The organism is Larkinella punicea (assembly GCF_003334855.1).
GTDB classification, from domain to species: Bacteria; Bacteroidota; Bacteroidia; order Cytophagales; family Spirosomataceae; genus Larkinella; species Larkinella punicea.
In genome coordinates, this window is sequence record NZ_QOWE01000018.1 from 1 (window position 1) to 57,671 (window position 57,671).

At 49.8% G+C, this 57,671-nt stretch carries 51 protein-coding genes and 1 tRNA gene (1 of these 52 running past the window's edge); 7 read left to right on the plus strand and 45 right to left on the minus strand.

The features are described 5' to 3' along the window. Nucleotides 1–87 precede the first annotated feature (87 nt). The 17 genes from DUE52_RS20615 to DUE52_RS20690 all read right to left on the minus strand — a co-directional run bounded on the left by DUE52_RS20615 (nucleotide 88) and on the right by DUE52_RS20690 (nucleotide 13,861). Nucleotides 88–1,332 (minus strand): SIR2 family NAD-dependent protein deacylase, encoded by a 1,245-nt coding sequence (locus tag DUE52_RS20615; RefSeq protein ID WP_114407947.1) that lies wholly within the window; start codon nucleotides 1,330–1,332, stop codon nucleotides 88–90. A 147-nt stretch (nucleotides 1,333–1,479) separates the two neighbouring features. Then, the gene (locus tag DUE52_RS20620) at nucleotides 1,480–2,316 is read right to left on the minus strand and encodes an IS3 family transposase (RefSeq protein WP_114407948.1); all 837 of its coding nucleotides are present in this window, start codon (nucleotides 2,314–2,316) and stop codon (nucleotides 1,480–1,482) included. Nucleotides 2,317–2,330: 14 nt separating this feature from the next. Next, nucleotides 2,331–2,621, minus strand: a complete 291-nt coding sequence (locus tag DUE52_RS20625) for a transposase (RefSeq protein ID WP_114407949.1) — start codon at nucleotides 2,619–2,621, stop codon at nucleotides 2,331–2,333. Nucleotides 2,622–2,653: 32 nt separating this feature from the next. Continuing rightward, nucleotides 2,654–2,983, minus strand: a complete 330-nt coding sequence (locus tag DUE52_RS32140) for a hypothetical protein (protein WP_133299888.1) — start codon at nucleotides 2,981–2,983, stop codon at nucleotides 2,654–2,656. Between the two features lie 353 nt (nucleotides 2,984–3,336). Beyond that, a complete protein-coding gene (gene acpS / locus DUE52_RS20630; protein ID WP_114407950.1) occupies nucleotides 3,337–3,714 on the minus strand; it encodes a holo-ACP synthase in 378 nt (125 codons plus the stop codon). Beyond that, entirely contained in the window at nucleotides 3,715–4,290 is a 576-nt protein-coding gene (locus tag DUE52_RS20635) for a MazG C-terminal domain-containing protein (RefSeq protein ID WP_114407951.1), read from the minus strand. Further along, nucleotides 4,287–5,153: a dCTP deaminase domain-containing protein gene (locus tag DUE52_RS20640; protein ID WP_114407952.1), complete on the minus strand. Its 867-nt coding sequence runs from the start codon at nucleotides 5,151–5,153 to the stop codon at nucleotides 4,287–4,289. The genes DUE52_RS20635 and DUE52_RS20640 overlap by 4 nt, the downstream gene beginning before the upstream one ends. 23 nt (nucleotides 5,154–5,176) lie before the next feature. Then, nucleotides 5,177–6,184, minus strand: coding sequence for a nucleotide kinase domain-containing protein (locus tag DUE52_RS20645; protein ID WP_165840978.1), 1,008 nt, complete (start codon nucleotides 6,182–6,184; stop codon nucleotides 5,177–5,179). A gap of 72 nt (nucleotides 6,185–6,256) precedes the next feature. Further along, nucleotides 6,257–7,000 (minus strand): thymidylate synthase family protein, encoded by a 744-nt coding sequence (locus DUE52_RS20650; protein WP_114407953.1) that lies wholly within the window; start codon nucleotides 6,998–7,000, stop codon nucleotides 6,257–6,259. Between the two features lie 2 nt (nucleotides 7,001–7,002). Next, on the minus strand, nucleotides 7,003–7,866 hold the full coding sequence (locus tag DUE52_RS20655) for an ImmA/IrrE family metallo-endopeptidase (protein ID WP_114407954.1): 864 nt from the start codon (nucleotides 7,864–7,866) through the stop codon (nucleotides 7,003–7,005). After that, entirely contained in the window at nucleotides 7,866–8,207 is a 342-nt protein-coding gene (locus DUE52_RS20660; RefSeq protein WP_114407955.1) for a helix-turn-helix domain-containing protein, read from the minus strand. The genes DUE52_RS20655 and DUE52_RS20660 overlap by 1 nt, the downstream gene beginning before the upstream one ends. Then, nucleotides 8,194–8,484 carry a hypothetical protein gene (locus tag DUE52_RS20665; protein WP_114407956.1) on the minus strand — a complete coding sequence of 97 codons (291 nt, stop codon included), beginning with the start codon at nucleotides 8,482–8,484 and terminating at the stop codon, nucleotides 8,194–8,196. The genes DUE52_RS20660 and DUE52_RS20665 overlap by 14 nt, the downstream gene beginning before the upstream one ends. Nucleotides 8,485–8,942: 458 nt before the next feature. Beyond that, nucleotides 8,943–9,452: a hypothetical protein gene (locus DUE52_RS20670; RefSeq protein WP_229312243.1), complete on the minus strand. Its 510-nt coding sequence runs from the start codon at nucleotides 9,450–9,452 to the stop codon at nucleotides 8,943–8,945. A 55-nt stretch (nucleotides 9,453–9,507) separates the two neighbouring features. Beyond that, entirely contained in the window at nucleotides 9,508–11,040 is a 1,533-nt protein-coding gene (locus tag DUE52_RS20675; protein ID WP_114407957.1) for a Fic family protein, read from the minus strand. Nucleotides 11,041–11,186: 146 nt separating this feature from the next. Then, the gene (locus tag DUE52_RS20680) at nucleotides 11,187–11,678 is read right to left on the minus strand and encodes a hypothetical protein (RefSeq protein WP_229312244.1); all 492 of its coding nucleotides are present in this window, start codon (nucleotides 11,676–11,678) and stop codon (nucleotides 11,187–11,189) included. Nucleotides 11,679–11,718: 40 nt separating this feature from the next. Further along, a complete protein-coding gene (locus DUE52_RS20685; RefSeq protein WP_114407958.1) occupies nucleotides 11,719–13,059 on the minus strand; it encodes a radical SAM protein in 1,341 nt (446 codons plus the stop codon). After that, nucleotides 13,007–13,861, minus strand: coding sequence for a recombinase family protein (locus DUE52_RS20690; RefSeq protein WP_114407959.1), 855 nt, complete (start codon nucleotides 13,859–13,861; stop codon nucleotides 13,007–13,009). The genes DUE52_RS20685 and DUE52_RS20690 overlap by 53 nt, the downstream gene beginning before the upstream one ends. Before the next feature lie 248 nt (nucleotides 13,862–14,109). Here DUE52_RS20690 and DUE52_RS20695 point away from each other — a divergent pair, with 248 nt between their 5' ends. Further along, nucleotides 14,110–14,583 (plus strand): hypothetical protein, encoded by a 474-nt coding sequence (locus tag DUE52_RS20695; protein WP_114407960.1) that lies wholly within the window; start codon nucleotides 14,110–14,112, stop codon nucleotides 14,581–14,583. Nucleotides 14,584–14,625: 42 nt separating this feature from the next. Here DUE52_RS20695 and DUE52_RS20700 read toward each other — a convergent pair whose 3' ends face one another. The 5 genes from DUE52_RS20700 to DUE52_RS20725 all read right to left on the minus strand — a co-directional run bounded on the left by DUE52_RS20700 (nucleotide 14,626) and on the right by DUE52_RS20725 (nucleotide 17,782). Then, the gene (locus tag DUE52_RS20700; RefSeq protein ID WP_114407961.1) at nucleotides 14,626–15,009 is read right to left on the minus strand and encodes a DUF2958 domain-containing protein; all 384 of its coding nucleotides are present in this window, start codon (nucleotides 15,007–15,009) and stop codon (nucleotides 14,626–14,628) included. A gap of 291 nt (nucleotides 15,010–15,300) precedes the next feature. Further along, a complete protein-coding gene (locus tag DUE52_RS20705) occupies nucleotides 15,301–15,540 on the minus strand; it encodes a hypothetical protein (protein ID WP_114407962.1) in 240 nt (79 codons plus the stop codon). Between the two features lie 2 nt (nucleotides 15,541–15,542). After that, complete coding sequence (locus tag DUE52_RS20710) at nucleotides 15,543–15,812, minus strand: helix-turn-helix domain-containing protein (RefSeq protein ID WP_114407963.1); 270 nt, start codon at nucleotides 15,810–15,812, stop codon at nucleotides 15,543–15,545. Nucleotides 15,813–15,963: 151 nt separating this feature from the next. Then, nucleotides 15,964–17,181, minus strand: coding sequence for a site-specific integrase (locus DUE52_RS20715; protein WP_114407964.1), 1,218 nt, complete (start codon nucleotides 17,179–17,181; stop codon nucleotides 15,964–15,966). Nucleotides 17,182–17,709: 528 nt separating this feature from the next. Next, nucleotides 17,710–17,782, minus strand: a tRNA-Thr gene (locus tag DUE52_RS20725). Between the two features lie 95 nt (nucleotides 17,783–17,877). On the opposite strand from DUE52_RS20725, the gene DUE52_RS20730 reads away from it, so the two are divergent. Further along, a complete protein-coding gene (locus DUE52_RS20730; RefSeq protein WP_165840979.1) occupies nucleotides 17,878–19,881 on the plus strand; it encodes an ABC-F family ATP-binding cassette domain-containing protein in 2,004 nt (667 codons plus the stop codon). 9 nt (nucleotides 19,882–19,890) lie between these two features. Here the strand turns inward: DUE52_RS20730 and DUE52_RS20735 are convergent, their stop codons facing one another. Then, complete coding sequence (locus tag DUE52_RS20735; protein ID WP_114407966.1) at nucleotides 19,891–20,694, minus strand: DUF3667 domain-containing protein; 804 nt, start codon at nucleotides 20,692–20,694, stop codon at nucleotides 19,891–19,893. A 59-nt stretch (nucleotides 20,695–20,753) separates the two neighbouring features. Further along, nucleotides 20,754–21,677 carry a bestrophin family protein gene (locus tag DUE52_RS20740; RefSeq protein WP_114407967.1) on the minus strand — a complete coding sequence of 308 codons (924 nt, stop codon included), beginning with the start codon at nucleotides 21,675–21,677 and terminating at the stop codon, nucleotides 20,754–20,756. Between the two features lie 108 nt (nucleotides 21,678–21,785). Between DUE52_RS20740 and DUE52_RS20745 the strand changes: the two genes are divergently transcribed. Continuing rightward, nucleotides 21,786–23,102, plus strand: a complete 1,317-nt coding sequence (locus DUE52_RS20745) for a type IX secretion system plug protein (RefSeq protein WP_114407968.1) — start codon at nucleotides 21,786–21,788, stop codon at nucleotides 23,100–23,102. A 1-nt stretch (nucleotide 23,103) separates the two neighbouring features. On the opposite strand, the gene DUE52_RS20750 is transcribed toward DUE52_RS20745, so the two are convergent. The 5 genes from DUE52_RS20750 to DUE52_RS20770 form a co-directional block, all read right to left on the minus strand. Further along, nucleotides 23,104–24,264 (minus strand): serine hydrolase domain-containing protein, encoded by a 1,161-nt coding sequence (locus DUE52_RS20750; protein ID WP_114407969.1) that lies wholly within the window; start codon nucleotides 24,262–24,264, stop codon nucleotides 23,104–23,106. A gap of 18 nt (nucleotides 24,265–24,282) precedes the next feature. Further along, nucleotides 24,283–24,891, minus strand: coding sequence for a hypothetical protein (locus tag DUE52_RS20755; RefSeq protein WP_114407970.1), 609 nt, complete (start codon nucleotides 24,889–24,891; stop codon nucleotides 24,283–24,285). A gap of 113 nt (nucleotides 24,892–25,004) precedes the next feature. Continuing rightward, on the minus strand, nucleotides 25,005–25,832 hold the full coding sequence (locus DUE52_RS20760) for a LytR/AlgR family response regulator transcription factor (RefSeq protein WP_114407971.1): 828 nt from the start codon (nucleotides 25,830–25,832) through the stop codon (nucleotides 25,005–25,007). Between the two features lie 58 nt (nucleotides 25,833–25,890). After that, nucleotides 25,891–26,994 (minus strand): redox-regulated ATPase YchF, encoded by a 1,104-nt coding sequence (gene ychF / locus DUE52_RS20765; protein ID WP_114407972.1) that lies wholly within the window; start codon nucleotides 26,992–26,994, stop codon nucleotides 25,891–25,893. Between the two features lie 189 nt (nucleotides 26,995–27,183). Then, entirely contained in the window at nucleotides 27,184–27,507 is a 324-nt protein-coding gene (locus tag DUE52_RS20770; protein WP_114407973.1) for a DUF3276 family protein, read from the minus strand. Between the two features lie 265 nt (nucleotides 27,508–27,772). On the opposite strand from DUE52_RS20770, the gene DUE52_RS20775 reads away from it, so the two are divergent. Next, nucleotides 27,773–28,219 carry a septal ring lytic transglycosylase RlpA family protein gene (locus DUE52_RS20775; RefSeq protein ID WP_114407974.1) on the plus strand — a complete coding sequence of 149 codons (447 nt, stop codon included), beginning with the start codon at nucleotides 27,773–27,775 and terminating at the stop codon, nucleotides 28,217–28,219. 157 nt (nucleotides 28,220–28,376) lie between these two features. Then, nucleotides 28,377–29,288, plus strand: a complete 912-nt coding sequence (locus tag DUE52_RS20780) for a DUF58 domain-containing protein (protein ID WP_114407975.1) — start codon at nucleotides 28,377–28,379, stop codon at nucleotides 29,286–29,288. Between the two features lie 47 nt (nucleotides 29,289–29,335). Here the strand turns inward: DUE52_RS20780 and DUE52_RS20785 are convergent, their stop codons facing one another. Then, nucleotides 29,336–30,772 (minus strand): TlpA family protein disulfide reductase, encoded by a 1,437-nt coding sequence (locus DUE52_RS20785; protein ID WP_114407976.1) that lies wholly within the window; start codon nucleotides 30,770–30,772, stop codon nucleotides 29,336–29,338. Nucleotides 30,773–30,853: 81 nt separating this feature from the next. Here DUE52_RS20785 and DUE52_RS20790 point away from each other — a divergent pair, with 81 nt between their 5' ends. Next, complete coding sequence (locus tag DUE52_RS20790) at nucleotides 30,854–31,624, plus strand: YdcF family protein (RefSeq protein WP_114407977.1); 771 nt, start codon at nucleotides 30,854–30,856, stop codon at nucleotides 31,622–31,624. Here the strand turns inward: DUE52_RS20790 and pfkA are convergent. The 4 genes from pfkA to DUE52_RS20810 form a co-directional block, all read right to left on the minus strand. Beyond that, nucleotides 31,621–32,595 (minus strand): 6-phosphofructokinase, encoded by a 975-nt coding sequence (gene pfkA, locus DUE52_RS20795; RefSeq protein ID WP_114407978.1) that lies wholly within the window; start codon nucleotides 32,593–32,595, stop codon nucleotides 31,621–31,623. The genes DUE52_RS20790 and pfkA overlap by 4 nt on opposite strands. Nucleotides 32,596–32,808: 213 nt before the next feature. Beyond that, nucleotides 32,809–33,468, minus strand: coding sequence for a phosphatase PAP2 family protein (locus DUE52_RS20800; RefSeq protein ID WP_114407979.1), 660 nt, complete (start codon nucleotides 33,466–33,468; stop codon nucleotides 32,809–32,811). 311 nt (nucleotides 33,469–33,779) lie between these two features. After that, nucleotides 33,780–38,015 (minus strand): malto-oligosyltrehalose synthase, encoded by a 4,236-nt coding sequence (treY, locus tag DUE52_RS20805; RefSeq protein ID WP_114407980.1) that lies wholly within the window; start codon nucleotides 38,013–38,015, stop codon nucleotides 33,780–33,782. Nucleotides 38,016–38,325: 310 nt separating this feature from the next. Then, nucleotides 38,326–38,841: a YciE/YciF ferroxidase family protein gene (locus tag DUE52_RS20810; RefSeq protein ID WP_114407981.1), complete on the minus strand. Its 516-nt coding sequence runs from the start codon at nucleotides 38,839–38,841 to the stop codon at nucleotides 38,326–38,328. A 224-nt stretch (nucleotides 38,842–39,065) separates the two neighbouring features. Between DUE52_RS20810 and DUE52_RS20815 the strand changes: the two genes are divergently transcribed. Beyond that, nucleotides 39,066–40,325, plus strand: coding sequence for an ATP-binding protein (locus tag DUE52_RS20815; protein ID WP_114407982.1), 1,260 nt, complete (start codon nucleotides 39,066–39,068; stop codon nucleotides 40,323–40,325). Between the two features lie 19 nt (nucleotides 40,326–40,344). Here DUE52_RS20815 and DUE52_RS20820 read toward each other — a convergent pair whose 3' ends face one another. The 11 genes from DUE52_RS20820 to DUE52_RS20870 form a co-directional block, all read right to left on the minus strand. After that, complete coding sequence (locus tag DUE52_RS20820) at nucleotides 40,345–41,745, minus strand: sulfatase family protein (RefSeq protein WP_114407983.1); 1,401 nt, start codon at nucleotides 41,743–41,745, stop codon at nucleotides 40,345–40,347. Between the two features lie 213 nt (nucleotides 41,746–41,958). Continuing rightward, the gene (locus DUE52_RS20825; RefSeq protein ID WP_114407984.1) at nucleotides 41,959–43,431 is read right to left on the minus strand and encodes a sulfatase family protein; all 1,473 of its coding nucleotides are present in this window, start codon (nucleotides 43,429–43,431) and stop codon (nucleotides 41,959–41,961) included. Nucleotides 43,432–43,455: 24 nt separating this feature from the next. Then, entirely contained in the window at nucleotides 43,456–44,934 is a 1,479-nt protein-coding gene (locus DUE52_RS20830; RefSeq protein ID WP_114407985.1) for a RagB/SusD family nutrient uptake outer membrane protein, read from the minus strand. Nucleotides 44,935–44,950: 16 nt separating this feature from the next. Beyond that, a complete protein-coding gene (locus DUE52_RS20835) occupies nucleotides 44,951–48,466 on the minus strand; it encodes a SusC/RagA family TonB-linked outer membrane protein (protein ID WP_114407986.1) in 3,516 nt (1,171 codons plus the stop codon). Between the two features lie 53 nt (nucleotides 48,467–48,519). Further along, nucleotides 48,520–49,512, minus strand: coding sequence for a FecR family protein (locus tag DUE52_RS20840; protein ID WP_114407987.1), 993 nt, complete (start codon nucleotides 49,510–49,512; stop codon nucleotides 48,520–48,522). Between the two features lie 48 nt (nucleotides 49,513–49,560). Next, a complete protein-coding gene (locus DUE52_RS20845; protein WP_114407988.1) occupies nucleotides 49,561–50,190 on the minus strand; it encodes an RNA polymerase sigma factor in 630 nt (209 codons plus the stop codon). Nucleotides 50,191–50,834: 644 nt separating this feature from the next. Next, nucleotides 50,835–51,122 carry a Dabb family protein gene (locus tag DUE52_RS20850; protein ID WP_114407989.1) on the minus strand — a complete coding sequence of 96 codons (288 nt, stop codon included), beginning with the start codon at nucleotides 51,120–51,122 and terminating at the stop codon, nucleotides 50,835–50,837. 609 nt (nucleotides 51,123–51,731) lie between these two features. After that, complete coding sequence (locus DUE52_RS20855) at nucleotides 51,732–52,601, minus strand: sugar phosphate isomerase/epimerase family protein (protein ID WP_114407990.1); 870 nt, start codon at nucleotides 52,599–52,601, stop codon at nucleotides 51,732–51,734. A gap of 243 nt (nucleotides 52,602–52,844) precedes the next feature. Further along, on the minus strand, nucleotides 52,845–54,344 hold the full coding sequence (locus tag DUE52_RS20860) for a DUF1501 domain-containing protein (RefSeq protein WP_114407991.1): 1,500 nt from the start codon (nucleotides 54,342–54,344) through the stop codon (nucleotides 52,845–52,847). A gap of 5 nt (nucleotides 54,345–54,349) precedes the next feature. Further along, entirely contained in the window at nucleotides 54,350–57,094 is a 2,745-nt protein-coding gene (locus DUE52_RS20865; protein WP_114407992.1) for a DUF1553 domain-containing protein, read from the minus strand. 122 nt (nucleotides 57,095–57,216) lie between these two features. Then, nucleotides 57,217–57,671, minus strand: partial view of an ABC transporter permease gene (locus DUE52_RS20870; protein ID WP_114407993.1) — the 3' end only. Its footprint extends 1,930 nt past the window's final position; only the last 455 of its 2,385 coding nucleotides appear in the window; its start codon lies beyond the right edge, outside the window; it ends in the stop codon at nucleotides 57,217–57,219.

Sequence of the window (57,671 nt, forward strand, 5' to 3'; positions counted from 1 at the left end):
TGCCCATTGGAAAACTAGGAATATTGTCTCTTCAATGTTCACTTATCCACAGGTGGCCCAGTTTACATCGGCGCGGGTGGACCAGCATTAATCGGTGTAAATGGCCCAGTTTGGAGTGGCATATTCAACAAAGGCGGCACTTTTAAATCGAAGTTCAGGGTCCGCATTTTTAGCTACTCGAATTGTGGGCTCAAGCATCAAATAAATAGATGACGATTTGCGGGTTATAGTCACATGTAACGCATCCACCCATAGCAAGTGGGTATTTGGAACATAGCCATTGGTTGTGTGCTTTACTGGTTTATTATAAGAAGTATAGGTAAGCGTATTTAGGGGTAATAATTCTGGGTGATTTAATTGTCGGGGATTTAAAACAATATAATAATCACTTCGCTTTCTCATCCAGCGCAGAGGACGCTTTCTAGTCAGTGCATTCAGAAGAGCTTCAGTGACCAGATTTTTAATAGATGAATCATCAAAAGAAAAATGTTTTTCTTCAATTGTATAGATGCTTTTGCGGTTCTTTGGGAAAACCCTATCAAACTCTCGGTCATCTCCAAACCCGACGATACCCTGCTGTTTTCGAATACATAGTAGATTAGCTTTTGCCTCTTTGACGGCTTCTAATATTTCTTTGGTATTACCACAATCGCATTCAATAAGCCGGGCGACGCTAGGATAATCTTTAATTTCAAGTGCGTTTAATCGTAGAATGGGTGTCTGTTTACCCTTATTAGCTACAGGCTGATGGACAAGTCGCCGATTGCTGGTTTCTAATAGTTTTTTAGCGTCCTCAGGCACGTTTGGCAAAAATTTGAGAATGGATGAAAAACATTCTTCAAACGATTCAATTTCGACCAGATACGCAGGTATTCCTTTTGTGGAGGCCTTTTCCAAAATCGATGCTACGTTAGCAGCTACGCTGTTTCCTCTTCTGACAAACCAGAATAAGCCAGCGGGAAAAGTCGATGTCATTTCCAAGCTTTCCTCAATAACTTTCATAATGGAATTATCCCTTCCACTATAGCCAATGAAAGCAAATCCATAATTTTCACAGGCATTCTTAAAGGCCAATCGAAGCTTTTCATCTTGCTGCCGTAGTTCTTCAACGGTATTTTTCATGAAAAGCGAATGAAAATCCCCATGCAACTTCAGTAGCGCTGGTGTTTTTTGATCCTGTATATAGTGAAGCCCTTGATAATTGTTGTCTATTGAGGCAATATGCAACTTGGCGGTACTTTCATAAACCATTGCCGCAGCATCTTCAATCAAGCGGTCAAAGTTTGTCGTCAGAACAAACCGCAACATCCCCATCTTCATGAGGACGGCCATTACTTTATAGCCGTAGGTGGGCTTTGCATTGGCTAGTTTTCGTTCTATGTACTCACTACGTAACGAAAGATCCGGATACGCCTTCTGAAAATAGTAAGAGTATAGTGTACCCCATTCTCTGTACCACTACTTAGCCAAACGAAATGGTTAGTTGACAGATTTGTGTTGTTTTTCTTTCCCTTCGATTAACACCGTTGCGGGTGTTCGGTAACCCAACGACTGATGAGGCCGTTGGTAATTGTAATACTGAAAATACTTGCTCAGGCCCGCTCGCAGCTCACTACCCGTTTGATAGTTTCGCAAATAAACATCCTCATATTTTAGCGTTCGCCAAAACCGTTCCACGAAGATATTGTCCAAAGCTCGACCTTTCCCGTCCCAACTAATTGCAATCTGGTGACCTTGTAAGACTGCTACAAAATCATCGCTGGTGAACTGACTGCCCTGATCGGTATTGAAGATTTCGGGCTTTCCCCATTGCTGTAAACTCTGTTGTAATGTAGCCACACACCAGTCCGCTTCAAGGGTGTTACTCATCTGCCACTGTAAGACGTATCGGCTATGCAAATCTAAGATGGCCATGACATAAAAAAAGCCTTTTGGCATAGGAATGTAGGTTATGTCAGTGGCCCAAACCTGATGAACACTCGTAATCACCAAGCCTCTAAGCAGATAGAAAAAACGCTGACGAGGTACACCGGGTTTGGATAGATTCGGTTTTGGGAACTGTGTTTCCAGGCCCATCAAGGCTCTTAAACGGCGAACGCGTTTGATGTTTATTTCCCACCCTTCTTGCTTTAACAGGACAACCAGTCGGCGATGACCCAAATCAGGATGTTCGACATACCATTCATCCAATCGGCGCATGATCCGCAAGGTTTGCTCATCAACTGGCACAGGTTGATAGGACAGACCAGTACGACTGACACTCAATAACCAACACTGTCGACGCAGACTCAATGCTGTATTAGAGCGCTCAATCATGTCTCGTCGCTGGCTTAAGGGTTGGTCACTAATTTTTTTTTCAGCCAGGTCAGCTCCATCTGTAACCGCCCGATCTGTTCGTAGAGCGGCCCTGTTTCATCGGCAATAGGCTTCTCGGCTCCCTTCTGTTGATCAAATAGTTGCGGAACAGCGGTCATAAATGCCTGTTTCCAAGTTTGCACCAACTGCGGATGCAGATCATGCTCACTAGCGATCTGATTGAGAGTTTTGTCTTGGCGGAGTACTTCTAAAACGACCTTCACCTTGAACTCAGAGGTGAACTGACGACGGCTTTTTGCTTTCATAGTTGACTAAGTTAGCAACCATTCCGACAAGCTTAAAGGCTGGTACAAAAAAGCGGGATCACTATAGAGTACTCTTCTAGGCTATATTCTGGAGGTGGACTGTTAGGATCATTAGTGGCCCGCTTACTGTCAAAGTAAGCTTGGATTTTACTTTTTACCCCCGGCGTTAAATTGCTAAACTGTGAAATTGGTGTGTTCTGCTCGGTGCAAAAGATACTCCGCTTAAAATCCCAAGTCATGTCATAAGCAGAGGGTAGCCCTGCCGCAACGGAAGCTCCTGCTCCAGTAAACCAAGCAATATTTTGTCCTCTTAAGCTAAAGATCCGAATGAATTCAGCAATCTGTAAAGTACTAAAGGCCATGTCAAATATGGTGAGTCAGTCTGTAAATGTCCTTATTTTTTATAAGTCTTCTCAAAAATACAACAAAGGCTTTCTTATAATATTGATCGAAACGGATTAAACAAGATTTCTACAGAAGTGGCCAAACGTGAATCAAAATCAGGAGGATAGAGGAGATTTTCACCCATTTTTCGAACATGATAAAAATTTGAAGTGTATATTAGCTAAGCTCTATATCAAAATGTTATATTTCATTTATCGACATTTATATCTTCAAATTTAATTACATGATTCTCTACTTTTGCAACCAAAAATCGAGTAATTGAGGTTTGACTATAATTTACAAAATTGCCAATTCATGGAAAGTAATAACTTCACTTTTTTTCAGCTATAGCAAAAGCAATCGAATAGCTTGCACAATGAGAAATTGATAAATGCCATGCATCAACTCCCATATTGTCTGATATTTGCTTTGCTTGTCCCATAAGTTGAACGATCGGATTGCCATCCTCTGATTTAAGAATTTGAATTTGGCGCAAAGAAATACCATCCTGCATTCCTGTACCAAGGCATTTTAATATAGCTTCTTTCGCTGCAAATCTCCCTGCAATAAAATTCAAAGTTTTATGAGAATCATATAACATCATCTCTTCATCAGATAAAATTCGATTTATAGTATGAGGTTTCGAGTCCCATTCTAAGGATTCTGATATTTTGTGATCTACAATATCGCAACCGATCCCAATAATCATTTAGCTTAAAGACTCATAGTTAATTTCCTTTTTTATAGCATTAAATTCAACCTTACCTCCATTATTGGCGATTAAAAATCGAAAAACTTCATATGCTTTCAAAATAGCGTTCTCCCACTGTTTTTTAGTTCTAACTTTGACCTCAAAGTTTTCAGTCATTTCCTTTATTATTCGAAGTGTAGTCTTTGAAACCTGTGAAACATCCTTGAAATAATTTTTTCGCTTTGCCTCATTAAAAATAATCATAGACAGAGCCTCTTCTGTAATTGCGGCTCTAGCTCCATCTTCTACTTCATCTACCAAATTATTACTTTTTCTCTTGCATTTTACTAATACCCTTGTACATGGAGACCATCCAAGTAAAGTAGCAAATGAATAGTGGAAGACATCATGATAACGATAAAAATCGTTTTTATAAGAATTGTCATTAATTACATCTCCCACTTGCTTATTATTAAGCACTACCCTTACTTCCTGTTTTTCTCCTGTTTTAATTTCTTCAAAGGATACAGTAAAATATTTTGGAATTTGCTCGGATTCTGAATACGCAGAATCAAAAAAATGTGCAGCTTTCATCGGCGGTCATTTTTTATTTGAATAACATTTCTAATCTTTTGTAAGCTATCAATCTCAATTAGTAGTTTTTTCTTTTCTACTAATTTCAAGTTAATCATGGAATCAACGATGACTTCTTTTTGTTTAATTTCGATTCCTTTGTTAAGGCCGTAATTGAAAACAACCCAATCAAAAATAAATTTCACAAAAATTATAACCATTAGACCTAATGCTGTCTTAGCAAGATAGTCTATTGCTTTTTGTTCTTTCTCAATTAACTCTATTTTGCCTTTTTGGATGTCATCAATATTATTAATTTTAGTATCAAGAATTTTATACCCGTCATCTATCTTTTTAAGCAAAAAACTAGGAGATGCCAAATCACCCTGACTCAATGCCTCCACCGGCTCTACCGGAATACTGAATTGTTTTTCATGTGTTCCGGAGTAATCTTGCTTTTCATTTAACTCTGCAAACCATATTGGAAAGCACTTTTGCCCTCTCTTCAAAACAATTGTAGAAGGACCAGCATTATAGACAGAAAATAGAAGATTTCCTTCAAAACCAGGATCAACATGAAATCCAGACACATTTACTAGGCCTTTAAACTTTATGCCTGCCTTTATTGATATAAAGGCAATTTTAGTTTCAGGGATTTTTACTTTCTCCTCCGTGAGAAGTAATGCAAACTGACCTGGTGCAATATAAATTTCTTGACCAATACTCAAAGACTTTATTGAGCGAGGTTTAGTATCTGTTTGAAACACTTGGCCGCCAAGGGATAGTTCGTAAGCCCCGTTCTTTATATTATTCTCGTCAAACGGGAATATCACATCCGATGCTTGTAAAAGTTGAAAAAGACTCTTCGTTCCTATGAATGACATACTTTTTTAATATTTACATTCAGTCATTTGCTAAGTTCCAATATCTTGTCATTGATGCCCCATTTTGGGGGAAACCAAATACTAAGTGGAACTGAGTTTATTTTGAATTTTTGTTTTATTTTTACTCTATCACTACTTCCCTTTACATTGGGATGCTTCACTCGCGCATACTTATCTACTTCACAAAAAATATTTTGACAATCGATTAGTTGTAGGCGCCGTCCCCAAAGGTTATTGAAGACTAAGCCTAAACGCTCAAATTCTTGTTCCTGCCTGTCGGTCATCAACTTTATTACCTCTGCATTATTTAGGCCAGCTGTATCTTGGAAACATTTACTTATTCCTCCAATCGCTCCAGGCCCTGGGACAACAAAATCAGATTCGGAAAAATTTAAAATAGAAGAGTAATTAATGTCTATCAATAGCTGATATGCTAAGAAGTCACCAAGACTTGGAAAACTTTTAATTATCTCAAATGCTTGCTGCATTTTATTTGTAGACATTAATTGCTCATGTGTATTAGCACTAATAATATGCTCAATTAATTTTAGATGGTTTGAATGCTTTCTTAAGTATCCAAAATAAGATTTACCTGACGGCATAATATAAGCAGCCGAGTAAATTCTTTTCCCACTATTAATAGTCTCTGATAATATATTATTGTATCGTTTAAAATCATATTCCTCATAGGTAATATTGCCGAGTGCTGAATTTAATAGCTCCCAAGTTTCAATTTTATTGAACAATTTAAATAATAATATTCGGAACAAAACCTCTTTTGGAGAATTTGGAAGGTCATCTCTATAAATAACATTTCTTATTAAATACTGGCTCACTCTGTCTGCCGCACGGTATACATTAGTGAACCGATATTGATTAATTATCATATCTGAAGACCAAGGGTATGATTCACCATTCAATCGATTAAAAAACGCCTCTTGTCTAAGAGCAGCAAATTTCCAATAACTATCATATACCTCTGTTGTTTTGGCTGGTGCAATAGAAACACAAATGGTTAATCCTGATTTCATATTAATTGAGTCTCTTCTTCCAAAGAGAATAACTTTCCTATGCTTCGGACTGTAAGTAAAAACAAAGCAACTTTATTCATATATACTCAATTGGTTAAACTCCATTCTTAATTTTTTTGCTTTTTCTTTCGATATATCTAAATGTTCTACACCGACGAAACAATTTAATCTTTCAAAATTTAAATTAAGCTCCCTTGCGACAAATTTCCCTAAATTTATTAACCCCAACCAATTGCCATATGCTCGTTCATAAAGATACTGCATTGCGTAAAAGCTATTAATAATTAGACCTCTACTAGGAGTTTCATTAAATGTTACGTGTTGTAAGCAAGGAAAACGTTGATATGGACTGTCAGAATGGTCCCTTGTTGCATCAAAAATAGAAGCTTGTAGTTTGGAACGTCTCACACTTTGCTCTTCCTGTAAAGAATTAATAATCATTTCGAGCTGGTTTATTTTACCGTTAAAAGCAATTAATCGTTCGAAGTAAGTGCCTTTAGCATTTTTTGGATCGATCTTTTTTAATCGAGGTAAAATGCTAAGATATCCTTCGTATAAAGCGTGCCTATCATATGAGTAAAGCTGATAAAGTGACTCTGGAAAAATTGTTTCTGCCACAGTATTAATTGATGATTTCTCATTGATACGGAGGCTTTGCTCAAGCATATTCCGTACTTCAATTGACTCTTCAAATTTTGTAAGAGTCACTACCAAAGGGGTAATGTCAGCGCCAGAGTTTTGGAGTATGTGATCTACAGCTCTGCACCAAACAATTGACAAATTTGTACCTTCAAGTAACAAAGGGGTCGTATACATATTTATTCGGTGTCTTCTTCTATATGTCGATATTCTGCTAGGCCAACATAGCCTAGCTTTTGTATACGGATGAAAAAACATATAGAATTATCATGAGAAAATGCACGAACGATACCAGGTTTTTCTGCTATAAAAACACTCCTAGTATTATTAGCCAGTTTAAACTCTTGCAAATGGTTCCCTTCAACTTTAAAACCAGAAGGAAGAATAATATAATTTGTAACTTCTAAATCGACGATACTTAATCCCCAATTAGTATCAATAATTTTAAAATGTGATTTTAAAATTATTCGAGTTTCTAAAAGGCTTTCTAATATTTTAGCTGGTTGGGACTTAAGCAATGATACAGACTTCTGCTCATTAATCAAGCCATGTGCTTTACAATGCACTATTAGTGTCTGGTAGCCTACTCCAAAAATCGAGGAAATTGTATAATATTCCACGGGTGAAGATTTTTGTATCGACCAATTTCTTTTTGCAAATTCAGATTGTATACCGGCTATGGGGAGTAACATTGCCCCGGCAAATAAGTCCACCAATTGTTCTTCACTATCTTTATAAGTGGAGTTAGCTTGCTGCTCCGATAACGTATCAATTTTTAAACCATGATCAAAAACGTGATGCCCAAGTTCGTGTGCGCAAGTAAAGCATCGCCTTGAGAAAGGCCGCTGATTGGACAAAATGATTGTTGGATATGCTCCATTCTTTTGTTTGACATAGAGGCCTTCCATGTTAATGTCAACAAATCTTACTGTAAGTCCCAAATTGACACACGCATCAAAAATATTAATAGGCTGAAAAATATTCAGTCCCAATCGAGTTCGTATTTCGTCAGCCTTTAAAATTGCCTTTGTATTCAAATTCATTACTTTGGAAGTATTTTAATCACTTCTAATAATTTTTGTACGTCATCTTGACTCATTTTGCTTAATTCTCTTGCTGCGAATTTAATCTGCTCACTCATATATTCATCGCTTTCTTCCTCTTTTAGCAGAAGCCAAGAGGTAGCTACTTTATATAAGTTTGCAAATTGAATTATTTCTTCGGCACTCACCTTTCGTTTACCTGCTTCTATTTCGGAAACTGCTGGACGTTGAAGACCTAGTTTATATGCTGCCTGTGCTTGTGATAGTCCTGATAATGCTCTCGCTTCTCTAAGCCGTGCAGCAATTTTTTCCCGATCGGGCAATGTGTTACTGATTTCCATCTTTCGCTTTCTCAATTAATTTTTGTGCTGCTTCTTTTATGCTTAATTGCTTGTGAGAATCTTTATCATGAAAAATATAGCAGTCATCGGGAATAGTTATTCCCAAATTATTACTTACTCTTCCCATTATAGTTATAAGTATTTGACTACTAATTCCGATATCACCAGGGCAACAACTTGTGTCTATGTCTATATCCAGTCTTGAAATATTTTTGTTGACCTCGTCAACAATCTTGACTAGTTCTAACTCGACTACGCTAGGATCAAGGCTTTTCATGGTTGTGTAAGATTTTCATACAAAATACGTAAGAAAATCTTACAGTTCCAATAGAAAAGCATTTTTCATCTATTTGCAGAAAACGTTTCTTGCACATTATCTTTCTAAAGCTACTGATAATCAAATAAATAGTATTTCATGCCGCGAAAGTTTTTTATTTTCTGATATCTCGAGCTTAGCTGTTAAGCCTGTAAAGAGCATTATGCAAATTAAGGAGAGTTGACTGTCCAGCAAAACCCGATCACCCCACTCGTCTTTTAAATATGTGTGGGTTTTAATCGCTAAAAGTTAACTTACTGCGTAATTTTGCTCCTGTCTCTAATATGATGAATAAATCATTGAACAGGATTGCATCTCTTTGCTTTAAAAATCAACAGGTATTGTATTTTTCTGATTGGCGGCTGATTGGTATTCCCATTTATTCCTTCAGCGAAGGATACTGAATGCGAGTTTACCCATTATGTGGATTTTTGTTCAATGACCTTTTCCTGGATATATCGGGAAAACCACTGAAAATCCCGCTCGATAGTCATCTTATTATTGTAGATGTCACGGAATTCCACTTTCAATGCAATGGAGCTTAACTGCTGTCTAATCTGCTGAGCCTCTTTCTCTGCGTCCTGATCTTCCACTCTAGTTTCAAATACGGTCAAATGGGAATGGGGTAAAATGACTTTTCGCACAGACTCACTAATGCCGACCTGCGTATAAGTCCGCGTACTGAGTTCCAGGCAATTTTCAATCGTCGTGTACTGGTTACCATCTTTCCGAAAAATGAGTCGATCAATAATCATCGGCCCCATGCCATTATTCGTTATGCGAATGTAAAGATGGCCTTGTCGATCTTCCAAATCGATTTGCCCCAGTGGTTGGAGTGATTTTTCGTTGTGCGTTCGTTGGAGGTATAATTGATAGAGGGTCGCAAACAAGGCGAGCCACGAAATCAGCACCGCAATATCTCCTGTCATTTCCCCTCCTCTGCGTTCAATCGACTACTAGCTGAACCAGCTAAATGAATCCGTTTTATTTCGTTTGATTTTTCCTGACCAGATCGGCGAGAAAAACCGCAAAATTAGTAATATCCTGTTCCGCACTGGCCTTTTCCAAGGCTTGCATATAGCGGCTCCGATCACTCAGGGGAATAATCGTCCAGGGATAACCACCCGAAGCCAGCATCGCATTCATCAAAAAACGACCAATCCGTCCATTTCCGTCCATGTACGGATGAATATAGACAAAGATAAAATGGCCCAGCACCACCCGGACAGCCGGTTCCGGTTCGGCTTGGAGTAATTCAAAAAACACCGGCATCGTATCCCGCACCGCATCCCGGTTTAGTGGTACGTGTTTGGAACCCCGGATATACACCTGCCCGTTGCGGTAACCCGCCAGATCGCTGGCTTTCAATAAACCAATGCTCACACTGGGAGCAAATAATTCCCGATACCAGGTGCGGTGGTCATTTTCGACCGCTTCCCCCGCGTTTTGACCTTGCAAAATGGCCTGAATCGTTTGTTTGACCGCCTGGTGCGCTTGCCAATACCCACGGGCAGCTAAGGCATTCTTTTGATCCTGATCGGATTCCACCTGATCGGGATTCCATCTCCCCTGACGAACGCGCTCGATCAAAGCTGGGGTGACCTGATAGCCTTCAATCGAAAGCGAATTATAGGCATCGGAGACAAAGGCATCATCCACCTGTTTTAGGTATGCATCCAGGTCTTGCGGTAGCCCTGGAGCCACTGGAAAATGTTCTACTATGTTTTCACGCATGCTTTGCCACATCAGCCGTATCCGGTTCACGTACGGCGAGGTTTCCCGAAACGATAAAATATGCGGCAGCTTTGCGGTAAAGGGATCTTCTTCCCGTACCTCATACCCAGCCAACCGCATCGTCTGGATCAACTCATCCGCCATGCGGTCATTACCCAGATTGCGAAAGGCTCCGGCCAGTCGTCCCGCCACCACAGTATGGCCTCCCCGCAGCAAAATTGCCAACAGATCGGACGCATCCCGCACCAGGGACAGGACATTGCGGGCATCCATCGCCGAGCGGGTAAAATAAACCGGCGAACAGAAGACCAGCGCAGCCGCCAGGGAATACATCCGTAGCCCCTCTTTGACTTCGATTTCATCATCAGCGGGCAGCGGGACCCGGATATCGAACAGGGTGGTATTAAACAGGAGTTTGGTTTCGTTGTTGTTGGCTCTGGGGGACCGGACCAACAGTTGCCCAGGCACCACCCAATTCCCACTGTGCAGAGCTAACGATTGCTCGGGAGAAAGCACCCATTGGTCCCCGAAGCGTTCCTGAAGGTAGGATGCGCAAAATTGCCAGAAGGAGGCATACCAACCCGTCGTATCGCCCGGTCGTTCATCGGGTCGGGACGCAATGTACCACCCCTTTAAAACCTCTTTCAAAAAACCATTTTTAATTAGACGTTCCCGGTGAGTTCGAGTCAAATCCGTGGATCGAATGGCAACGATCTTTTCGGTTTGTTGCAAGGTATGTAAGGCTTCAAGCGACTGAGCCAGGTTTTCCGCCGGAGTTGCCATAATGGACCATTATTCGTTTTTCATGCTGCACCAAAATTAGTTTTTTATGTTGTACCAAAATTAGTTTTTCGTGTCAAGTTCATAAATGATGCCTGCTCGAACATCAAAATGCCCCCTATCGTGCCATTGTAGCTTTGAAACGGCCTCTATTGCTGCCCCTCTTCGATTGCGTACCTTGCAAACCACTGAAAGTCGCGCTCGATAGTGGTTTTATTGTTGTAGATGTCGCGGAACACGACCTTCAAACGAATGGAACTAAGCTGCTGGCGGACCAGATGCAGGTCTTCTTCACCCTTTTCAAAACGGGTTTCAAAAATGACCAAACGGCTGTTGGGCAAAATCACTTTCCGCACAGATTCATTCACTGCGATAGCGGTATAGGATTGGCGAACCAGATTCAAACAGGCATCAATCGTCGTATACGGTTTGCCATCTTTTAAAAAAAGGAGCTGGTCTACGATCATCGGCCCCAGGCCATTATTCGTGACATGGATGTAGAGATGGCCCTGTCGATCCTCCAGATCGATTTGTCCCAGCGGTTGGAGCGATTTTTCGTTATGCGTTCGTTGGAGGTATAATTGATAAAGCGTGGCCGCTAAGGCGAGCCACGAAATCAGCACCGCAATATTCCCGATCATGGTCAGCCTTTCCTGTCTTCGTCAGAAAAGAGCATAGCGGTCAGGAGTTAACGGATTTTAAATCCCGCAGGACTTTCAACCGTTCCTGGGCTTGAAGGTCATACAGCAACGGAATAATCCGGTGATACAGGCTACATTGGGGGTCTTTCCCATTAACCCGGTAAACCGGACAGCCACTGGTACAAACAGCATTGTACCGGCAAGTTTTGCAGTCATTCGACCGGTTATCTTCTTCATGACTGCCTTGCTCGATCATCGCCACCAGGTCTAATTCAGGGTTAAAGATCGACTGGGAGGATTGACGTTCATCGCCAAAGTGGACATGACAATAATTGAAGGTTCCATCGACGTAGATGGCTCCCCCGGAAAACCCGGAGGCACAGGTCTGAAACCCTAATTCCTGGGGCTTGAGATCACAAAATTGGTGACGATGAGAGAATTGCCATCCGGCCTGAATGGCTTCCCGCATGATCGCATAGGATTCCAGGAGACTGTTTTCCAAAAGCTCTGCGTCAAGCGCTTCACCCTTCACAATCGAATAGCGAAACGGCACATCCAGCTCAATCAAATAGCGGGTTAATGCGGGCAGTCCCTTCACGTTCTGATTAGTAACGACCGTGTTGACGGTTACCGGAATTTGGTGAGTCAGTAACATTATCAAATTGCGGTCGATGCGTTGGAACGTTCCTGCTCCCTGTTTGAACGGTCTACTGGCATTCTGATAGGCCTCCAGGCCGTCGAGCGAAATGCCAAAGCCAATGGCCTGCTCCTGGCAAAAAGTGATGATTTCGTCGGTTAGAATCGTCAGATTGGTGATAAAGGACGCTTCAAAACGACAGTCTACTTCGTTTAATCGGTGCCGAATGAGGGGAATAAAGGCTTTCCAGGATTTAAACTGGGTTAAGGGTTCTCCTCCGGCCAATCGGAATTTGATCTGTTTGAGTTTTCGCTTGACCACCGTTTCTACCACCTTCTCCAGCAATTGCTGTTTGGTGGCATCCGGCATGCCTTCGGTTGTGTTCAAGGTCGAGATGTAGCAATAGCTACAGGCCAGATTACAGCGATTGGTGGTATGAATCCAGAAATTGAGCGATTGAAGGGAACTAGGCTTTTCCGGTTTTCGGAACGCGGTATCAAACCGAATGATGTCCGTTTGAGCGAGAAGTTTTAAAAATTCTTCTAAAACGGTCGGGGGAACGGCTAGTCGGTCGCTTAGCATAGATATCGTGGAATGCCCATCGATAGCTGTCAGGATATTCACTTGCGTCTGGGTCAAAAGACGAAGCGAATGCGGATACAAGCAATTAACGACGTAGGAGTATTCCGGCTCAATGGGTCGGAGCAGCAGATACGGCGATTTGATCGGAATCAACGGCGTCATCGTCTTCAGCAGAATAGTAAGAGGAACAATCGCAATTGGCGTTGATTGAGGAAACCTTCAACGCATCCTTTCCGAATGCCTGGTGAAGGAGGGCGCAATCATCGAATAGAATGTCGGGTTCATTTGCCGGGATCATAGCGGGTTGTGTTTTCATGGGTTTGATTTCTTTAAGTCGATTCAGGATGGTGTAGACGGTGCCGGGGTGCCATTGGCTATCCCCGCGAAACGTCGGAATACCTTGTTTGTTGAGTTCTTGGGCAATCGCTCTCACGGTGGTAATCCCCCGATTGTTTAGTTTCTTAAGCATGGGAGAAAGCTGGTGCGCAAACTCTTCGGCTGCTTTTTTATTTCGGGTAGCCAGCGTCTTGCCATGTTTTCCCAGGACAACCCCACGTTTTCGGGCGGCATCTAAGGCGTCTTTGGTGGTTTCGCTAATGCGCTGCCGTTGCTCTTCGGCGACAGCAGCCAAAATGTGGATCGTAAACCGATTGGCATGCGGGTTATCGGTCACCACGATTTCGACATCGGATTTCACCAGTCGGGCAATTTTTTCAACATCGCGGCCCAAACGGTCCAGTCGGGCTACCGTCAAAGTTGCTTTGTTCTGCCGGCATCGCTCCAAGGCCTCAAATAGGCCACTCTGCTGTTTCCGGGTTGATTTCACTTCTACAATCTCATCAATAAGCTCATAGCCATTAAGCTGACAATAACTTACTACCGTCAATTGCTGAGCTTCCAGCCCCAATCCACTTCGCCCTTGTCGATGAGTGGAAACGCGGTAGTAGGCAATGGCCTGTTTCATAGTGGGTTAACCATGATTTTGTTTAGGAGTAAACGATGGATTACTTTTGAACAGATTTTGCTTAAAATTCGGTTAGCCCTGCTAAAATAGCCCCTGTCATACAAGGGTTTATAGGTAAAGCGAGCTTAAAAAAGAGACTGTGGTGTATCGGGGTTAATGATCGTTTACTCCAATACAAATTTTTGGGTTAGAAATTAGCTCAAACCTCTTTATTTCAGTGTCATTCAACTATTTCTAATTCATCGTCTATGTCATATAGTGATCTCTTAGCCCAACAGGACAAAGAGCTTGAACGGCTGAATCAGGACTATTACGCAGATCAGGCAACTATCAAAAATCTGCAAAACGAGCATTACGATAAAACCCGATTTGACGGCCAGTTAGACAGGCTCAAAGATTTACACGAAAAGAAGGTCAAAGACGTTCAGACTCGCTTTGCTCAAGAACAAAGAAATTATTTAGGAGAACCAACTCCACCTGCCCCCTTACCCGATATGTCCCAGAGTCAGGATAAGGCGGCTGACATGATAAAGGCTTATCGACAGCAACAGGCAGAACCCAATAAAAGTGGTCAGCAAGATACAGGTGGCCAACAAGTTAAACCTCCACAAGTTGCAAAAGGGCAACCTGTCGATGAGGCTGAAGTCAAAAAGCTAGCGCAGCAGGCTCGCGAAAAACGTGAACAAAAGACCCAGCAACGTCGGCGTGGTTTCCGACGATAAAATGCCCCGGCTACCAACCGGGGCATTGAACTGGAGGCTATTTTACTCCGCTTTCAAGATAGCCTCCGCTAATTGCAAGGCGGCTGACTCTTCGGTGATAGCCCAGGCCATCCGTGCGGCTTGCGCATAGACACTAATTGGGTGGGTGGCCGTAAAACATCGGTCACGTTCCACCGGCAATCGCAAATAGCCACCTAAAGTGGTCAATTCGAATAGGTTGATATAACCCAATTCCGGGGCGTCCAAACCAAGATCGCATAAACCAAAAGCCGTATCGGGGGCGTATGGATCGATTTCAGTAATTAACCAAGTCGCATTGGCATCCGGTGTAAAAAGCTTGACAACCGGAAAATGATCTTTGCCACGTAGGATGGGATCGCCATTTTTCAAGAGTTGTCGGTATTGGGATTGGGTAAACAGTTTCATTTTGTTCTCCGTAAAGGTTAGGGTTACGGCGAGGACACAACCGGACGGTATCAACGAATGAACCAGCAAAAATTTTGGTTGGGCGGGGAATGCGATCAGCAGGCGAAAATTATTGTTGGTGGAACGAGTGACGTCCGGTAAATCACCGGTAAAACCCTGATCTTACCGTTGGAGAATTGATGATCTTGTTGCCAATCCCTATTGGATGGCTTTAAATCCATTGGGCCAGCATGTGTTCTTCTTAGGCGGAACGTGATTGCAGCTCAAAGCAAATAAAATTAAAAGCCTGTTTTATCGTTTCCTCTTAATCGTCTGCTTTTGCCGTTCACGGATTGCTTTCATTTCGGCAACAAGTTTTTCATGTTCATACTGATTTTTGCCTTGTGCCATAGCCCTACTGTAATCGGTCGGCACATTGCCGCTTTGGGCTTTTAAAAGCGTATCCAGCAATTCCGGCTCATGCTTTGCCAATTGGTAGCCATGATTATAACCCTTCACGAACTCTTTGGATGGTTCCTCTTCTTCGGTCATGGCTAGAAAGTGTTTTTAGAATTTCGGTTCAGATATTCGTTGATGGAATCCGTATCATACAGAATGATTTTCTTCTCGGGCTGAGAGAAACGAATGCTGCCCTCGTCACGGAGTTTTTGTAAAGTCGTTTTGCTTTGGATACGCAGCTTCTGCATAGCTTCGCTACCCGAAATCCATTTATCTTCCCTAATCGCTTGCTGTTGCTGAACCCGTTCAAGAACCTTGTCAATCAGAGCGTAAAAGGCTTCATCGTGTAGACAGATAACCTCCATTGTGCTTTTTTCGCCAAAATAAAAATCATATGGGTAAAAGCAACACGAGCCGACGGATTACTGACGTTTATTTCGATACGCTTATTGAGTAGATGAATTCAAGATCAGATTTTAGAAATAGTCCTTTCTGCATTTGGCCCATATCAACGGCTTATGCTTCCAAAATTCTTTCATTATAATTATCCAGAATATTGACCGGCAACCCTTTCAGATAAATTTCAGTGGTTTTTAAACTTGAGTGACCAAGCATCGTACTGATAGCGGTCAGCGGAATATCGTGTAGCATAGCCTGGGTTGCAAATGAATGCCTGCTCACATAACTCGTCAGGTTTGAGCCGATCCCACACAGAGACGCTAACATTTTTAACTTCTTGTTGTACCGCTTCCTGGCCCATTGAATATCCTTTTCACGAAGAGCAGGAGATTCGCGTTTCAAGATCGGGAATACAAACTTGGATTCTGGGTTTTGGTACATGTAATGCACCAATATACTTTCAAGCTGCGGTGTAATCTTTATATCGTACAGTTTTCCCGTTTTTCTCCGGCGATACCTGATGCGCCCATTCTCCACAGAGCTTTTTTCCAGGTAAGCCATATCGGCAAAGTTCATTCCGTACATCATGTAACTGGCAACAAAATAGTTACGCGTATTAAAGCACAGATGGTTGGTTGGAATGTCCAATTGAATAATCTTTTTAAGTAGCTCTCCATCCAAAGCCCGTTTTTCCGTGGGAGCCGTCTTAATTTTATAGTCGTCAAAAGGATACAGTTCTTTATCGGCTACCCCAGACTTAATGGCCTTGTTGTAGATGGCCCTGATTGTCCTCATATAGACAGCCAAGCCATTAGTACCGTTCCCTTTGCTTTTATGATTGGTCTCGAATTTGGCAAGGAAATCGTAAGTAACTTCCTTGAACAATAAATCTTTGCCCTTACGGTATTCTTTCAAGACGCTGATCAAGCCTTTATACGATCTGGCTGTACCAACTCGATGAGCTTTAATGAGTTCATCCACACATTGACTGGCAAATTGCAAAAAAGAGTCTTTTGCTTCTTTCTGCGTGATCCGGTCTTTCAAAGATATGATTGATAAGGTCTGAAGAATATCCAATTCATGGAGTTTTAGAATAATGTCCATGGCATCGGTCTTCACCTTTTCAATCTGATTATTCAGTCTGGTTACCGAGCTTACACCCGTGTATGTTTTTTTAACAACACGTTTTTTCTCATCCCAATCCTTTTCTGCGATACTTATCCCAATGGGAATAGACGTTGTTTGCGCATTATGGCCCAGTCGCATAATGACCGGATAGGTGCCGTCCTTTTTGGCACGGCGCGTATCTAAGGAAATCACCACGTTCGTATTCATGATTTAAAGATACGAAAAATTTGCACAAGATTTGCACAAGAAATCTGTATTTATACGGTTTTTCTAGAAATGCCATATGCCATAATTTACTTATAATCAGTGTATTAAAAACCATATTGAACCATATTGATACAATAATCTGCTGACTGTTAATCAGAGGGTCGCTGGTTCGAGCCCAGCTTCGGGAGCACTTACTAAAACCAAGTCAGTTAACCGCCCCATAAAAGGGCGGTTTTCTTGTTTCTAGGCTACAATTTCGCGCTTTCCCCCTTTCGTTCACCGATTTAATTTTTGGGTACAACCTCCATAATAATGGGTACAACCATGGCTTGGCCCGTTTGGCTAATCGGAGCGCTGAAGCTATGGTATGAAAAAGTGCGGCAGTGCGGTTTCAAGGCCTTTAATACCGTGGCCCGATCCATTCAAAATAACCGTACGGTAATCCATAAAGCAGTATAAAGAAAAAGGCTAATTCGTTGATTTGGAGCGGTTTTGCTCTGCAACGAATTAGCCTTTTTGTGACTTGTGAGCCTCCTACGGGACTCGAACCTGCGACCTACGCATTACGAATGCGTCGCTCTACCAACTGAGCTAAGGAGGCAAAAACGACTTTTTACCGTTTTTGTGGGTGCAAATATAGCGGGTTCTTCACAAACCATGCAAGCAAACGCGGCAAAAATGCGTAAATTTGCCGTTATGATTTCTCTTACAAACCTGTCTTATTATCTCGGAAGCCGGGCGCTCTATGAAAATGCGTCGATGCACATCAAGCCCGGTCAGAAAATTGGTCTCATTGGCCTCAACGGAACCGGAAAATCGACCCTGCTGCGGTTGATCATGGGTGAATACCAACTCGACGGCGGAAGTATCTCCAAAGCGGGCGACGTCACCATCGGTTTTTTGAACCAGGATTTGCTTTCCTACCAGACCGACGACTCGATTCTGTCGGTGGCCATGCAGGCTTTCGAACGCCAGAACCACCTGCAAAAACGGATCGACGGCTTGCTGCACGAGATGGAAGTCAACTACCGCGACGAACTGATCGACAAACTGGCGCGGGCGCAGGACGAATTTGCAGCCCTGGATGGCTACACGATCCAGTCGAAAGCCGAAGAAATTCTGGAAGGGCTGGGCTTTTCGACCGGCGATCTGGACAAACCGCTGCGGCTGTTTTCCGGGGGCTGGCGGATGCGCGTGATGCTGGCAAAACTGCTGCTGCAAAAACCGTCGCTGCTCATGCTTGATGAACCGACCAACCACTTGGACTTACCGTCTATTGTGTGGGTTGAAAAATACATTCTGAACTACGAAGGCGCGGTGATTGTGGTTTCCCACGACCGGGAATTCCTTGATAATGTGGTGGATAGCATTGTGGAAGTGTCGGGCGCGAAGCTGAATTTCTACGCGGGAAATTATTCGTTCTACATTGAAGAAAAGGCGCTGCGCAACGAAATTCAACAGGGAGCCTACGAAAACCAGCAGGCCAAAATCCGGCAAACGGAGCGGTTTATCGAGCGGTTTAAGGCGAAAGCTACCAAAGCCAAGCAGGCCCAGAGCCGGGTGAAAATGCTCGAAAAAATGGATCGGGTCGATGCGGTGATCGATGAAAATGCCCGCGTTAACTTCCGGTTTAACTTTTCGACACAACCCGGTCGGCACATTCTGCACCTCGATGAGGTAACGAAAAATTACGGCGAGAAAAAAATCCTGACCCACACCACTGCCCGACTCGAACGGGGTGATCACGTGGCGCTGATCGGCGCCAACGGTCGTGGTAAATCGACCCTGCTGCGGATTATTGCGGGAACCGAACCCACCACAAAGGGCGAACGGCGGCTGGGTCATAATGTCTCCTTCAGTTTCTACGCCCAGCACCAGTTGGAGTCGCTGAACGTGGAAGATAACATGCTGGAAGAGCTGAAATCGGCCAATCCGACCAAATCTGAATCGGAATTGCGGACGGTTTTGGGCTGTTTCCTGTTTTCGGGCGACGATGTTTTCAAGAAGATCAAGGTGCTGTCCGGGGGCGAAAAATCGCGGGTGGCGCTGGCCAAAGTGCTGCTGTCGCAGGCCAACTTCCTGCTATTGGATGAACCGACCAACCACTTGGACATGCAGTCGGTGAATATTCTGATTCAGGCCCTGGATCAGTACGAAGGTACGTTTGTGGTGGTTTCCCACGACCGGTATTTCGTTTCGCAGATTGCCAACAAAATCTGGTATATCGAAGACGAGCAGATCAAGGAATACCCCGGCACCTACGACGAATACGAATGGTGGATGGAAGAACGGAAGTCGAATCCGGTCGAGACGCCTGCCAGTTCTGCGCAACCGGCCGCGAACGCGAATGGCAAACTGGCCGAGGCTAGCAAACCGGCTGATAAAAATGGTCAAAACCGCTCCAACGGTTCTGCCAATGGCAAGAGCATCGCCAATGACGAAGAGCGCAAGGAATGGCAGCGGGCGTTGAAAAAAGCCACGCAGCAGGCCGAGGATTTTGAGCAGCAGATTGCCCGGCTGGAAAAACAGAAGAAGCAACTGGAAACCGAAATGGCCGAGCCGAAAGTGGTGGCCGACGGAAAGCTTTTTCAGTCTAAAACCGCTGACTACAAACGCGTTGGTACGCAACTCGATTCGTTTCAGGAGCAGTGGGAGAACGTGATGCTGGAAGCGGAAAAATTGGAAAAGAAGCTGGGGTAATTCCCCCGGTCATCCGCCAAATCTGACATACAGGTAGATTACACCGGCCGAAAAAACCGCCCAGGTCATCAGGCCGGCAAGGGTGATCAGAGCGGTTTTGATGATCGATTTGGGACGGCCGGGCGGTAGAAACTGGTAATACGCAAGAGTTAAATACACCAGTTGAGAAGCCAGTTGGGTGATGCTAAACCAGTTGCCTTCCGGAAATACCTGCCGGATGGGCGTAAGAACGAGTGTCGAAAACAACGAATAAAAACCGGAAAAGAACACCTGAGCAACCAGGTGTTCAGCATAGTTGATGCCCGTACGGAAAAAAAAGAGCCAGTACGCCAGGGTAATGACCGGAATGGCCAGAAATACGATCAGATTACTGCGCTTTTCGAGAAATGCCTGAACCGTCTGCTGGCGTTCGGCCAGTTTTAAGGCGAACTGCTTCTGCTGTTCGGATTTGTATGGTCTGGTAGCCGCTACCTGAACCGGATTGTTGGTTCGGGTATACGGATGAAAGATGGAGTTGGCAAACAACGTAAGCCCCAATACCAGCACCAGAAACGTGAAGGGATTGAAATATTTCTTTCGTTTCCCTTCCAGAATGTATTCACGGGCCACCATTCCGGGCCGGGTCGCCAAGCCTTTCAGCAAATGAAGCACACCCTTGTCGGCGTGCGTCAGGGCGTGGAAGATTTCGTGAAAAATATGCGGCAGGTTGAACCGGTGGATCGAGGTGGTTTGCCCACATTTCGGGCAGTAGTTGAACGAATCTTCCAGGTTCGCCGAACAGTTCGGACATTCTTTTACCGCATTCAGGCTCATTGCGTTAGGGTGGGGATGAAGCGATTTGCAAAATAGCGGTTTCTCCCCGAAGCCGCAACTCAGGAAAGGCCTGAATTGGAGGTTGTGGTGACCGATTCCGGAACCGGGATGAGTTGCCGAACCGATTGCCGGATGTTCTTGCAGATCGTTTCGGCGGGCAAATCGTTCGCGTCTGTACCGAACGGGTCTTCAATTTCTTCGGCAATGACCTCCAGACTGGCCAGAACGTAGAAGATGAACACGACAAACGGGACAACGAAGTAATGCAGGCTGAAAACGTAGCCCAGCGGGAGCGTGATGCAATAAATGAAGATGAATTTTTTTAGAAACGAGCTGTAGGAAAACGGAATCGGTGTTTTGTTGATCCGTTCGCAGGAGCCGCAGATGTCCATCAGACTTTGTAATTCGCCATTCAAAAACAGCAGATGTTCCGGTAAAAAGACGCCCTTTCGCTGAAGTTCATAGACTTTGCGGGTAAGAGCCGCCGAAATTTGGGAAGGAACGTGCTCGTGCCGGTTCAGTGCAGATAAGGGGAAAAGCGAACATTCCGTAAATTCTTTTTCGACAAAATGCGCCCTCAGGTGGTTTTTCATCGCGTAGGCAAAGTTGGGGATCATCACGCGAAAAAAGTCCCGCTCATCGGTGGCCGCCTGATCCAATAGGGGTTCCAGTTTCAGGGCCAGGTTGCGGCTGTTGTTGGTGAGCGCCCCCCACATCCGGCGCCCTTCCCACCAGCGGTCATAGGCGGTGTTGGTCCTGAAAACCAGCAACATCGAAATCACAAAGCCCAACAAGGAGTGCATGACCGAAATGTGCCTCAAATCCGAATTGTCTTTCATATTAAAGACGTAGAGGAGAATGAAGGCCACCAAAAAAGAATAGAGGGTCATCAGGCCTAAAAACGGCATCAGCTTGCGGACGGTGTCAGCTTTTGGGAAATTAATCAGAAACCGGACCCACTCTTTCGTATCGTAATTGACCATTTTTGCCTGAGTTACATCTTGCTGAGGTCAAAAATACATCCTGAAATGTTTTTTATACTGCCTTTCCCTAAAATTTCGTTCCTACATATACCGATTTATCTATTCTAAATGCCTCCATTCTTCCGACTTTTCCTGCTGCTGAGCGGCATGGTGCTGGTTCAGGCTTCCGCCCAAAAACTGCCGACGGAGGATCGGATTGCCGATCCTGCCATTAAAACCGTGTTGCTGTATCCGGTGCTCGGCAACGACCCGACCGACCCGGCGCAGACGCTCAACCCACCCATCATCGATCAGTCCGTCGAGACGCAGCTCATGCTGGAATTTGACGATCTGACGGCTACATTCCGCCCGTTTCGCGCTAAATTCGTGCATTGCAACGCCGACTGGCAACGGTCGATTCTGAATGATATTGAGTTTACGTACGAATACAACGACTATCCCATTCAGGATTATCAGATTTCGCAGAACACCAAAATACCGTATTACCACTACCGGTTTCCGGTGCCGAAGGTCAAATTGCCGGGGAATTACGTGTTGGTGGTCTATAACGAGCGGAACCCCAACCAGATTTATTTCAGCCGCCGGTTCAGTACCTATCTGAACCGCGTGGGCGTGTCGGCCACGGCGCAGTTTGCCAATGATCCGCAATTTCGTTTCACCGACCAGCAGATCAATTTCGAAATCAGTTACCGGGGCTATCCGCTCATTTCGCCCCAGGACGACCTGAAAATTGTCATCCGTCAGAATTTTCGCGACGACCGCGTGATCACGGGCCTGCGGCCCACCAACGTCCGGGCGTTTGATAACCTGCTGGAATACCGGCTTTTCGATCTAAAAAACACGTTTCCCGGCGGGAACGAATACCGGTATTTCGACACCCGGACGGTTTTGTCGCGCGGCAATTACATCGAACGGATCGAGCGCCGGGAAGACCGCAACACGGTTTTTGTGAACGCCGACGGCATTCGAAGCGTGGGCGCGTATGTGCAAACCGACGATTTTAACGGACAATACGTGATCGATCACCTCGAAACCCGCATCGGAGCCACGCAGGCCGACTACATCACGACGGTTTTTACGCTGCGCATGGATGAGGTGCCCAATGCCGAGTTGTTCGTGAACAGTGCATTTAATTTCTGGCAATTAAATGATCTCAACCGGATGAGCTACGTGCCGGATTTGCGCGCCTACCGGGCCGAAATTCAACTGAAACAGGGTATTTATAACTATAATTATTCCGTGAAGGGCATTCCCCCGCCGGTGTCGCGCTCCGGAATGAACCTCACGGGCAACGAAACCCTGATCGAGGGGAATTATTCGGATACGGAAAACGATTACGAAATTCTGGTCTACCACCGTCCCCCGGCGTCGCGGGCCGATCAGTTGGTGGGTTACCGACGGATTGGCTACAACAAGCGGAAGTAAGTTATTTCAGCAGCAGATCAAGTAATTGGTCTTTCATTTCGCCCACTTGCCGTACATACGGCCCGTCGGTCAGCGTCCCCATATTCGTCCCCATGAAGACGTACAGTTGTTTCTCCGGGAAATAATACAGGGCGCACCCGGCACCCAGACCCGCCCCACCGTGTCCGTAGGCAAGCTGCCCGGAATAATAGACATGGTATAAGCCCATGCCGTAACTCGGTTCGCCGTTTTTGTCGTTCACCCACGTCATCATCGTCATCATGCTTTTGTCTGACAACAGTTTTCCTTCCAAGAGGCCGCGCAGAAATTTGACGAAATCGAGCGGAGAAGCCACCAGTCCATCGTCGCCCATCAGGGAGTTGACGTTGACTTGCTGCATCTGCGAAACGTTTTCCAGCTTGCCGTCGCCAAACCGGTCGAAGTAACTGTTAACCAGATTGGTTTGCTGCTGAAAATTATGGTAAAAAGTCTGCTGAAGGTTTAGCGGATTCAAAACGCTGTCCTGAATCAGCCGGGCGTGGTCGCCGTGTACCTGGTTGGCAATGAGGGCCAGCAGCAGGTAATTGGTATCGGAATACTGGAAATAGCTACCGGGTTTGAAAAGCAAAGGTGCGTTTTTGATATACGACAAATACTCCGCGCCCGTGAACGACCGCAGCGGGTTTTGCAGAAAAACCGTCACGTAATCGGTGTCGAGCGAATAGTTGGGAATACCGGACGTGTGGTTGAGCAGCATCCGAACCGTAATCGTTTCGGCATCGGTAACGTTGTCGCTGAGATGGGCAGGAAGGTAGGTCGTGATGGGTTTGTCCAGCTCAATCTTACCGGCTTCAACCAGTTTTAGCATGCCAACAGCCATGTAACTTTTGGCAACACTCTGGCTGTAGTGCAAATGGCAGATTTGCATGGCGGTTTTATCTTCCAGCCGCGCATAGCCGGACGCCCCGGCCCAATAGCCTTCTTTTGGTGAATAAACCGCCACCGCAACACCCGGTAGGCCTTTCGCAGTGAAACCGTCCAGCAGCGTTTGAATTGGTTGCGCTTTGGAATAATTCGCGTTGATTGACGTGGTTTCCGTGCAGGAAACCGTAGGCGTGGCAAAATCGTTTGGCTCACAGGCCAGCAGACCGGCCAGCAGGGCGACGATAAAAAAGAATTTCATGGCGTGGTGAAGTGGGAATTAGTGGAAAAAATGAATGCGGGAGCCAATCTGAATCAACTGGTTGGGCAGCAGAGGGACGTCCGGGTTGTAGCCTTGCAGAATGAAAAACTGGTAGCTCACGAAGGGTTCCAGCAGCCGCCTGGCTTTGCTGCCCTGATAACCGATTGAAAGCCCAACCGGCACCATCAGCAAGCCTTTGCCGGATTGGCTGGCCGACTGCCATTCGCCGTTTTTAAACACGAGTGTGGTGTTCGGGTGAAAGGCGAAATGGTAGCCTAATCCGGCTTTGATTTCGGTGTAAACCGGCCCGAAATGCGGTCGATAAGCCGTCTGGGTGAAAATCGATAAGCCGTTTCCGCCGTTTTGGTTCCGGTAAAAACCAAGTTGAACTTGCTGGAGCAGATTCGCCCGGCGGTTGTAGGCGACCTCCGTACTCAGGCTGAATCCGACATTTGAAAAGGTGCTTTTCAAATCTTTGAAAGGCATCGAAATGGAATGGAATTGTAAGCTGACGATCAGTGGCCAGTCGCGCTTGACGGACTCCGGCGACGGTATTGGTTGCGCAGAAACCGGCCTCAAACCCGTCAGGGCATAGATAAGAATGTTGAATAAAAATGATTTTTTCATGGCGTGTTCGTATTTGCGTGGGCAAAGTACCGCCAGAAAAAGTGTCTGATTACGGCGTATAAGCCGGTTTTTCGGTGAAGTGTAGTAAAAAGATCCGTGAAGTGCAGTAGGATTTAGTCAGGAGAAAACCATTTTTTGAAAGCCGGCGCCTTGGTGCGGCTTACCTGAATGCTTTCCGGAAAACCGGGTGTACCTTTCAGTCGTACGTTAAGCTTGCCGTTTTCCAGTCGGTCGAAGGCGGTGAGGGTTTGGCGGTGCAGAATGTACTGGCGATTGAGTCGAAAAAACCACTCGCCCGGCAGTTCATCTTCCAGTTTGTCCAGCGACTGGTCGATCACATACCGCTTCTGTTGATCGGTTAGCAGCATCGTGTATTCGCCATCGACATAAAACCCGGTAATTTCATCGAAAGGAACGGCAATATTCTGTTTGCCCGAACGAACGATAAATCCTTCCTGACGAATGCGTAGTGCTTCATGTTTGGTGCGGTCGGCCTGTTGAAACTGCACGTAAAAATGGGCGCCGATGTAAATACCGTTGATGGCGAGAATCCAGATGAAGAAAATGAAAATGTCGTGGGTGTAGAAACGACGCGGAACCGGTTTGTCGGTCGCCAGAAAATTGATCGCTTCCGTCGAGAGGGCAATGACCAGCAGACTCACCACGGACGTAATCACGCATTGCAGGATGATTCGCCGGACGAAATTTCGTTCGTAGGGAAACCGGTGGTCCAGCCGCCGAATAATCGCCCGGAGCATCCACCAGGCCGCATACCCCTGAACCGTGTCGATCAGGAACGTAACCGGTAGCCGCCAGCCCGACGGAATGTGGGTATACGTCAGGTAATAATTGAGGACGTTGATAATCGGAATCAAAACCAGAAACAGCGGAATGTCGCGGAACTGGTGGGGTTGGGCAGGTTTGACGGAGACTTCTGCCATAGATATAGACGGGTATAAACCAAAAAATAGCGGGCCGGAAGCCCGCTATCGTCGTTCGTTAGGCACTGTGCAGAAATTCCATCACATCACCGTCGGCCACGACGTATTCTTTGCCTTCGACCGAGAGTTTACCGGCATCCCGGACGGCGGCCTGTGATTTGTACTGAACAAAATCCGGAATCTTGATGACCTGCGCGCGGATGAAGTGTTTCTCAAAATCGGAGTGAATCACACCAGCCGCCTGCGGGGCTTTCCAGCCGCGCTGAATCGTCCAGGCGCGAACTTCCTTGACACCCGCCGTAAAATACGTAATGAGATTGAGCAACCGGTACGACGCTTTGATGAGCAGGTCCAGACCGGATTCCTGCAAACCGTATTCTTCCAGAAACATCTGGCGTTCGTCTGGTTCTTCGATTTCGGCAATCTGGGCCTCGATGGCGGCACATACGATGACCACTTCTGCGCCCTCGGCTTTCGCCATTTCTTTCAGTTGATCGGAATACTGGTTGCCGCCCGGCAGCGATTTTTCGTCGACGTTTGCGACATAGATCACCGGTTTGACGGTCAGCAGTTGGAGTTCGCCCACGGCGGCAAACCGTTCTTCGGGCGTCACATCCACGGCGCGGGCGTTCTGTCCGGCTTCCAGGGCTTTTTTGTAGCGGATCAGGATTTCCAGTTCGGCTTTGGCTTTGGCGTCGCTACCGGCGCGAACGGCTTTTTCGGTGCGCTGCAGTTTCCGGTCGATCGACTCCAGATCTTTCAGTTGAAGCTCGATGTCAATGATTTCCTTATCGAAAATCGGGTTGACGCGCCCTTCGACGTGTACGATGTTATCGTCTTCGAAACACCGGATGACGTGTACGATGGCGTCGACTTCCCGGATGTTGGCCAGAAACTTATTGCCCAGCCCCTGCCCCTGGCTCGCGCCTTTGACCAGCCCGGCGATGTCGACAAATTCGATGATGGTTGGCACCACTTTCTGGGGCTTCACCAGGCTTTCCAGCGTGTCCAGCCGTTCGTCAGGCACCGTTACGACGCCGACGTTGGGATCTATGGTACAGAACGGATAATTGGCTGCTTCGGCCTTTCCGCTCGAAATGGCATTAAACAAGGTGGACTTCCCAACATTAGGCAGCCCGACAATACCGCATTGAAGACTCATGAAATTTTAATTTTGAATGATAGAATGAGTGAATGAGTGAATAAAATAGGATCGAAGATCATCCTTCTGATCGCGGTAGCTATTCACTCATTCACTCATTCACTCATTCAAAATTAACTATTCAGGGGCGAAAAACAAAAAAGCCTCCGGGGATCAGAGACTAAGTTGTGGAAGAAGAGATGAGAGGGGTTATTCCCATTTCAATTCGCTGCCGCCCACGTCTTCCAGTTCATCTTTCACAGCATACTGGGAGAAGTCGAATTCAGGCATCAAATCGGATTTAATATATTGAATGGTATCGTGTAAAGCGTCAGAGAACTTGTCGAAATCTTCTTTGTAGAGAAACATTTTGTGTTTCTCATAAATAAAACCGTCGCCCTGCGGATGCCGGCGGCTTTCGGTAATGGTCAGATAATAGTCGTTGGCGCGGGTGGATTTGACGTCAAAGAAGTAGGTACGTTTTCCAGCTCTGACGCGCTTGGAAAAGATTTTTTCTTTCTCTTTTTCTTCCACAATCTCTGGTGGTTTGAGGTGATTTAAACGCTAAAATAAGCGGATTAGTATAACTAGCAAAAATATTGCCTCAAATTAATTTTCATAGCGTACGGCCCAAACTGGACAGGTTTAAGAGAACACTAGAATAAAGAAAGAAAACAGTTTGCTTCTTAAGCAGTTGCTGTTATCTTTGTCATGAGGGAATTGTTAAATTTCTGCTAAAGGTGGGGCGCAAGTGTCTGACGCTCAGCCTTTTTTTGTTTTCCACCAAACCTCAAACTGTATGAGTATAATCGTCACGATCATGCTGCTTTTTGGCGGCATGAAATCAACGGAGGCCCAGTCGGGTCTCATACAGAAAGGAAAGGCTTCTTTCTATTCAAAACGCTTTCATGGGAAAAAAACCAGTTGCGGAGAACGTTATCAGAACGACAAACTGACGGCGGCACACATTTCTCTGCCCATGAACACCATGGTCGAAGTGACCAATTTGTCCAATAATCAATCCGTTGTCGTTCGGATTAACGACCGGGGGCCGCACGGCAAAGGCCGCATCATCGATCTGGCCTATGCAGCCGCGAAAACCCTGGGAATCGTTAAAACCGGCATCGCCAATGTGGCCATCCGGGTTGTCGGTCATAACCGGAAAATAACCGAGCCTGCCACCGCCGTGTTGTTTCCGCTTACGAACCGTTTAGAACCGTTGCTTGCCCCCATCGATACCATTTAAGCGCGGAGAACGTTTTCATATCGCGGTTGGATCACTGAATCAAAGCGTAGTTTGCGCCGGGCGCATTTCAGACACAAGGCAAATTTGATGCGCCGGATGCCTAAACTACCCTTCGAATCCCTTTGATGATCCGGCCGCGATCTGTATTTTTACGACTATGGCAACGCAAGTAGATTTACTGAAAGTCCGGGAGTACGGTAATGTGGAGTTTCTGGCCCGCCAAATGGTGGAAGGATTCATTACCGGTTTGCACAAGTCGCCCTTCCACGGTTTTTCGGTCGAGTTTGCCGAACACCGGCTCTATAATACCGGCGAAAGCACCCGCTACATCGACTGGAAAGTGTTTGCCAAATCGGAACGCCTGTTTGTCAAGCGGTTTGAAGAAGAAACCAACCTGCGCTGCCACCTGCTGCTCGACACCTCGTCGACGATGTATTACCCCGAACCGGGCTACGGGAAAATTACGTTCAGCATTCTGGCTGCTGCCTGCATTGCCTATCTGCTCCAGCGCCAGAAAGATGCCGTTAGCCTGACCACCTTTGCCGAAGGAATTGACATTCAGACGCAAACGAAATCGACGCCTTCACACGTTCACAAAATCTTTCAGCAACTCAACACGCTGCTGCAACAACCGCCCCCGCTGCGGAAAACGTCGGCGGCCGAAGTGATTCACCAACTGGCCGAAAAAATCAACAAACGATCGCTGGTGGTCATTTTCAGCGACATGTTCGAGAATGTTTCGGATGTCGACCACCTCTTTTCGGCCCTGCAACACCTCCGCCATAACCTCCACGAAGTGCTGATTTTTCACGTCATCGATAAGAAGACCGAGGAAGATTTTAGTTTTGACGAACGACCGTACGAATTTATCGACCTGGAAACCGGTGAAAAAGTGAAAGTGCAGCCCAACCAGGTGCGCGACAACTACCAGACGGCCATCAAGAATTTTTACCACGAACTCAAACTCCGCTGCGGCCAGTACCGGATCGACTTCATCGAAGCCGATATCGCCAAAGGCTTCGACCAGATTCTGACGAGCTATCTGGTGAAACGGACAAAGATGAAGTAGTTTGTTTTGACGATTGACCATTGACGATGGTCAATCGTCAAAACAAACTATTTCCCCTTCACACTCGCCTTCGCATCCTTCATCGGGGCCGGTTTTTTGGTCATTTTCTGCTGTTGGAGGAAGTTGAAGTAGCCTTCCAGATCTTCAACCGGTAATCGGCGGGCCAGGATTTTCTTGTCTTTGTCGAGCACATACACCGTCGGGGTGGAATATACGTCATATTTCGTTTTGTAATCGACGGGCGCACTCGGGCCGTAGACGTTCAACAGACTCTGCAATTTAAACTCCCGGATAAATTTCTTCCAGATCGCTTCGGTTTTGCCAATGGCTACCGCGTAAATCTGCACGCCTTTGGCTTTATTTTTATCGTAGAATTTCTTCAGCGCGGGGGCCGACTCCCGGCAGTGGCCGCATTCAGGATCGTAGAAAAACGCAATGGTATACTCCGCTTTGACGTTGTGCAACGGCTGAAATCGCCCGAGTGTATCCTTCAAACTCACGTTGGGCAGGGTTTTGCCGGCCAGTAGCGGTTTCAGAATCTTCACCCGGTCGCGCATGCTGGTAAGCGTGGAAGTATCGCTGACGGGCATTACCCCGGTCAACCAGTATTTCTCGGCCATGTGAATGAACAAACCGTCGGTGTTCAGCACCTTCTTTTGCTCTTCATACTGGTTGGTAATGTACCAGATCGTGTATTGCAGAATGTCTTTGTTGGCTTTCGCTTTATTCACCAGGTAATCTGCCGCCGGAATCAGCGAATCGACGGTTTGCACGGTCAGTTCCTTGAGGTAACGGTCGAGTTTGGTTTGAAGAAAGGGCGTCCGCATCAGCCGTTCGTCCGAAAAATCAAAACCATCGAGAAAGTGATTCCGGTAATAATTAAAAACAAAATTGGAATCCGGGCGTCCGTTCGCCAGCTTCGGCGCTTCCGGAATTTCGGGCTCTTCTGCCGCCCGGAACAGCTTAACCGTCAGCGTATTGGCATTTTTGGCCATGAAGTCTTTGCGGTAGTCTTCCACTTCTTTTTGACCGGCGGCAATCTGGCTGGCCGATCCCCCGCTTTTTTGCAAAGCACCGATTTCTCCGTACTTTTTGCTCAGGAATTTCTGGTACCCATAAAAAAGCTCATTTTCGCGGGAACCGGTCACTTTCATGGATTCAATGACGTTTACCGTATCGGCCTCAATCGAAAACCGCTGTTCGCCAATCACCAGTTGGAGAACGGGTTTGGCATCCACCACGATCATATACAACCCGCCGGGAAGATCCTTCGGCCCGTCGAACACCAGACGTCCTTCAGCGTCGGCGGTGGCGGTGTCGCGGGGCGTAAACTGCGTCTGACCGTAGAAATGGGCCAGATAGGCGGTTTTGTTGGCCAGTCCTTTGATTTTGGCCGTAACCAGGTGACCTTCGGACGATTGCGCCCGCAGAAACGGGGCAGAGAGGAGCAGCAGGAACGCCGTAAAACAGAACCGTCGATTCATGAATTGTGTGGTTGGTTGACCAGAGTTTGTCATACAAAGATACTACTTATAACGATTGGGGCGTTGGCCTTCGCATACACGATGTTCTACTTTCTTTCCAAAGTATTCTCCTTTCTGCTCATGCCCCTGGGGCTGTTGACCATCCTTTTACTGGTAGCGATCCTCACCAAAAATCATGCCCGTCGACGCAAAGCCCTGCTTGCGGCCGTCGTGCTGCTGCTGATTACCGGAAATGGGTTTATTTCCAATGAGGTTGCGCGCTGGTGGGAGATTCCGCCGGTTACGCTGCCCGCGCCGACGCGTCCCCGCATTGGGGTGGTGCTGACGGGCGGCATGGTGAAGGTCGACGGGGAGCCTCGAAACCGCATTTATCTGGGCGATCAGGCCGACCGGATGGGGCAGGCGTTGCTGTTGTATAAAGCCGGGCAGATTCAGAAAATCCTGATTAGCGGAGGCATTGGCGGTATTTTCCGGAGCGACGTTGCCAACGAAGGCCAGCTAACGCGGCAATTTCTGATGCTGGCGGGCGTTCCGGCGCAGGACGTGCTTCTTGAAAACCGGTCCCGCAACACGCATGAGAACGCACTTTTCTCAGCCCCAATACTTCAAAAACGGTTCAACGGGTATGAATACGTGCTGATCACGTCGGCCTGGCACATGCGCCGGGCGATCGGGTGTTTTGAGAAACAGCACATTACCGTAACACCTTACCCGGCAGCTTTCATCGGCGGACCACGCGAGTTTGCGCCCAACCACCTGCTGCTGCCTTCCGAAAAAGCCCTGTTTAGCTCCTACTGGCTGATCCACGAACTGGTGGGCTACACAGCATACCGGGTTGCGGGGTATATCTAAACGCTCAGAATCCGTACCATCCGCAGCAAATCCTCGTTGATCGGTTTGGGCAGTTTGATGGTGTCGATGAAGGGCGTATAGAGAAGCTGGTTGTTGACAACGCCGGCCATGACGTTCTTCTCCCCGTTTAACAAGCCTTCCAGGGCTCCCAAACCCAGGCGGCTGGCCAGAATGCGGTCGTAGGCCGTTGGAATGCCTCCGCGCTGGATATGGCCCAGGGTCGTCACGCGCATGTCGACGTCGACGCCCACCTGCGAGCGGATTTTTTCGGCTACTTCGGCGGCATTGCCTTCTTCGTCGCCTTCGGCTACAATGATAATGGAGGAGGATTTGGAACGGCTCCAGCCCTGTTTCAGCGTCTCGACTACTTCCGAAATCGGCGTCAGCACTTCCGGCACCATCACCATTTCGGCGCCCCCGGCAATGCCCGATTGAATGGCAATGTAGCCCGAGTCGCGGCCCATCACTTCGATAAAGAAAATCCGGTCGTGTGAATCGGCGGTATCGCGAATTTTGTCGATGGCTTCCAGGGCGGTATTGACGGCGGTGTCGAAACCGATGGTGTAGTCGGTACCGTACAGATCGTTGTCGATGGTGCCCGGCGCGCCAACGGTTGGAATCTGGTATTCTTCAAAAAACTTTAAGGCTCCGGTAAACGTCCCGTTTCCGCCGATGGCCACCAGGCCCTCGATACCGTGTTTAATCAGTTGATCGTGCGCTTTCTGACGGCCTTCGGGAGTCATGAACTCTTTGCTGCGGGCGGATTTGAGGATGGTTCCACCGCGTTGAACAATGTTGCTCACGGAGTGGGACGTCATGGGAAAAATATCGCCGTTGATCATTCCGTTGTACCCCCGACGGATGCCGAAAACTTCGACGCCGTGGTAAACCGCTCCCCTGACAACCGCCCGAATACAGGCATTCATGCCAGGTGCGTCACCGCCGGAAGTAAAAACAGCTAAGCGCTTCATATTAAAAGTCTATTTTAAATTTCCTATGTGCAAAAAAATATTCGTCTGCCTTTTGCTCGCGAACCGCAAATTTATTTTCATTTTTGGACAAACCGACAAATGTGTTCAACGAAAAACGAATTTAATACGGACGTAATGCTGAAAACCGGTGATTGACAGGTGGTTACTCATTTAAAATACTTAATCAATTAACTGATTGACAGGTGATTGTATTCAGCTTGCCGGTTGCTTGCGATGGTGTTGTAACTTGCGTTTAATAACGGGATAAACCGCATACGTTATCTTTACGGACGCAATACCGATGCCGGCGCCGGCCAGAACATCGGCCCAATGGTGCTTTTCGTTGGCCACCCGAAGCACCGACGTAGCACTTGCCAGGACATAACCCGCGATGCTGATCCACGGACTTTTGTGTTTATACGCCTGGTGCAGTAATTCCGCCCCCGTGAAGGCTACGGCGGCATGACCGGACGGAAACGATCGGCGGTCGGAACCGTCGGGGCGGGTGGAGTTGATCGTGCGTTTAAAGACCTCGGTGACGCCCGCCATAGCCACGTTCGACAAAACCGTCACGGCAATTTCGTCGCCCAGGTTGACCGCCGGTTTCACCCCCGCCAGTTGCAGCGCGACCCGCAGGCCATACGGCCCGAAACGCAGGTAGTCGTCCGCCGAACTGACGTGCCCCGTTGATTTAAAGGGTTCCCGGTTGGGGTGGCCAAGCAGGGCCGCTCCGCCCCCTGCCAGCGTGGCCGGCACAATAAAAGACGTTAACGGAAACCGTCGTTCGGTGGGAATGGAATCACCGGCCGTTTGGGCAAAAAGCGGAAGAGAAGCAAGCCAGAGGAATAAGGAAATCAGGGTTTTATGCGTCATTTCAATGGTAGAGGACTGTATCTGACAATTCGGTTGCACTTTCGATTTCTGCCCGTGTAGAGAGTAATTCGGCGGTTATTTAATGTAAGAAACTATTGAAGGCCCATCTAAAAGACACCGTGAATGAACTTTTAAGGGTGAAAGCGAAGATCAATCGTCACTGATGCCTACGCACAAACTTACTCGAAAAGCTGTAAAAAAGCATTCCTACGGAGTTGAATCGAAAATAATGGAACCATTTGTGTCCGTTGTGGTCACCAGGTCGTATTCCCGGTAATGTCCAAACCACTCAACCGCGGGTAGGTACAGGTCTACCAGCGGTTATAGAGCGTCACCCACGCCCGGAGCCGGTTTTCGGCTTCGTCGGTCAACTGCCCCGGCTGTAGCCGCCAGAGCCAGTTGTTGGCGGTGGCCGCCGGGGTGTTGATCCGGGCGGTTTCGTCCAGCCCCAGCACGTCCTGCACCGGCAGAATCACCGTTCTGGCCACCGAGGCATACACCAGTTGCCCCAACGCCAGATGCACGGTTTTTTCGGAAACCGGCTTCCCGATGTATTCCGCCACGGTTTTCTGTTCAGTCGGACTCAGGTTTTGCCGATACCAGCCCCGGGTTGTGTTGTTGTCGTGCGTGCCGGTGTAGGCAATGAAATTGGGCGTATACTGGTGAGGAATGTGTGGAGAGAGCGGTAACGCTTCCTGAAAAGCAAACTGAACGACCTTCATGCCCGGCAACTGAAACGCATCGCGTAGCTGATAAACCGCTTCGCTGATGTCGCCCAAATCCTCGGCCACCAGGGGTAAAGTGCCCAGTTCCTGGTGCAGAACCCGGAAAAAATCGGCTCCCGGCCCCGGTTTCCACTCACCCCGGATGGCGGTTTTCTCCCCGGCCGGAATTTCCCAATACTCCGACAGCGCGCGAAAATGGTCGATGCGCACCAGATCGAACAACTCCGTATTTTTCCGGATGCGCCGAATCCACCAGTCATAGCCACGCTCTTTGAGCCGATCCCAGCGAAAAACCGGCATGCCCCAAAGCTGACCGTCGGCGTTGAAATAATCCGGTGGCACCCCGGCGACCGTGATCAGTTTTCCGGATTCATCCAGACTGAACAGTTCCGGATGCGACCACACATCCGCCGAATCATAGCTCACGTAAAACGGCAAGTCGCCCAGCAGGTGAATGCCCCGCTGGTTACAATACGTTTTGAGGCTCTGCCACTGCCGGTCGAAACTGAACTGCAACCAGCGCACTTTTTCCAGTTCGTCCTGATGAGCCTCCCCAAACGCCTGCAACGCTTTCGGCTGGCGCAGGCGGTATTCTTCCGGCCATTCATACCAAGGTTGCCCCTGGAATTTCTGTTTCAGGCCCATGTACAGCACAAAATCGGTGAGCCAGTGGGCTTCACGCTGGCAAAACGCCCGAAACCGGCTTTGCAACGGGCTGGCTTTCAGTTGGGAGAAATTCCGGTAGGCTTTCTCCAAAAGCCCATTGCGAACCCGCTCGGCGCCGGCATAATCCACCCACCCGGTGGTCGGTAGCTGATACGCGCGCAATTCATCCCAATCCAGCAAACCGTCCTGCGCCAGGGCTTCCGGGCTTAGGATCAAGGTGTTGCCAGCCATGCTGGAATAGGTGCTGTAGGGCGAATGCCCCGCGCCCGGTTCCGTGGGATTGAGCGGCAGAATTTGCCAGTAATGTTGCCGGCTCCGGCTCAGAAAATCGGCAAAAGCCCGCGCTTCCGGCCCCAAATCACCAATGCCAAAAGCCGAGGACAGGGAGGTGACGGGCAACAGCAGGCCCGCGCTCCGGTCGGTAAAAGCCGGTTGTAGTTTCAAAACCGCCAGCGGCAGTGTTTTGAATACCTCTTTCAGTGCGATGCCGTCCGTTGTTTTGCCGCTGGTCGGAAGCAGCATGTGCTTCCATTCGTCCGGCGCATCCGGCGGCAAAACGATCCGGGTATCTTTCCAGTCCAGAGCCGGAACGCTTTTGTTTTGCTGGCGGCTCATCACGGCCAGGTGCAGCGGAATGGCGACCACCAGCCAGGTCTGCCGGTGCCGACGCGCAAACGCCAGCACATACTCCCGGTATCGCCCTTCCACCGCCAGCGGAATGTAGTCTCCTTCGGCAAAGAGTTCGGTCGACTCCTGGTTTCGGGCGGTGAGCAAGGCGTGGGTCAACCAGAGCTTGATCCGGGCGTCATACCGGTTTTCCCACAGATCGCTCAACAGCGCATCCGAGGGGGCAGAATCGGGGTTGGTCAGTTCGTCCAGCCATTGCCGGCGCTGGTTATAATCGACGGGTCGGCGGTTGTCGGGATCGACCAGACTCAGGTCCCACAACTCACAGCCCTGATACACATCGGGAACACCGGGGCATGTCATTTTGAGAACGACCTGCGCCAGGGAGTTAACAATCCCGAAATCAGCCAGTTGCCGGTGGAATTTCTGAAAGCTTTTCCAGAAAGGTCGTTTGCGGTTCAGCAACTGCACAACGAAATTCCGGGTGGCTTCCTCATACGCAGCGTCGGGCTCGTTCCAGCTCGAATGCCGTTTGGCCTCCCGCAAGGCTTTTTCCAGATAGTCCTGAAGCCGGTTTTCAAAATCGTCGTCGTCCTGGTCCGGCATAGGATACGCCCCTACCAGCGTTTGGTAAATGAAATATTCGTCGTTGGCATCCGGCGCGCCCTTCTGCTTCAAGCTGGCGTTTAGCTGCTGCCATTCCTGTACGGTTTTCAGCCATTCGTCGGGCAAATCCGTCAGCACGTTCAGCCGCGCCCGGACGTCTTCTCCGCGCTTGGTATCGTGCGTCGAGGTGGCATTGAGGGCCAGCGGCCACTGCTGCCGGCGTTCCTGCATGGCCCGGTGAAAATCGGCCGGCGACAACCCAAACGTTTCCGGCGAATCGCCCACTTCGTTGTGGGCGATCAGCCGGTTGTAGGTATACATCAGCGTATCTTCCACCCCTTTGGCCATCAGCGGGCCGGTAAACTGCATACACCGCCGGTAAAAATGAGAAACCCGCTGGTTGTAGGCATCCTCGCCATCGGCCGGTTTTTGCAACAGCGTTTTCTCCAGCAAATCAACTGCCGTGAACAATTCCGGTTTCTGGCTTTTTAGGTCGGTCAGGATCGTCTGCACGGCGGTAGCCTCACTCTCGTCCAACGGAAATGTGCTGCCGTAATACCGGTAAACCGGGCAATACACCAAAAATGCGCCGAGGGCGGCCTGCAGGCTGTCGGGCGGCAAAACAGCCATCGCATTTTCTTCCACCAGATTCAGTTCCAGGAAAAACCGGTACAGGTTGTCCAGTTCTCCCTTCATGTGCCGGGCGAGAATGAACGCCTTTTTGTTCAGAATCTGCTGGTGAATGGGTGTGGTATCGGAAACGAGCTGCTGGTAGAATTCCGTCAGAACCGGTTCGCTGGCGGATTGCGTAAACAGGTTATTGACCTGCGCCAGAAACTCATAGCCGGTGGTTCCCTGAATGGGCCAGGCGGTTTCCAGCGGTTCGCCGGGTTCCAGAATTTTTTCAACGATGAGGTACGTTTCTTCCCCCGCCAGTTCCCGCAGCCGTTCCAGATACTGGCCGGGGTCATACAAACCGTCGATGTGATCGACGCGCAACCCGGTAAATACGCCCTCGACCACCAGGTCCTTGATTCCCTGATGAACAGATGAAAACACCGCGTCATTCTGCACATTCAGGCCAATCAGGCTGCTCACCGTAAAAAACCGCCGGAAATTGATCCGCCGATCGGTTTCTTGGTGGTGGCTCAACTGATACACCTGCTCGTCTGCCAGTTGACGGATTCGCTGCGGGTCGCGGTTGAGGGCGCTCAGACACGACTTGAGGTAGGTCTTGACGACCGGATTTTTCTGTAAGGACGCAAGCTGCTGCCGGAATTCGTTCATGCCCAGTGCATAGGCTTCGGGTTCTTCCACCAGTTGAAGGGGACGGATCTGGTCGAGCAGTTGCTGAACCGATTCCAGCATCGGCTGCTCATCCAGCGCCTGCAAAACCGTTGGGTACGACCGCAGGCGCAACGGATAGGCCGTGTCGAAATACCGCAGCACCAGCCGCCCGTCCTGGTAAGCGACCTTCAGTTCCCGGTTTTTGATGACGTCGTCGAGGGGCGCGCCCAGAAACGGAACCGCCAGCCGACCGTGAAAAAGCTGGCTCGTCCAGACGGTATCGAAAAAAGGCATAAACCGCGACAACGGGCCTTTTTCCAGCACGTCCATCAGCCACGGGTTGTTGGGATGAAACGCCATGTGGTTGGGAACGATGTCCTGCAACCAGCCAATGCCCTCCTTTCGGAGTTTTTTGCTGAGCGTTTTCAGTTGCTTTTCCGTGCCGATTTCCGGGTCGATGCGGTGCGGATTGACCCCATCGTAACCGTGCTGGCTACCCGGAACGGATTCGAAAACGGGCGAGGCATAGAGCGTACCAACGCCCAGTTTCTTCAAATAAGGCCGTATTTTATCAAAATCGCTGAACGTAAATCCACTATGAAATTGGATACGATAGGTAGCAACCGGATTAGTCATGAGTATCGGGTAAAGCCTGCGGATAAAGTATGTTCCAAGAACCGTTTGTCAACCGCCGGGCTGGTCGACAAACGGACGTGCCGGGATGAGCACCTCTATAGTAAGCAATGACCGGAATAGAATGTTTAGATCTTTAAATGGGAGTTCGTAACGGCACATTGCCGTTTAAGTCTTCATACTCTTGATAAGCCATTCATCTGTGCGCCGTTTTGGAGGACTACTGGTTTTTCCAGAACAAAAAAACCGGTAGTAAGCCGGTTTATAATATCGGCTTACTACCAGTCCTGCCTGCACGTTTTCGAAAAATCAATTACTCACTTTTCGCTGACTCATTGATGGAGCCTTCGGCAATTTCCGTCAGCAGGGAATCGGTTTTCTTTTCTTCGGCCAGCGTTGCTTCCAGCAGTTGAGCCGCCTTCGGATAGCCCAGCACACCGGCGAGGGTTTTCAGCGTTCCGTAGGAAGCAATTTCGTAATGCTCCACTTTTTGTGCCGCCGAAATCAGGGCCACATCCCGGGTTAGCGTTCCCTCTTTGGTATCTTCCATCAACCCTTCCGCTTCCTCGATCAACCCCGCCATCGCATCACACTTTTTGGCCGACGCTTTTTCGCCCACCACCTCAAAGACCTGCTCCAGCCGGGCCACATGGTTTTCCGTTTCGGTCAGGTGTTTTTCGAAGGCGGTTTGCAATTCGTCCGACGTGGCTGATTTTGCCATTTTGGTCAGTGCTTTTGTCAAATGTTTTTCGGCCCAGTAGATGTCTTTCAACTCATCGACAAACAATTCCTTCAATTCGCTTTCTCCGTTTCCTTTTGCCTTTGCCATGATTTTAAACGTTGTTTTGTTAAGATTTACAAACTGTCGGTTCTGAAAGAAACCGTTTCAACAGCCCGACTAGTTGGCGTATCAACAGAAGCGGGCTGGAGTTGTTTTCAAAAAGTTAGCAACGTTTCCGCCTATCCCAAAACCCCGAATCAACCTGCACTTTTTAACCATTCTTTCCTGAACGGGTTATTCAGGCAACGGAAGTTTCACCTGACCCGCTCGTTATGAATACCCCGACTGATTCTTCGCTAGCCGCATTGGCCACCTACCTGGCCGCCCGGCGGGAGGCCATCCTGAACACCTGGCGAACAGCCTGTCAAAATGATCCGGCCTGCAACACCATCGCCAGTTTGAGCCGGGAAGAGTTCAACAACAAGGTTCCTTTTATTCTCAATGTTTTCGACCAGCGGCTGCGGCAACTCGCTCTGGACGCGGATATTAAGCTGCTGTCGGAGGAGCATGGCCTGCACCGCTGGCAAAAAGGCTACACGCTACAGGAACTGCTGAGTGAAATCCATCACCTCAATCAGGTTCTGCTGGATGAGTTTCGGCAATACTGGCAACACGATCCTACTCCGGAAATTGACCGGATTTCGCAATCCTACGAATACCTCTCCTGGTTCAAAACGCTCAGCATCAGTGGTAGTGTAGAGCAATATACAGACTTGCAGCGCCTGGACGCCAGCAACCGGGTTCGGCTGCTTCAGCAGGCGCTCGACGATCTGAATGAACTGACGCGCCAACGGGGTGATCTGCTGCGAACGGCCTCCCACGACCTGCGGGGCAGTTTTGGCATCATCGAGGGAGCCGCTTCGTACTTAAATCTGGTGGAAGCGGATGAACCGGAGCGGAAACAAATGCTCGAAATGCTGAATCGCAACCTGACGACGGTGCGGGAGATGGTCATCCAGTTGATGGATCTGGCCCGTCTGGAAGCCGGTCAGGAATCCCTCAGCATTCAGTCTTTCAACGCGGGTCAACTCCTGCATCAACTCATCGAGAGCTACCAGCCCCTGGCCGAAGAAGCGGACTTGATGCTGAAAGCCGATGGCCCCGCGGAGTTAATGGTCGAAAGTGATCCCTTCCAGTTACAGCGCATTGTACAAAATCTGGTTTTGAACGCGCTCAAACACACCCGATCCGGCTGGGTCTCGGTTTCCTGGGTTCGCGAAAGCGATTACCGCTGGCTGATCGGCATTCAGGATTCCGGGCCGGGCCTTCCCAACCAGGATGCCGGTTCCTACTCGCAGGCATTGGCTCCCATCCCCGAGTCCAGTGCCGCCTTTGGCGTGCCAATCCCGGAAGCCGACGCCCGGGCAATCGCCGTTACGCAGGCTCCCAAAGCCGCAAAAGGCGAAGGCATCGGCCTGTCGATTGTCAAACGATTGTGTGAGCTTCTGCGGGCCAGCCTGGAAATTGAGACCAAAGCGGGCGAAGGCACCCTGTTCCGCATTCGCCTGGGCCTTCACTGGAAAGCCCAGTAAAGGCCCGGGCGACGCGTATTCACTGAACGGTTTCTTTCAGCACCTGATAGCGGTTTCGTAACTCGTCTAATTTCTTGCGGAAAGCCGGGTCAGTCGCCAGATTCTTCGTTTCGTGCGGATCGGCTTTGATCGTATACAACTCCTCATACCCGTGCTCGATGAATTTCATGTACTTGAAATCCTGCGTGACCACGCCCTCCACTTTCGGCAACCGCGGACTGCCCATAAACGTGTGTTCATAAAAGAAATCGGTTCGGGCGGGCGCGTTCGACTTCATCAAGTCCGTTCCCTGCATGGTTTTCGGGACAGGAACCCCGGCGAACGACAGAATGGTGGGTGCAACGTCAATGTTGAGTGCAATCCGGGACGGTTTGGTTCCTCTCCGGTTGGCCGGTAAAGCCGGATTGTAAATGATAAGCGGCACCCGGATGGATTCTTCGTGGCCAAACCACTTGCCTTCCATGCCGTGTTCGCCCAGGTAAAAACCGTTGTCGCCCATGAAAACGATGATCGTGTTTTGATCCAGTTTCAGTTGCTTCAACTGCGCCCTCAGCTTGCCAACCACCTCATCGACGCCCGTGATCAGCCGGTAATAATCCCTGACGGTTTTCTGGTGCAGTTCGGGGGTGGAGAACAGCGGTTTCCAGCGTTCGCGGCCAATGTTTTGGTCAGTACGGAAAAAGTCGGGAAAGCTGGCCCAGTATTTTGGATCGGCGGTTTCCGGCACCGGCATTTTGACGTTTTCGTACAACGCCTTAAACCGTTCCTGCACCGGGTACGTCGGCGGGTTGCCATCCAGTTCGTGCGGGGCCTTGAAGCTCACCGACAGACAGAACGGCTCTTTTCCGGCAAAATCGTTCAGAAAGTTCTGCACGCCATGCGCCACGCTGTCAGTATGGTGAATCGTCTTCCCGCTCTGGTTGGTATATTCATACGGCGGCTGGCCTTTGCGGTTACAGGCCCAGAAATCGTACTGGCTCTCGGGCGGGTTATCGCCCACGCCATACTTGCCGACAAACCCGATTGTATACCCGGCTTTTTTGAGCAGCAGCGGATACGTATTGGCAACGGCTTCCGGCGAAAAATCCGTCACAAAATCATTGATCTTGTGACGTGATTCATACTGTCCGCTCAAAATACTGGCCCGGCTGACGCAGCAGATCGCCGTGGTGACGTAGGCGTTGGGAAACAGCACACCGCCCTTCGCCAGCGCATCCAGGTTCGGCGTCCGGATGATCGGATTGCCCATCGCCCCAAGCGCATCCCAGCGGTGGTCGTCCGTCAGCAGGAAAATGATGTTGGGTTTTTCGGGCGGACTTTCCATCTCCTTTCGGGACGGCCCAGCGATAAACGAAACACAGAGAACAGTCAGTGCTGCCATTCCAAGCATACCGACAATGATTGAAACCGTTTTATTCATCGAAATTTCAATTTAATTAGCTTTACCTGACTGGCCCCAACCCCAACGGGGTTGACTATGGATAACCCCGGATGCAATCCGGGGCCACCGGATCTGTCTGTCTGTCTCCTGATGCGGATAGTATCTTGCTCATCTGCCCCGGATTGCATCCGGGGTTATCGATTGTCAACCCCGTTGGGGTTGGAACCTGAGAAGACCAGGCAATACCCGGTTCTACTTGGGCCGAATTTCCGCATAATACGACGGCGGGCGCAAACTATCCTTATTATCATAGGTGTAGTTATACCGCTTCATATACTCGTCGGCCGGCAAAAATGTGTCGTTGGTTTCCTTCAGTTTTTGGTCCAGCACGGTGTTGAGTTGCTTTTGCAGCGCAGCGTATTCGGTTTTGTTGACCAGATTGTTTAACTGATACGGATCAGTCTGGTTGTCATACAACAGCCAGGGACCGGCCAGCCTCCGGGCGTAAGTATACCGCTCGGTACGGACGGCCCGGTATTCGCGCCCTCCGTTCTGGAAATTGTATTCGTGAAACGGAACCGGCAGCACCACCAGCGCGGCATCGACGGGGTAAACCGCCGGGTTCAGAATGCCCTTCGAAACGTCTTTTCCGTCAATGGTTGCCGGGATCTTCAACCCCGCCATACCCAGCAGCGTCGGCAAAATATCCGGCGTATTGATCGGTTTAGTAACCTCGATGCTTTTCTTCCCGAATCCATTCGGATACCGCACCAGCATCGGCACCCGGATGGATTCGTCCCAGGGGCGTTGTTTCCGCAAGACGCCCTGGGTCAGCAACATGTCGCCGTGGTCGGAGGTCCATACCAGAATCGTGTTGTCGGCAATGCCCTGCTCGTCCAGGGTTTTGAGCAGCTTGCCGAGCGCATCGTCCAGGGCGGTGCAATGGGCATAGTAGTCCGCGTAAATCCGCCGGGCGCTGTCCTGCATGGCTTTCGGCACATTGGGCCGGATTGTTAGCGTCTTCGGATCGTACATCGCCCGGTATTTTTCGGGAGCGGTGTGGTACGGATTGTGGGGCGGTCCCCAGGACAACACCAGCAGAAACGGCTTCTCTTTGGCTTGCTTGATAAACCCGATGGCACTGTCGGTCTGCGGAAACGCGTCGTAGCCCGGCCACTGGTGTTTCTGATCGTTCTCATCGAAATAAAACGAGTCGTTGTAATCGTGCGACACTTCCCGGACCTTCCAGTAATCGAAACCCTGCCGCCGGTCGCGGGTGATCGGCTTGTCGCGGGCACTATACGGGTGTTCGCCATTTTTATGTCCATTGATGTGCCATTTGCCGATGTAGCCGGTCTGGTAGCCGTTATCCTTGAAGATTTCGGCCATCGTCAGGGCTTCGTTCGGCAGCGGTTTGTCGTTGTAAAAAACGCCGTGTTTAAGCGGGTATTGTCCCGTCAGCAACGTCGCCCGGTAGGGTGTGCAGACGGGCATGGTGGCAATGGCGGTTTTGAAGTTGATGCTTTCCTTCGCCAGTTGGTCGGCGTAGGGCGTTTTCACATCCGGATTGCCCGCGTAGCCCACGGCATCGGCCCGCCACTGATCCGAAAAGATAAAAATCACATTGGGTTTTTCGGTTTTCACCGCGGTTTTTGGCCGGGTCGTGCAATAGAGCAGACTCACGCCAATCAGAAGGAAACCAAGGAGTTGCAGGGCTCTTTTCATTCTATTGTCAGGTTTTTGAAACGTTTAATACCCCGGATTCTGGTTAATTTTATTGACCAGCACCTGCTCTTCCGGAATCGGAGCGAGTAGTTTGGTGGGCGTCACTTCGTAGGCGGTATTGTAAAGAAACGATTTTTTCGCCTTCTCGCGCTGGCCGTGTGCCGTCATCACTTCCACCGCCTTGCCCGTCCGTTTCAAATCATACCAGCGCTGGTTTTCAAAACAGAACTCCACCTGGCGTTCTTTGGCAATCAGCGTTTCCAGAGCGGTTTTAGAGGAGCCCGCCAGCGACTGCGTCAACCCGGCCCGGTTGCGAACCTGCTGTACGTACGGAATCGCTTCGGCGGTGTTGCCCTGCTGATTCAACGCTTCGGCATACAGCAACAAAACATCCGAATACCGCAACACCGGCATGTTGTCGCTGCTCCGGTCGACGGGCGACGATAGCGGGGCCTTGTATTTGGCGCAATACGGAATGGGCCGCACGACGCCGTCCCAGTCCGCGCCATTCCAGAATTTGATCGACACATCCTTTCGTTTGTCCCCCGCTTCGAACGCATTGACCAGATCGTCAGTGGGTTGGTTCCAGCCTCCGCCGACCAGGCTGATGCCGGGACGCCCGGTGATGGCTCCCGCCGAGGTCCAGGGGGCAAACCAGAAGAGAAACCGGTTGGACAATGCCGCGCTGTTTTCGGAATACTGCACCGCAAAAATCGTCTCCTTGAAATCCTTGCTCGATGGATTGAAGACGTCCGCGTAATTGGGTAACAAACTGTATTTGCCCGATTCGATCACGGTTTTCAGGGCCGCTGCAGCCTCGGCATACTTGCGTTGCGTCAGGTAGACTTTTCCCAGCAACGCCAGAGCCGCCCCTTCGTTGGCGCGTCCGTTTTCCTTGACATCGGTGGCTCCGTTGAAATTCTCGACGGCGGCTTTCAGATCACTGATGATATTCTCGTACACCTGCTCTTCCGTCGACCGTTTGATGCCGACGGCTTCCCGCGATTCGATGGGTGTCAGCACCAGCGGAACGCCCCCGAATTGCCTCACCAGATTGAAATAATACAGGGCACGCAGAAACTGGGCTTCACCGGCGCAACGTTTTTTAAACGACTCTTTCGACCAGGTTACGCCCGTCCGGTCGATTTCGGCCAGCAGTTTGTTGCAACGCGTGATGCCGTTGTACGAAAAATTCCAGAAGTTGGCGTAGGCGACGTTGTTGGAGGCCAGAATGAACTGGTCGATAACGCCCTTCGACGCTTCGCCGGTCACGGTGCTATACTGAAAGCTGCCGTTGTCGGAAATGAGTTCGGCCATCACCCAGTGTTCCACTTTTTCGTACGTCTGCATCGGTACGTAACAGCCGTTGGCCAGCAGAATGTATTCGGTTTCCGATTTGTAAAAAGTCCCTTCGCTGAGGGCGGTTTCCGGATAAATCTCCAGAAAATCGTTGGAGCAGGCCGACAGAAAAAAAAGGCCCAGCACATACACTATCTTTTTCATACGATTGGTCTGGTGGTTAGAATGTCAGGTTGATGCCGATGGACGTCGTGCGGGAGAGCGGATACGACGACATGTCGAAGCCGGGTGCCAGCGTGTTGTTGACCGTCACCGACTGCCCTTCGGGATTGGCACCTTTGTATTTGGTGAACGTAGCCAGATTCTGACTGGTCAGGTAAAACCGGCAGTTGTTGACAAACCCGGTTTTCTTCATCCAGCTATCGGGCAGCGAATACCCCAGCGTCAGGTTGCCAATCCGGAGGTAGCTCGCGTCCTCGACCCACAGGCTCGAAACCCGGTGGCCCAGGCTGGGCGTCAGAATGGGAATGCCGTAGTGTTGGCCGTCGCCCGGCGTATCGGCGTTCCGCCAGCGGGCCGTCCACTCCTTGCTGACGTTGAAAAAGCCCTGGAGGTTATCGACGGTTTGCCGCAAACCGTTCATGACCTGCCCGCCATACTGCCCGCTCACGATGACGTTCAGATCGAAGCGGTTGTAGGAAAACCGGTTCGTAACGCCAAAGATGAACTTGGGGTGCGGACTCCCGATCATCGTATAATCCAGCAGGTCGGTAATCACACCATCGCCGTTCACGTCTTTGTATTTAACGTTGCCCTCATAGACCTGCGGGGTTTTGATGATCGCCGGATTGGCCACATCGGCGGCCGTATACAACCCGTCGAAAATATACCCGAAGAACTGACTGATGGGTTTGCCAACCACCGAAACGTGCGTGGGATTTCCGTCGTTGCTACCGGCCAGAATCCGGTCGCCGTTGTCGTTGAGCGAGAGCACTTTGTTGCGGTTAAAGGCCATATTCAGGTTGACATCCCAGTTGAAAGCGCCCGAAACCGGGGTGCCGCCCAGCGCAATTTCGATGCCGGTATTCCGGACATTTCCCTTGTTGACCGTCTGTGCGTTGTAGCCGGTGATGGCCGGAATCACGTCGTTGAGCAGCATGTTCGTGCTTTTCCGGTAGTAATAATCCAGCGAGAGCGACAGGCGGTTTTGCAGGAATTCAAAATCCGCGCCGACATCTACCTGATTCGAAACTTCCCAGCTCAGATAGGGATTGGATAAACCCACGCTGGAAGCCGTCACTTGCGCTGTTCCAAAGACGTAGGATTCGGCATTGATCGACGCCAGGTGGGAATAGTTACCGATGTTGTTGTTGCCGCTTCGCCCGTAGCTTGTCCGCAGTTTCAGGTCATTGATGATGCGATTGCCTTTCAGGAAATCCTCTTCCGAAACCCGCCACGCGACCGCAACCGACGGAAACAGGGCGTAGCGGTTCCGGCTCCCAAACCGCGACGAACCATCCGAGCGGAAGGTGGCCGTCAGCAAATACCGGTCTTTGAAGCCGTAGTTGATGCGGCCCAGATACGAAATCATGGCCCACTGATTGACGGTTTCGCCCCAGGCACTGATGGTCTGCGCGGCATTGATGGTCTGAATCAGATCGTTCGTATACGGATTGGCGGTGAGGTTAACGCCCGTAGACGTGCTTTTCTGGGTCGTATAGCCCAAAAGCGCATCGAAGCGGTGATTGCCAATCGTTTTATCGTACGTCAGCGTGTTCTCGATCAGCCAGTCGAACCGCTCACTGCGGCTGTTGTTCGACCGACCCGTGCCGACGATCGGGGGCGTGTTGGAAGCGCCGACCGTGGCGGGAATATACTGCTGGTATTTGGCCGTCGACCAGATGGTGTTCAGCGACGTTTTCGCCTTCAGACCCGGAATGATTTCCCACTCCACAAAAGCCGAACCGAGGTTCTGAAAATCCTTCTCGGTCTGGATGGTTTCCCGCAACGTAAACAGCGGATTGGCAAAACTCCAGGCCGAATGGTATTTGCTTTGGGGAGAAACCACATACGGAATCAGGTTGCCGTTCTGGTCATACGGCGACCGCAACGGATTGGCCCACAGACTAACGCCCAGAATGTCCTCCCGGCTGGAATTGGTGTTGGTTCGCTTCTGGGTAATAAACGTGGGCTGGAGAATCGCGCTGACCTTGACGCGTTTGCCGAGGTTGGATTCGATGCCCAGTTTGCTGCTGTACCGCTCCACGCCCGTGTGCTTCAGAACGCCGTCCTGTTTGAAATAGCCCATGCTGAAACTCAGCCGCGATTCTTTGGAGCCTTTCTGAATGCTGACGTTGTGGTCTTCGATGGCGGCTGGCCGAAGCAGCAAACCATACCAGTCGGTTCCCTTGCCGGTCAGGTTGTCGAGGTTGCGGTATTCCTGCGGATAGTCATCGATTGTTGCCGCCCGTCTTTCGCGTTGCCGAACCACAATACCGATTTTATCCCGCTGAAATTCCGCAAACTCGCGTTCGTTGAGCATTTCGGGGCGTCCTTTCTGCGGAACCTGCTGCACCCCGCGCATGGACGAAACACTGACTTCGGTCCGGTCGAATTTTCCTTTTTTGGTCGTAATTAGGATCACGCCATTGGCCCCGCGCGAACCGTAAATAGCGGTCGAAGATGCGTCTTTCAAAATACTGACGGATTCGATGTCGTTGGGGTTAATGAACAGCAACGGGTTCAATGTCTGGTTCATGCCCGCCGAATACGGCATTCCGTCCACCACATACAAAGGCTCGTTGCCCGCACCCAGCGAACCGCTGCCCCGGATTTTGATGGACGTTCCGCCCCCCGGCGCACCCGACGGCTGCTGAATCTGCACCCCGGCCACCTGCCCGATCATTTTCTGATCGATGGTCGAAACCGGCAGGCTGCGAATGGCTTTCTGATCCACCACCGCCACCGAACCCGTCAAATCCTGCGACCGTTGGGAACCATAGCCCACGACGACGACTTCCTGCAACGCCTTGGTGTCGGCTTCCAGCGTAATGGTAAAAGTCGTTTGCTGCCCCAGCGCAACTTCCTGACTCAGAAATCCGATTGACGAAACGACCAGACTCCCCCGAACTTCCGGCAGATTCAGGCTAAACTGGCCCTCGGCGTTGGTGGACGTGCCCAGGTTCGGATTTTCTTTGTAGAGTACGGTGGCCCCCGGAATGGCCTGGCCGTTCTGATCGATCACGCGACCGGTTACCGGCACCAGTGCAGCCGCTATTTTTTGACTGATCGGGGCGAAAATGCCGCTGCCACCCAGTTGTGAGGCTTCGCCGGAACGATCGTTTCCGTTGATCGGGCTGGAAGCCGGAGCCGGGTTTTGGGGTTTCTCCTTCTTCTCGGTCGACAGGGGCGCAATCAGGTAAAAACCGTCGTTCACTTTTTCGTAGCGCAGCGGTTGCCCTTCCAGTACTTTTTTCAACGCCTTTTCGGCACTCGAAAACCGGTCGGTTTTGAGTTCAACGGTGCGGTTATCCAGCAAATCCGACCGATAGGCAATGGAAATCTGAAACCGGTTTTCGATGTCTTTCAGCACCGAGGTCAGCAGACGCCGTTGTGTCTGACTGGCTGGTTTTTCCGGCAGTTGCCGGTTGGGATTCCACGCCAGCACCTGACCGCTGACCGGTTGCCGGATGAATAGCCCAATTACAACCAAACAAAATAGAGTTGTTCTATCCATAAAATAGAGTTTAGGAGTAGTGCGTCTTAGGTTCATACGATAAGGGTTAGGAATTAGAGCTTATGGAGGGTAACGGTGGTTCCGGAACGTTTGATAGTCAGCGAGAAAAGCCTTTCGATCTGGATGAGCACATCGTCGGCGTCGGTGAGCGGCATCGATCCCGACGCCCGGAGCCTTAGCAGGTCTTCCTGTTGCACCTGGACGGTCAGACCGTAATTATCCTGCAGGATTTCGATCAGATCGGCCAGGGTGGTTTGATCCAGCACCAGCCGTTTTTCTTTCCAGGCTGAATACGGTTCCGGCCGGATGGTTCGCCACTGCTGGGTGCCGTCGGCTTTTACTTCAAAAAACTGCCCTGGTTTCATCGTAATGCCCTGATCCGGAGCCTTGTCGGGCTGGCTGAGCTTCACACTCCCCGACTCCAGCACCACCTTGACGGCTTTGGGGCGGGTAAAAACGTTAAACTCCGTTCCCAGCACCTGCACATCGAGCTGGCGGGCGTGGACGACAAATTTCTGGTGGTTTTGCTGGTGGGTTACGGAGAAAAAGGCCTCTCCTTCCAGCCAGACTTCGCGCGCGGCCTCCGGTTTCCAGTTTCGGGCGAGTCGCAGGCTGGAGTTGGCGTTGAGCGTCACCCGGCTTCCGTCGGGTAACGTAAGCTGCCGGGTTTCGCCGTAGGCCGTCTGGTAGGTTTCGGGCGTGTTCTGATACAGCCACCAGGCCAGGCCAGACAGCAGGATTACAGCCACGGAAGCCGCCACCGAAAGCCACGAGCGCGACCACAGCGGGCGGACAACCGGCTCAGGCAGACGGTTTTGTAAAGACTGCCACGAGCGGTCGAGTTGTTCGGCAGGCACGGCGGGCGATTGCTGGCTATACAGAATGAGAATCCGGGCGTGGGCAATGGCTTCCCGCTGGGCCGGATTGGCAGCGATGTACTGCTGCCAGAACCGGTCTTCCGAGGGCGATGGATTCAACACCCAACGCCGGAAGGCGGTATCAAAAATCCAGTCGTCGGGAGAAAATAATTCGTATTCCGTTGCCAAAGCTTTCCTGCTTTTTTGGAATACAGTCCGGTCCGGGCAAAAAGTACCCTACCGTTTAGAAGATTTTTTGAAAAAATACGGCAAAATCGGAATCAGGCTTCCATATAAAATTTGCGTAATGCGAATGGCCGGGCCAATGCGCTGACGCAGCGCCTGCAACCCCTTCTGAATGAAGTTCTTGGCCGACTGGTGGTTTACGCCCATCACCTGCGCAATCTGCTCGAAAGACAGACCGGAATAAAATTTGAGAACGATGGCTTCGCGCTGACGTTCGGGAAGCTGCTCCAGAGCCTGATTGAGTTGCTGAATCTGCTGATCCGATAATTGCCGGATGATAAGGGCATCTTCCACCGACAGTTCGACCTGCGACCCGGCGGTTTCCGGCAAAGGGTAAGCATCCCGCAGTCGGTTCAGCAGGGTCAACTGGCGGAATAGCATGTTTCGTAATGAAGCCAGCAGATAAAAAGCGACCCCGTCGGGCATGGGTTTCAGGTTGTTGCCATACCGGTGCAGGTTCAGAAACAAATCCTGAATGCAATCCTCGACCAGTTTATCATCGTGGGTGAACGTCCGTCCATACCGAAACAAAACCGCATAGAACCGCCGGTATAACAGTTCGAAGGCTTCCGGACTGCCCGTACGAAACAATTCCCAGAGTTCAGCGTCGGTATGTTGCATCGTCAATCGATTGACCTTCTTTTAATGCAATTTGAAAGATAAATGTGAATAAAAAAAGCGGTTTGACAACTCTCCTTTCAAACTATTAATTCTATATAATAAATAGATTTATTCTGCAAAAACAGAGCCAGTGTGGTGACGCTGGCTTCTGGCTGTAAACTTGGGATAAATCGCTGAATTTGCAAATACTTCGACGAAGAGAATGGAAAAATACTGGATATGCGCACGCCATAAGCCGGATTATCCGATTCAAAAACCATTGGAGTTGCCCCCTACTTCTCTCACCTGATCCAACACGGTACCGGTTTTTTATTTCCGGTCAGTAGGAAACGGCCTTTCGGCTCTTTATGTGCTGCGGGTTCTGTACAGATTACGACGTGTTTTGTGCACAGTGCCTGAACAAACCAGTTCCATTTTACCATCTCTATTAACGACCGCCCGGACGACCCGTCCGGGCTTTTTTCGTTAGGACTTCCGCTTTTACCCCTAAATCCCCTGAAGGACGGTCGGCCGCTGCCGGACTTTTAGCATCCGGAGGGTTCGCGTCCCAGTCCCCTTCAGGGGATTTAGGGGTAAAAGCGAAAGGATAAAGAATTATCAGACATAAGTCCTGTTTATTTTAAACCGTAATTTTGGAACAGCAATTAAATCAGATAGTCGATTTCCAGGAACTCTGTAACGTTGTTCAGCCAAAACTGCTCCACAAAGTGGACGTGATCGGGGTGGTTGTTGTACGCGTCGTACTGTTCCTGGCTGGCAAATTCCATCGACAGTCCAAAGTCGTACGGATTTTTCGGGCTGATTTGTTTCAGACACTCAAACTGTTGCACGCCCGGAATCGCGACCAGTTTCCGGGCTTCGTTCAAAAAATTCTGTTCCTCCTGCGAACCAGCCGGATGTTTGAGTTTGAAGACAACGGTATGACGGATCATCGAACGGTTTTGGTTAGTATCGCTTCGCTAACGATTGGTGTTATTTTGGTCGCATAGCGACCGAATGTTTGTAGCTTAAAATGGCCTTATGATGTCCATTGGTCGCGTAGCGATCAAACAACTGCTCATGTTTTGTTCGGTCGCTACGCGACCAGCGGGCGATTTAACCCGTCGTTTTTCTACAAACATTCGGTCGCTACGCGACCAGGGACGATTTGGCCCGTCGTTTTCTACAAACATTCGGTCGCCACGCGACCAGGGACGATTTGAGCGTCGTTTTTCTCCTGAGTTTGAAGACAACAGTATGACGGATCATGCGCAATGGGGTTCATTCATGAACCGATCAAGGTTTAGAAACGGTTTGAGTATTTTTTTGGTCGCATAGCGACTGAATGTTTGTAGCTTAAAATGGCCTTATGATGTCCATTGGTCGCGTAGCGATCAAACAACTGCTCATGTTTTGTTCGGTCGCTACGCGACCAGCGCGGGATTGAACCCGTCGTTTTTCTACAAACATTCGGTCGCGACGCGACCTGGGGGCGATTTGGCCCGTCGTTTTCTACAAACATTCGGTCGCTATGCGACCAGAGTGGCAAGAAGTTGCTGTTTTCAACCCCAGCTTGCTTTCTGAATGTTGTCGATGCTGATTTTGATGCTTTCCAACGGCGGGCGTTTGCAGATGTCTTGTTCTACAAAGTAATGCTTCAAACCGGCTTCTTCGGCTTTTTCAAAAATGGCCGCAAAGTCAATGGAACCGGTGCCTACTTCCGCAAATTCCTGCTCCGGCGTTTTTGCCATGTCTTTGACGTGCCAGAGCGGAAAACGACCGGGATATTTGGCAAAATAATCAGCGGGTTTCTGACCGGTTTTCGAAATCCAGTACAAATCCATTTCCATCTGCACCGTCGTGTTTTTCAGAATCAGTTCATACGGCATCTGATCGTCCACGCGCTCCGTAAACTCAAAATCGTGGTTGTGGTAGCCCAGCGTCAGCCCGGCTTTTTTGGCCGTTTCCTGCCCTGCCGACAGCAGATCGACCAGTTGTTTGTAATCATCCGGTTTGCGCTCGTCGGGTGCCAGATACGCAATGATGATGTATTCCTGACCAACGGCTTTGGCATCGTCCACCACCTGCTGCCAGTTTTTAGTCAGGCCATCCATCGGGCCCATTTGGGTTGAACGCGCCGTCAGGGTGTGGCCACTCGGAGCCAACAATCCGTTGTCTTTCAGTATTTTAAGATACTCAGCCGGGGTTTTCCCGAAGAACTTTCCACCGCCATAGCCAAAGTTTTCCACTTCTTTATACCCCAGTTTGGCCACCTCCGCCAGTACGGTTTCGATCCCCTGTTTCTGAATGTCGTCCCGGAGCGTATACAATTGCAGGCCGACGGATTTGGTTTTTGCCGAACAGGCATTCAGACCAAGCACCGAGAGCGCACCGAGTCCTAAGGAGGTTCCAAGAAAATTTCTGCGATTCATGTTGATTCCGGTAAAATAGACGATTGAGTGAAGTAGCTAGCGTAATCTTAATGTGTATTTTCAACACAATGATACCGCGTTTTGGCTTTGTGTCTATCTCACACCCTATAAATAATTTAATTTTTTCAGTCTGGAGTCCAGATTGATAGGAACGCGGATTGAACGGATGGAACGGATTTGCACGGATAAAATCCGTTTTGATCTGTTTCATCCGTTCAATCCGCGTTCCTATACCCTTTGTGATTACGCTAAAACCGACTTGACCACCTTCCCGGCCACATCCGTCAGCCGGAAGGGACGCCCTTGAAACTGGTACGTCAGCTTGGAATGGTCGAAGCCGAGCAGGTGTAGAATCGTGGCCTGCAGGTCATGAACGTGGACTTTATCTTTTACGGCATAATAGCCAATCGGGTCGGTTTCGCCGTAGCTGAAACCGCGTTTGACCCCACCCCCTGCCATCCAGACGGTGAACGCATCGAGGTGGTGGTCGCGGCCCATGAACGGCAACGTCTGGCCGTCGCGGTTTTCCTGCATGGGTGTGCGGCCAAACTCACCGCCCCAGACCACCAGCGTTTCGTCGAGCAAACCGCGTTGTTTCAGGTCGTTCAGCAAGGCCGTCACTGCCTGATCCGAGGTCGTGCATTTGTCCCGCAAACCGGTTTCAATCGAACCGTCTTTGCTGGTTCCGTGCGTGTCCCAACCCCAGTCGAAAAGCTGGACAAACCGTACTCCGCGCTCAATTAATCGTCTTGATAACAGACAGTTCCGGGCAAACGAACCTTTGTTCGGGTCAACACCGTAGGCGTTCAGAATGTACTCGGGTTCGCTCTTGATGTCCATCGCATCCGGCACCGACATCTGCATCTTGAACGCCATTTCGTACTGCGAAATCCGGGTCAGAATTTCCGGATCTTTCACGTCGTCGTACTGCTGCTGGTTGATGTCGTTGATCGCTTCGATGGTTTGCTTCCGAATGTCGCGGTTCATGCCCTTCGGATCGGAGACGTACAAAACCGGGTCGCCGTCGGTGCGGCACTGCACGCCCTGGTACACCGTCGGCAGAAACCCGCTGCCCCAGACCGACTTGCCCGCATCCGGCTGTTTTCCGCCCGACGCCAGCACGATGAATCCCGGCAAATTATCATTCTCCGACCCCAAGCCGTAGGTCACCCACGAGCCAATGCTGGGCCGCCCCAGCCGGGCCGCACCGGTGTGCATCAGCAACTGCGCCGGGGCATGGTTGAACTGGTCGGTGTGCATGGATTTGATGAACGTGATTTCGTCGGCCACGGTTTGCAAATGCGGCAGATAATCGGAAATCCACGCGCCCGACTGCCCGTGTTGCGCAAACTTGCCCTGCGGCCCGAGCATCTTGGGAACACCCCGGATAAAGGCGAATTTCTTGCCCTCCAGCAATTCCTGCGGACAGTCTTTGCCGTGGTATTTGACCAGTTCCGGTTTGTAGTCGAATAACTCCAGTTGCGAGGGCGACCCGGCCATGTGGATGTAAATCACCCGCTTGGCTTTTGGCGAAAACTGCGACGGGCGTGGCGTCATCGGTTCAGCCGAAGCCGTTGGCGCGTTAAGTGCCGTTTTGTCTTCCTTGCCACCGAAAAAACCGCAACTGGTCAGGGTCGAACCCAGGGCCATCGCGCCCAGACCGGTGGTGCAGGTGTGCAGAAAATGCCGCCGGGTTTCGCGTTGCAAAGCCGCTTCCTGAAGTTCTTTGAGGAGTTTGTTCATCGGGTTTATTCTTTCGTAATCACTTCATCCAGGTTCAGCATCGTATTGGCCGTCACGGTCAGGGCCGCCAGTTGGGGCGTCGCATCTTCGCAGGACAAAAGTTGGTGGGCATCTTCCGGATGCTGGCGATAATAGGTTTCGGTATTGCGGTACAATTTCGTCAAAACCGCCAGTTTCTTCGGCGTCAGATCTCGCAGCATCACCAGCCGAAAACCGGCCTGAATCTGCTGTTCGGGCGTTTTTCCGCGCAAGGTCATCGTCTCGGCCAATCGCTGGGCGGCCTCCACATACACCGGGTCGTTGAGGGTTACGAGGGCCTGCAAAGGCGTGTTGGTCCGCAACCGCCGAAGCTGGCAAAATTCCCGGCTGGGACTGTCGAACGTGATCATCGACGGATACGGGGCCGTTCGTTTCCAATAGGTATAAAGTGCCCGGCGATAGCGGTCTTCGCCTTCGCTCAGCTTCCAGGATTCGCCACTGTAGGGCGATTGCCAGATGCCATCCGGCTGGGGCGGCATCACGCTGGGGCCGTATAACTTATTGCTCAACAGGCCGGTAACCGCCAGCGCCTGATCGCGAACCTGCTCGGCGGCCAGCCGGACGCGGGGACCACGTGCCAGTAATTTGTTGTAGGGATCTTTGGCCAGCAACGCGGGCGCGACTTCGGAATGTTGGCGATACGTCGCCGAAACCACGATTTTCTTCAGTAATTTCTTGACACTCCAGTCTTCGGTTTCCATGAAATCGACGGCCAGCCAATCCAGCAATTCGCGGTGTGTCGGCTGGATGCCCTGCGTTCCGACATCCTCGACGGTTTCGACAATTCCGGTTCCGAACAACTGCTCCCAAAACCGGTTGACGGCCACCCGCGCCGTCAGCGGATGTTCGCGGCTCACCATCCATTTGGCCAGACCCAGACGGTTTTTGGGCAACTCCTTCGCCATTGGCGGCAGTGATTTCGGCACGTCGGGCTTCACTTCCCTGCCTTTCACCAGCCAGTTTCCCCGCTCAAAAATGTGGGTTTTCCGGGCCAGATCACCAGTTCCGTCCTGCATGATGGGCGTCGATTCGGGCCGGGTATTCAGAATTTCCGCCAGTTTCAGATCCATTTCGCCCAGTTCGTTCGCGGGTTGATCGGGCAGCGCGGGCTGAAACGATACCCATCTGATCTGGACCCAATCTTTCGGCGTTTCCGGGCTGCTCAGCGTCAGATAAAGATCATGGCGACCCGAAACCGTCGGCAACGCAAAAATCATGGTCGTATCCCGGCCACTGGGCGTCGGAGTCGTCAGCAAAACCGGGCCGGTCGGGCTGTCCTGGTGCAGGGTCAGAACGGCGTTTTTGGCCTTTGTTCCCCATTGCATAATCAGGCGGTTTTTGCCCGTCAGGTCGATGTTTTTGATCCGCCCCGAACCGCCATCCTGCACCCCGAAAAATTTGGCATCAATCAGCGACGCATTGACGTACTGATCAAAATCGTGCGAGTTGATTTTGGGTTCGGTAATCCGGACGAATTTCATTACGTCCTGCGCCTGCCGGGGCTGCTTCACATGCCCTTTCAGCCAGCTATTCAAGGCCTGAACTTTCAGTGAATCTTCCTTTTTGTAAAACCGCAGGGTCGGCGTTTCGGTCGTCACGTCCTCGTCGCGGGCGTTGTTGAAAAACGCCAGGTACTTGTAATATTCTTCGTGGACAAATGGATCGTAGGGGTGGGTGTGGCACTGCACACAGCCGAACGTGGTTCCCTGCCAGACGTCCCAGGTCGTATTGACGCGGTCCATCACGGCGGCCACCCGGAACTCTTCATCCTGCGTTCCGCCTTCGTCGTTGGTCATCGTGTTGCGGTGAAAACCGGTCGCAACCAGTTGATCATCTGTCGGGTTTGGCAACAAATCACCGGCCAGTTGTTCGACGGTAAACTGATCGAACGGTTTGTCCTGATTGAAGGCTTTGATGAGCCAGTCGCGGTAACGCCAGATGGTCCGTCCCGGATCGCGTTCATAGCCTTTCGTATCGGCATAACGGGCCAGATCGAGCCACATGCCCGTCCAGCGTTCGCCGTAGGCCGGAGAAGCCAGCAGCCGGTCCACCACTTTTTCGTAAGCATTCGGGGAAGGATCGGCGACAAAATCAGCCACTTCTTTTTCCGTTGGCGGCAAACCGGTCAGGTCGAGCGACACCCGGCGAATCAGCGTGGCTTTGTCGGCTTCGGGCGACGGTTTTAGCCCTTCCGGTTTCAGTTTTTCCAGCACAAAATGGTCGATTTCATTTTTCGCCCAGCTAAGTTCGTCGTTTTCAACGATGCCGAGTCGTGACCAGAACGTGCCGATTTTGGGAACGTCCGGTTTTTCCACGGTTTGATACGCCCAGTGATCTCCCCACTCGGCACCCTGATCGATCCATTTCCGCAGCAGTTCGATTTCTTCCGGTTTCAGCGGGGGCGCTTCCAGCGGCATCCGTTCGTCGTGGTCGGTGAGCGTCAACCGGCGGATCAACTCGCTGGCATCGGCGTCGCCCGGCACAATGGCCAGTTTCCCGGATTTGGCCGGTGCGAGGGCTTCGTGTTTGAAGAGCAGGCTATAGTTCGACGCCTTCTTGACGCCCCCGTGGCAGGCAATGCAGTTTTTATTGAGGAGCGGTTTGATCTGGGTATTAAAATCCACCTTATCCTCGAAGATTCCGAGGAACGAAGAAAGCGTAAGCGCAACCACCACGGCCAACCCGCCAACCACCAGGAGTTGAGGTTTCATAAGTAAAGGTTCAGGTTTCTGGGTTTCGACTCCTTATAAAGAGTCGAAAAAGGTAAAGTACTGAAATCTACTACAAAAATTAGAAAATTTCCGCACTTTTCCACGATCAGTAGCCAGAACGATTACTCGCTTCGTAAACTTTCCACCGGGTTGGTCAGGGCCGCTTTCACACTTTGGAAACACACCGTCAGGAAGGCAATGGCGATGGCCAGCAATCCTGCCAGCGCAAATACCCACCACGCAGGCTCAAGCTTGTATTCAAAGCTCTGGAGCCACTGCGTCATGGCGTACCAGGCAATGGGTGAAGCAATAACGATGGCGATGAATACCAGTTTCAAAAAGTCTTTCGACAGCAAGGCAACAATACTCGCAACCGATGCGCCGAGCACTTTGCGAACGCCAATTTCTTTGGTGCGTTGCTCGGCCGCAAAGGCGGTCAGACCAAACAGCCCCAGACAGGCAATAATAACGGCCAGAATAGTGAACGTCAGCAGGATTTCCCCCTGTTTCTGTTCCGCTTTGTACTGCTGTGAAAAGTTTTCATCGAGGAAATGGAAATCGAGCGTATTGGCCGGAT

Excerpts from the sequence above, each read along its gene's own strand:
- DUE52_RS20775 (WP_114407974.1), top strand. The coding sequence starts at position 27,773 with ATGAGTATAATCGTCACGATCATGCTGCTTTTTGGCGGCATGAAATCA.
- DUE52_RS20705 (WP_114407962.1), bottom strand. The coding sequence starts at position 15,540 with ATGACCGAAGAAGAGGAACCATCCAAAGAGTTCGTGAAGGGTTATAAT.
- acpS (WP_114407950.1), bottom strand. The coding sequence starts at position 3,714 with ATGATTATTGGGATCGGTTGCGATATTGTAGATCACAAAATATCAGAA.
- treY (WP_114407980.1), bottom strand. The coding sequence starts at position 38,015 with ATGACTAATCCGGTTGCTACCTATCGTATCCAATTTCATAGTGGATTT.
- DUE52_RS20700 (WP_114407961.1), bottom strand. The coding sequence starts at position 15,009 with ATGAAACTGTTTACCCAATCCCAATACCGACAACTCTTGAAAAATGGC.
- DUE52_RS20635 (WP_114407951.1), bottom strand. The coding sequence starts at position 4,290 with ATGAAAGCTGCACATTTTTTTGATTCTGCGTATTCAGAATCCGAGCAA.
- DUE52_RS20735 (WP_114407966.1), bottom strand. The coding sequence starts at position 20,694 with ATGAGCCTGAATGCGGTAAAAGAATGTCCGAACTGTTCGGCGAACCTG.
- DUE52_RS20745 (WP_114407968.1), top strand. The coding sequence starts at position 21,786 with ATGCCTCCATTCTTCCGACTTTTCCTGCTGCTGAGCGGCATGGTGCTG.
- DUE52_RS20620 (WP_114407948.1), bottom strand. The coding sequence starts at position 2,316 with ATGATTGAGCGCTCTAATACAGCATTGAGTCTGCGTCGACAGTGTTGG.
- DUE52_RS20730 (WP_165840979.1), top strand. The coding sequence starts at position 17,878 with ATGATTTCTCTTACAAACCTGTCTTATTATCTCGGAAGCCGGGCGCTC.
- DUE52_RS20690 (WP_114407959.1), bottom strand. The coding sequence starts at position 13,861 with ATGAAACAGGCCATTGCCTACTACCGCGTTTCCACTCATCGACAAGGG.
- DUE52_RS20695 (WP_114407960.1), top strand. The coding sequence starts at position 14,110 with ATGTCATATAGTGATCTCTTAGCCCAACAGGACAAAGAGCTTGAACGG.
- pfkA (WP_114407978.1), bottom strand. The coding sequence starts at position 32,595 with ATGAAGCGCTTAGCTGTTTTTACTTCCGGCGGTGACGCACCTGGCATG.
- DUE52_RS20615 (WP_114407947.1), bottom strand. The coding sequence starts at position 1,332 with ATGGCCGTCCTCATGAAGATGGGGATGTTGCGGTTTGTTCTGACGACA.
- DUE52_RS20830 (WP_114407985.1), bottom strand. The coding sequence starts at position 44,934 with ATGAAAAAGATAGTGTATGTGCTGGGCCTTTTTTTTCTGTCGGCCTGC.
- DUE52_RS20825 (WP_114407984.1), bottom strand. The coding sequence starts at position 43,431 with ATGAAAAGAGCCCTGCAACTCCTTGGTTTCCTTCTGATTGGCGTGAGT.
- ychF (WP_114407972.1), bottom strand. The coding sequence starts at position 26,994 with ATGAGTCTTCAATGCGGTATTGTCGGGCTGCCTAATGTTGGGAAGTCC.
- DUE52_RS20755 (WP_114407970.1), bottom strand. The coding sequence starts at position 24,891 with ATGAAAAAATCATTTTTATTCAACATTCTTATCTATGCCCTGACGGGT.
- DUE52_RS20675 (WP_114407957.1), bottom strand. The coding sequence starts at position 11,040 with ATGGCAACTCCGGCGGAAAACCTGGCTCAGTCGCTTGAAGCCTTACAT.
- DUE52_RS20850 (WP_114407989.1), bottom strand. The coding sequence starts at position 51,122 with ATGATCCGTCATACCGTTGTCTTCAAACTCAAACATCCGGCTGGTTCG.
- DUE52_RS20790 (WP_114407977.1), top strand. The coding sequence starts at position 30,854 with ATGTTCTACTTTCTTTCCAAAGTATTCTCCTTTCTGCTCATGCCCCTG.
- DUE52_RS20655 (WP_114407954.1), bottom strand. The coding sequence starts at position 7,866 with ATGAATTTGAATACAAAGGCAATTTTAAAGGCTGACGAAATACGAACT.
- DUE52_RS20835 (WP_114407986.1), bottom strand. The coding sequence starts at position 48,466 with ATGGATAGAACAACTCTATTTTGTTTGGTTGTAATTGGGCTATTCATC.
- DUE52_RS20625 (WP_114407949.1), bottom strand. The coding sequence starts at position 2,621 with ATGAAAGCAAAAAGCCGTCGTCAGTTCACCTCTGAGTTCAAGGTGAAG.
- DUE52_RS20660 (WP_114407955.1), bottom strand. The coding sequence starts at position 8,207 with ATGGAAATCAGTAACACATTGCCCGATCGGGAAAAAATTGCTGCACGG.
- DUE52_RS20785 (WP_114407976.1), bottom strand. The coding sequence starts at position 30,772 with ATGAATCGACGGTTCTGTTTTACGGCGTTCCTGCTGCTCCTCTCTGCC.
- DUE52_RS20670 (WP_229312243.1), bottom strand. The coding sequence starts at position 9,452 with ATGACAGGAGATATTGCGGTGCTGATTTCGTGGCTCGCCTTGTTTGCG.
- DUE52_RS20740 (WP_114407967.1), bottom strand. The coding sequence starts at position 21,677 with ATGGTCAATTACGATACGAAAGAGTGGGTCCGGTTTCTGATTAATTTC.
- DUE52_RS20680 (WP_229312244.1), bottom strand. The coding sequence starts at position 11,678 with ATGATCGGGAATATTGCGGTGCTGATTTCGTGGCTCGCCTTAGCGGCC.
- DUE52_RS20685 (WP_114407958.1), bottom strand. The coding sequence starts at position 13,059 with ATGACGCCGTTGATTCCGATCAAATCGCCGTATCTGCTGCTCCGACCC.
- DUE52_RS20715 (WP_114407964.1), bottom strand. The coding sequence starts at position 17,181 with ATGAATACGAACGTGGTGATTTCCTTAGATACGCGCCGTGCCAAAAAG.
- DUE52_RS20760 (WP_114407971.1), bottom strand. The coding sequence starts at position 25,832 with ATGGCAGAAGTCTCCGTCAAACCTGCCCAACCCCACCAGTTCCGCGAC.
- DUE52_RS20710 (WP_114407963.1), bottom strand. The coding sequence starts at position 15,812 with ATGGAGGTTATCTGTCTACACGATGAAGCCTTTTACGCTCTGATTGAC.
- DUE52_RS20800 (WP_114407979.1), bottom strand. The coding sequence starts at position 33,468 with ATGACGCATAAAACCCTGATTTCCTTATTCCTCTGGCTTGCTTCTCTT.
- DUE52_RS20780 (WP_114407975.1), top strand. The coding sequence starts at position 28,377 with ATGGCAACGCAAGTAGATTTACTGAAAGTCCGGGAGTACGGTAATGTG.
- DUE52_RS20815 (WP_114407982.1), top strand. The coding sequence starts at position 39,066 with ATGAATACCCCGACTGATTCTTCGCTAGCCGCATTGGCCACCTACCTG.
- DUE52_RS20665 (WP_114407956.1), bottom strand. The coding sequence starts at position 8,484 with ATGAAAAGCCTTGATCCTAGCGTAGTCGAGTTAGAACTAGTCAAGATT.
- DUE52_RS20645 (WP_165840978.1), bottom strand. The coding sequence starts at position 6,184 with ATGAAATCAGGATTAACCATTTGTGTTTCTATTGCACCAGCCAAAACA.
- DUE52_RS20650 (WP_114407953.1), bottom strand. The coding sequence starts at position 7,000 with ATGTATACGACCCCTTTGTTACTTGAAGGTACAAATTTGTCAATTGTT.
- DUE52_RS20865 (WP_114407992.1), bottom strand. The coding sequence starts at position 57,094 with ATGAAACCTCAACTCCTGGTGGTTGGCGGGTTGGCCGTGGTGGTTGCG.
- DUE52_RS20855 (WP_114407990.1), bottom strand. The coding sequence starts at position 52,601 with ATGAATCGCAGAAATTTTCTTGGAACCTCCTTAGGACTCGGTGCGCTC.
- DUE52_RS20820 (WP_114407983.1), bottom strand. The coding sequence starts at position 41,745 with ATGAATAAAACGGTTTCAATCATTGTCGGTATGCTTGGAATGGCAGCA.
- DUE52_RS20810 (WP_114407981.1), bottom strand. The coding sequence starts at position 38,841 with ATGGCAAAGGCAAAAGGAAACGGAGAAAGCGAATTGAAGGAATTGTTT.
- DUE52_RS20750 (WP_114407969.1), bottom strand. The coding sequence starts at position 24,264 with ATGAAATTCTTTTTTATCGTCGCCCTGCTGGCCGGTCTGCTGGCCTGT.
- DUE52_RS20640 (WP_114407952.1), bottom strand. The coding sequence starts at position 5,153 with ATGTCATTCATAGGAACGAAGAGTCTTTTTCAACTTTTACAAGCATCG.
- DUE52_RS20845 (WP_114407988.1), bottom strand. The coding sequence starts at position 50,190 with ATGCAACATACCGACGCTGAACTCTGGGAATTGTTTCGTACGGGCAGT.
- DUE52_RS20860 (WP_114407991.1), bottom strand. The coding sequence starts at position 54,344 with ATGAACAAACTCCTCAAAGAACTTCAGGAAGCGGCTTTGCAACGCGAA.
- DUE52_RS32140 (WP_133299888.1), bottom strand. The coding sequence starts at position 2,983 with ATGGCCTTTAGTACTTTACAGATTGCTGAATTCATTCGGATCTTTAGC.